This is a genomic window from Streptomyces sp. NPDC015661, assembly GCF_043077765.1.
Taxonomy (GTDB): Bacteria; Actinomycetota; Actinomycetes; order Streptomycetales; family Streptomycetaceae; genus Streptomyces.
In genome coordinates this window covers 227,243-282,450 of record NZ_JBIBST010000001.1, presented here as the reverse complement: position 1 = coordinate 282,450, position 55,208 = coordinate 227,243, and the positions used below count along the sequence as shown (strand labels likewise).

General features: G+C 72.5%; 55 protein-coding genes and 1 pseudogene (2 of these 56 running past the window's edge). 32 read left to right on the top strand and 24 right to left on the bottom strand.

The features are described 5' to 3' along the window. The 5 genes from murJ to ACF07V_RS01300 all read right to left on the bottom strand — a co-directional run. Positions 1 to 423, bottom strand: partial view of a murein biosynthesis integral membrane protein MurJ gene (gene murJ, locus ACF07V_RS01320; RefSeq protein ID WP_392151353.1) — the start only. The gene continues 1,326 nt to the left of window position 1, outside the view; the window shows 423 of its 1,749 coding nt (coding positions 1-423); it begins with the start codon at positions 421 to 423; its stop codon lies off the left edge, out of view. A gap of 283 nt (positions 424 to 706) precedes the next feature. Continuing rightward, a complete protein-coding gene (locus tag ACF07V_RS01315) occupies positions 707 to 2,017 on the bottom strand; it encodes an O-antigen ligase family protein (RefSeq protein ID WP_392150835.1) in 1,311 nt (436 codons plus the stop codon). Positions 2,018 to 2,019: 2 nt separating this feature from the next. Continuing rightward, the gene (locus ACF07V_RS01310) at positions 2,020 to 3,468 is read right to left on the bottom strand and encodes a sugar transferase (protein ID WP_392150834.1); all 1,449 of its coding nucleotides are present in this window, start codon (positions 3,466 to 3,468) and stop codon (positions 2,020 to 2,022) included. Then, entirely contained in the window at positions 3,465 to 4,601 is a 1,137-nt protein-coding gene (locus ACF07V_RS01305; protein WP_392150833.1) for a glycosyltransferase, read from the bottom strand. The genes ACF07V_RS01310 and ACF07V_RS01305 overlap by 4 nt, the downstream gene beginning before the upstream one ends. A gap of 1 nt (position 4,602) precedes the next feature. Beyond that, positions 4,603 to 5,661, bottom strand: coding sequence for a DUF3344 domain-containing protein (locus ACF07V_RS01300; RefSeq protein ID WP_392150832.1), 1,059 nt, complete (start codon positions 5,659 to 5,661; stop codon positions 4,603 to 4,605). Positions 5,662 to 6,043: 382 nt separating this feature from the next. Here ACF07V_RS01300 and ACF07V_RS01295 point away from each other — a divergent pair, with 382 nt between their 5' ends. From ACF07V_RS01295 to ACF07V_RS01270, 6 genes are all read left to right on the top strand, one after another. Continuing rightward, a complete protein-coding gene (locus ACF07V_RS01295; protein ID WP_392150831.1) occupies positions 6,044 to 6,283 on the top strand; it encodes a chaplin in 240 nt (79 codons plus the stop codon). 274 nt (positions 6,284 to 6,557) lie between these two features. Beyond that, complete coding sequence (locus ACF07V_RS01290; RefSeq protein WP_392150830.1) at positions 6,558 to 7,433, top strand: hypothetical protein; 876 nt, start codon at positions 6,558 to 6,560, stop codon at positions 7,431 to 7,433. Positions 7,434 to 7,658: 225 nt separating this feature from the next. Next, entirely contained in the window at positions 7,659 to 7,934 is a 276-nt protein-coding gene (locus ACF07V_RS01285) for a hypothetical protein (RefSeq protein WP_392150829.1), read from the top strand. A gap of 234 nt (positions 7,935 to 8,168) precedes the next feature. Continuing rightward, positions 8,169 to 9,065, top strand: a complete 897-nt coding sequence (locus ACF07V_RS01280; RefSeq protein ID WP_392150828.1) for a hypothetical protein — start codon at positions 8,169 to 8,171, stop codon at positions 9,063 to 9,065. Between the two features lie 153 nt (positions 9,066 to 9,218). Then, positions 9,219 to 9,695: a hypothetical protein gene (locus tag ACF07V_RS01275; protein WP_392150827.1), complete on the top strand. Its 477-nt coding sequence runs from the start codon at positions 9,219 to 9,221 to the stop codon at positions 9,693 to 9,695. 315 nt (positions 9,696 to 10,010) lie between these two features. Continuing rightward, a complete protein-coding gene (locus ACF07V_RS01270) occupies positions 10,011 to 10,283 on the top strand; it encodes a chaplin (protein WP_369146192.1) in 273 nt (90 codons plus the stop codon). A 61-nt stretch (positions 10,284 to 10,344) separates the two neighbouring features. Here ACF07V_RS01270 and ACF07V_RS01265 read toward each other — a convergent pair whose 3' ends face one another. Further along, on the bottom strand, positions 10,345 to 11,211 hold the full coding sequence (locus ACF07V_RS01265; protein WP_392150826.1) for a tyrosinase family protein: 867 nt from the start codon (positions 11,209 to 11,211) through the stop codon (positions 10,345 to 10,347). After that, entirely contained in the window at positions 11,195 to 11,611 is a 417-nt protein-coding gene (locus ACF07V_RS01260) for a tyrosinase family oxidase copper chaperone (RefSeq protein ID WP_392150825.1), read from the bottom strand. The genes ACF07V_RS01265 and ACF07V_RS01260 overlap by 17 nt, the downstream gene beginning before the upstream one ends. A 150-nt stretch (positions 11,612 to 11,761) precedes the next feature. On the opposite strand from ACF07V_RS01260, the gene ACF07V_RS01255 reads away from it, so the two are divergent. From ACF07V_RS01255 to ACF07V_RS01245, 3 genes are read left to right on the top strand one after another with little or no spacing between them, the layout of a single operon-like run. Continuing rightward, entirely contained in the window at positions 11,762 to 12,265 is a 504-nt protein-coding gene (locus ACF07V_RS01255) for a DUF5949 family protein (RefSeq protein WP_392150824.1), read from the top strand. 18 nt (positions 12,266 to 12,283) lie between these two features. Then, positions 12,284 to 12,931 carry a vitamin K epoxide reductase family protein gene (locus ACF07V_RS01250; RefSeq protein ID WP_392150823.1) on the top strand — a complete coding sequence of 216 codons (648 nt, stop codon included), beginning with the start codon at positions 12,284 to 12,286 and terminating at the stop codon, positions 12,929 to 12,931. A gap of 1 nt (position 12,932) precedes the next feature. Then, positions 12,933 to 13,949 carry a glycoside hydrolase family 26 protein gene (locus ACF07V_RS01245; protein ID WP_392150822.1) on the top strand — a complete coding sequence of 339 codons (1,017 nt, stop codon included), beginning with the start codon at positions 12,933 to 12,935 and terminating at the stop codon, positions 13,947 to 13,949. Here the strand turns inward: ACF07V_RS01245 and ACF07V_RS01240 are convergent. Both ACF07V_RS01240 and ACF07V_RS01235 read right to left on the bottom strand, forming a co-directional pair. Next, positions 13,915 to 14,517, bottom strand: a complete 603-nt coding sequence (locus ACF07V_RS01240) for a TetR/AcrR family transcriptional regulator (protein WP_392150821.1) — start codon at positions 14,515 to 14,517, stop codon at positions 13,915 to 13,917. The two genes, ACF07V_RS01245 and ACF07V_RS01240, sit on opposite strands and share 35 nt — an antisense overlap. Before the next feature lie 18 nt (positions 14,518 to 14,535). Next, a complete protein-coding gene (locus ACF07V_RS01235) occupies positions 14,536 to 15,222 on the bottom strand; it encodes a hemolysin III family protein (protein WP_392150820.1) in 687 nt (228 codons plus the stop codon). A 198-nt stretch (positions 15,223 to 15,420) separates the two neighbouring features. Between ACF07V_RS01235 and ACF07V_RS01230 the strand changes: the two genes are divergently transcribed. Continuing rightward, positions 15,421 to 17,238, top strand: a complete 1,818-nt coding sequence (locus tag ACF07V_RS01230; protein ID WP_392150819.1) for a phosphoenolpyruvate carboxykinase (GTP) — start codon at positions 15,421 to 15,423, stop codon at positions 17,236 to 17,238. A 124-nt stretch (positions 17,239 to 17,362) separates the two neighbouring features. Here the strand turns inward: ACF07V_RS01230 and ACF07V_RS01225 are convergent, their stop codons facing one another. From ACF07V_RS01225 to ACF07V_RS01195, 7 genes are all read right to left on the bottom strand, one after another. Continuing rightward, positions 17,363 to 18,292 carry a poly-gamma-glutamate hydrolase family protein gene (locus ACF07V_RS01225; protein WP_392150818.1) on the bottom strand — a complete coding sequence of 310 codons (930 nt, stop codon included), beginning with the start codon at positions 18,290 to 18,292 and terminating at the stop codon, positions 17,363 to 17,365. 17 nt (positions 18,293 to 18,309) lie between these two features. After that, on the bottom strand, positions 18,310 to 18,900 hold the full coding sequence (locus ACF07V_RS01220; protein WP_392150817.1) for a hypothetical protein: 591 nt from the start codon (positions 18,898 to 18,900) through the stop codon (positions 18,310 to 18,312). Next, positions 18,887 to 20,518, bottom strand: coding sequence for a substrate-binding domain-containing protein (locus ACF07V_RS01215; protein WP_392150816.1), 1,632 nt, complete (start codon positions 20,516 to 20,518; stop codon positions 18,887 to 18,889). The genes ACF07V_RS01220 and ACF07V_RS01215 overlap by 14 nt, the downstream gene beginning before the upstream one ends. Continuing rightward, positions 20,515 to 21,726 carry a toxic anion resistance protein gene (locus ACF07V_RS01210; RefSeq protein ID WP_392150815.1) on the bottom strand — a complete coding sequence of 404 codons (1,212 nt, stop codon included), beginning with the start codon at positions 21,724 to 21,726 and terminating at the stop codon, positions 20,515 to 20,517. The genes ACF07V_RS01215 and ACF07V_RS01210 overlap by 4 nt, the downstream gene beginning before the upstream one ends. After that, positions 21,723 to 22,859: a hypothetical protein gene (locus tag ACF07V_RS01205; RefSeq protein WP_392150814.1), complete on the bottom strand. Its 1,137-nt coding sequence runs from the start codon at positions 22,857 to 22,859 to the stop codon at positions 21,723 to 21,725. The genes ACF07V_RS01210 and ACF07V_RS01205 overlap by 4 nt, the downstream gene beginning before the upstream one ends. 146 nt (positions 22,860 to 23,005) lie before the next feature. Continuing rightward, positions 23,006 to 23,398 (bottom strand): hypothetical protein, encoded by a 393-nt coding sequence (locus ACF07V_RS01200; protein ID WP_392150813.1) that lies wholly within the window; start codon positions 23,396 to 23,398, stop codon positions 23,006 to 23,008. A gap of 79 nt (positions 23,399 to 23,477) precedes the next feature. Then, positions 23,478 to 24,689 (bottom strand): pyridoxal phosphate-dependent aminotransferase, encoded by a 1,212-nt coding sequence (locus ACF07V_RS01195; protein WP_392150812.1) that lies wholly within the window; start codon positions 24,687 to 24,689, stop codon positions 23,478 to 23,480. A gap of 153 nt (positions 24,690 to 24,842) precedes the next feature. On the opposite strand from ACF07V_RS01195, the gene ACF07V_RS01190 reads away from it, so the two are divergent. From ACF07V_RS01190 to mptB, 3 genes are all read left to right on the top strand, one after another. Continuing rightward, entirely contained in the window at positions 24,843 to 25,289 is a 447-nt protein-coding gene (locus ACF07V_RS01190) for a hypothetical protein (protein ID WP_392150811.1), read from the top strand. Between the two features lie 548 nt (positions 25,290 to 25,837). Further along, on the top strand, positions 25,838 to 27,856 hold the full coding sequence (locus ACF07V_RS01185) for a bifunctional polysaccharide deacetylase/glycosyltransferase family 2 protein (RefSeq protein WP_392151352.1): 2,019 nt from the start codon (positions 25,838 to 25,840) through the stop codon (positions 27,854 to 27,856). Between the two features lie 11 nt (positions 27,857 to 27,867). Then, on the top strand, positions 27,868 to 29,361 hold the full coding sequence (gene mptB / locus ACF07V_RS01180) for a polyprenol phosphomannose-dependent alpha 1,6 mannosyltransferase MptB (RefSeq protein WP_392150810.1): 1,494 nt from the start codon (positions 27,868 to 27,870) through the stop codon (positions 29,359 to 29,361). Here the strand turns inward: mptB and ACF07V_RS01175 are convergent. Next, positions 29,335 to 30,918: an amidohydrolase family protein gene (locus ACF07V_RS01175; protein ID WP_392150809.1), complete on the bottom strand. Its 1,584-nt coding sequence runs from the start codon at positions 30,916 to 30,918 to the stop codon at positions 29,335 to 29,337. The two genes, mptB and ACF07V_RS01175, sit on opposite strands and share 27 nt — an antisense overlap. A gap of 19 nt (positions 30,919 to 30,937) precedes the next feature. Then, positions 30,938 to 32,245 (bottom strand): alanine racemase, encoded by a 1,308-nt coding sequence (locus tag ACF07V_RS01170; RefSeq protein WP_392150808.1) that lies wholly within the window; start codon positions 32,243 to 32,245, stop codon positions 30,938 to 30,940. 80 nt (positions 32,246 to 32,325) lie between these two features. Here ACF07V_RS01170 and ACF07V_RS01165 point away from each other — a divergent pair, with 80 nt between their 5' ends. Genes ACF07V_RS01165 through ACF07V_RS01155 form a run of 3 tightly spaced genes read left to right on the top strand, consistent with a single transcriptional unit; the run spans position 32,326 to position 34,552 of the window. After that, entirely contained in the window at positions 32,326 to 33,375 is a 1,050-nt protein-coding gene (locus tag ACF07V_RS01165) for a sugar kinase (RefSeq protein WP_392150807.1), read from the top strand. Next, on the top strand, positions 33,372 to 34,145 hold the full coding sequence (locus ACF07V_RS01160) for an IclR family transcriptional regulator (RefSeq protein WP_392150806.1): 774 nt from the start codon (positions 33,372 to 33,374) through the stop codon (positions 34,143 to 34,145). The genes ACF07V_RS01165 and ACF07V_RS01160 overlap by 4 nt, the downstream gene beginning before the upstream one ends. Beyond that, positions 34,142 to 34,552, top strand: a complete 411-nt coding sequence (locus ACF07V_RS01155) for a RidA family protein (protein WP_392150805.1) — start codon at positions 34,142 to 34,144, stop codon at positions 34,550 to 34,552. Before ACF07V_RS01160 ends, ACF07V_RS01155 begins: the two co-directional genes overlap by 4 nt. A gap of 50 nt (positions 34,553 to 34,602) precedes the next feature. Here ACF07V_RS01155 and ACF07V_RS01150 read toward each other — a convergent pair whose 3' ends face one another. Next, positions 34,603 to 35,955, bottom strand: coding sequence for a M14 family metallopeptidase (locus ACF07V_RS01150; RefSeq protein ID WP_392150804.1), 1,353 nt, complete (start codon positions 35,953 to 35,955; stop codon positions 34,603 to 34,605). A gap of 225 nt (positions 35,956 to 36,180) precedes the next feature. Between ACF07V_RS01150 and ACF07V_RS01145 the strand changes: the two genes are divergently transcribed. Then, positions 36,181 to 37,581: a serine/threonine-protein kinase gene (locus ACF07V_RS01145; RefSeq protein WP_392151351.1), complete on the top strand. Its 1,401-nt coding sequence runs from the start codon at positions 36,181 to 36,183 to the stop codon at positions 37,579 to 37,581. A 63-nt stretch (positions 37,582 to 37,644) separates the two neighbouring features. On the opposite strand, the gene ACF07V_RS01140 is transcribed toward ACF07V_RS01145, so the two are convergent. After that, positions 37,645 to 39,360 carry a chitinase gene (locus ACF07V_RS01140; RefSeq protein ID WP_392150803.1) on the bottom strand — a complete coding sequence of 572 codons (1,716 nt, stop codon included), beginning with the start codon at positions 39,358 to 39,360 and terminating at the stop codon, positions 37,645 to 37,647. Positions 39,361 to 39,625: 265 nt separating this feature from the next. Here ACF07V_RS01140 and ACF07V_RS01135 point away from each other — a divergent pair, with 265 nt between their 5' ends. The 13 genes and pseudogenes from ACF07V_RS01135 to ACF07V_RS01075 all read left to right on the top strand — a co-directional run bounded on the left by ACF07V_RS01135 (position 39,626) and on the right by ACF07V_RS01075 (position 49,999). Beyond that, on the top strand, positions 39,626 to 39,934 hold the full coding sequence (locus ACF07V_RS01135) for a hypothetical protein (protein WP_392150802.1): 309 nt from the start codon (positions 39,626 to 39,628) through the stop codon (positions 39,932 to 39,934). Positions 39,935 to 40,083: 149 nt separating this feature from the next. Continuing rightward, a pseudogene (locus ACF07V_RS01130) lies at positions 40,084 to 40,962 on the top strand (hypothetical protein); the annotation flags it as partial. Positions 40,963 to 41,512: 550 nt separating this feature from the next. Next, a complete protein-coding gene (cpaB, locus tag ACF07V_RS01125) occupies positions 41,513 to 42,220 on the top strand; it encodes a Flp pilus assembly protein CpaB (protein ID WP_392150801.1) in 708 nt (235 codons plus the stop codon). 6 nt (positions 42,221 to 42,226) lie between these two features. Next, a complete protein-coding gene (locus ACF07V_RS01120) occupies positions 42,227 to 43,477 on the top strand; it encodes a CpaE family protein (RefSeq protein WP_392150800.1) in 1,251 nt (416 codons plus the stop codon). A 3-nt stretch (positions 43,478 to 43,480) separates the two neighbouring features. Then, positions 43,481 to 43,849: a TadE/TadG family type IV pilus assembly protein gene (locus ACF07V_RS01115; protein ID WP_392150799.1), complete on the top strand. Its 369-nt coding sequence runs from the start codon at positions 43,481 to 43,483 to the stop codon at positions 43,847 to 43,849. Further along, on the top strand, positions 43,846 to 44,223 hold the full coding sequence (locus tag ACF07V_RS01110) for a TadE/TadG family type IV pilus assembly protein (RefSeq protein ID WP_392150798.1): 378 nt from the start codon (positions 43,846 to 43,848) through the stop codon (positions 44,221 to 44,223). The genes ACF07V_RS01115 and ACF07V_RS01110 overlap by 4 nt, the downstream gene beginning before the upstream one ends. After that, positions 44,220 to 45,563: a CpaF family protein gene (locus tag ACF07V_RS01105; RefSeq protein WP_392150797.1), complete on the top strand. Its 1,344-nt coding sequence runs from the start codon at positions 44,220 to 44,222 to the stop codon at positions 45,561 to 45,563. Before ACF07V_RS01110 ends, ACF07V_RS01105 begins: the two co-directional genes overlap by 4 nt. 300 nt (positions 45,564 to 45,863) lie before the next feature. Further along, entirely contained in the window at positions 45,864 to 46,811 is a 948-nt protein-coding gene (locus ACF07V_RS01100) for a type II secretion system F family protein (protein WP_392150796.1), read from the top strand. An 11-nt stretch (positions 46,812 to 46,822) separates the two neighbouring features. Continuing rightward, positions 46,823 to 47,713, top strand: coding sequence for a DUF5936 domain-containing protein (locus ACF07V_RS01095; RefSeq protein ID WP_392150795.1), 891 nt, complete (start codon positions 46,823 to 46,825; stop codon positions 47,711 to 47,713). A 213-nt stretch (positions 47,714 to 47,926) separates the two neighbouring features. Continuing rightward, the gene (locus ACF07V_RS01090; RefSeq protein WP_392150794.1) at positions 47,927 to 48,136 is read left to right on the top strand and encodes a Flp family type IVb pilin; all 210 of its coding nucleotides are present in this window, start codon (positions 47,927 to 47,929) and stop codon (positions 48,134 to 48,136) included. Beyond that, positions 48,133 to 48,765 (top strand): pilus assembly protein TadG-related protein, encoded by a 633-nt coding sequence (locus ACF07V_RS01085; protein ID WP_392151350.1) that lies wholly within the window; start codon positions 48,133 to 48,135, stop codon positions 48,763 to 48,765. Before ACF07V_RS01090 ends, ACF07V_RS01085 begins: the two co-directional genes overlap by 4 nt. Positions 48,766 to 48,793: 28 nt before the next feature. Beyond that, positions 48,794 to 49,378 carry a hypothetical protein gene (locus tag ACF07V_RS01080; protein WP_392150793.1) on the top strand — a complete coding sequence of 195 codons (585 nt, stop codon included), beginning with the start codon at positions 48,794 to 48,796 and terminating at the stop codon, positions 49,376 to 49,378. 9 nt (positions 49,379 to 49,387) lie between these two features. Further along, positions 49,388 to 49,999, top strand: coding sequence for an OmpA family protein (locus ACF07V_RS01075; protein WP_392150792.1), 612 nt, complete (start codon positions 49,388 to 49,390; stop codon positions 49,997 to 49,999). A 72-nt stretch (positions 50,000 to 50,071) separates the two neighbouring features. Here the strand turns inward: ACF07V_RS01075 and ACF07V_RS01070 are convergent, their stop codons facing one another. The 3 genes from ACF07V_RS01070 to ACF07V_RS01060 form a co-directional block, all read right to left on the bottom strand. Further along, complete coding sequence (locus tag ACF07V_RS01070) at positions 50,072 to 51,307, bottom strand: MFS transporter (RefSeq protein WP_392150791.1); 1,236 nt, start codon at positions 51,305 to 51,307, stop codon at positions 50,072 to 50,074. Further along, positions 51,304 to 52,254 (bottom strand): MerR family transcriptional regulator, encoded by a 951-nt coding sequence (locus ACF07V_RS01065; protein WP_392150790.1) that lies wholly within the window; start codon positions 52,252 to 52,254, stop codon positions 51,304 to 51,306. The genes ACF07V_RS01070 and ACF07V_RS01065 overlap by 4 nt, the downstream gene beginning before the upstream one ends. A gap of 119 nt (positions 52,255 to 52,373) precedes the next feature. After that, a complete protein-coding gene (locus ACF07V_RS01060) occupies positions 52,374 to 53,318 on the bottom strand; it encodes a hypothetical protein (protein ID WP_392150789.1) in 945 nt (314 codons plus the stop codon). 122 nt (positions 53,319 to 53,440) lie between these two features. On the opposite strand from ACF07V_RS01060, the gene ACF07V_RS01055 reads away from it, so the two are divergent. Both ACF07V_RS01055 and ACF07V_RS01050 read left to right on the top strand, forming a co-directional pair. Continuing rightward, the gene (locus ACF07V_RS01055; RefSeq protein WP_392150788.1) at positions 53,441 to 53,827 is read left to right on the top strand and encodes a hypothetical protein; all 387 of its coding nucleotides are present in this window, start codon (positions 53,441 to 53,443) and stop codon (positions 53,825 to 53,827) included. 31 nt (positions 53,828 to 53,858) lie between these two features. Beyond that, a complete protein-coding gene (locus tag ACF07V_RS01050; protein WP_392150787.1) occupies positions 53,859 to 54,968 on the top strand; it encodes a hypothetical protein in 1,110 nt (369 codons plus the stop codon). Positions 54,969 to 55,099: 131 nt separating this feature from the next. Here the strand turns inward: ACF07V_RS01050 and ACF07V_RS01045 are convergent, their stop codons facing one another. After that, a protein-coding gene (locus ACF07V_RS01045; RefSeq protein WP_392150786.1) for a DUF192 domain-containing protein crosses the window boundary here: on the bottom strand, positions 55,100 to 55,208 show its end. Its footprint extends 266 nt past the window's final position; only the last 109 of its 375 coding nucleotides appear in the window; its start codon lies beyond the right edge, outside the window; its stop codon occupies positions 55,100 to 55,102.

The following is a 55,208-nucleotide window of genomic DNA, read 5'->3' as shown; positions in this document are numbered from 1 at the left end:
GACGACGGCGGCGACGCCGAGGGAGAGGACGATCCGGGGGAGCGTCCCGCGCACCAGGGCGCGCACCGGGTCGTCGGACAGGCCGGCCGAACGGCGGGCCAGGGCACGGGAGAAGGCGGGCACCAGGATCAGCGCCATCGCGTCCTCGATGAGCAGCGTCGAGGCGAACTCGGGCACCGTCCACGCCACCAGGAACGCGTCGGTCCCGGCCCCGGCCCCGAAGTACCCGGCCATGATCTGGTCCCGCACGAGCCCGAGGACCGCCCCGGCCGCGGTGAGCCCGGCGGTCACGGCCGCCGCCTTCGCGAGGAACCCGCCGCCACCGGGGGCGGCGGCACGCGCGTGGGCCCGGCGCCCGGAGGCCGGAGCGGACGCCGGCGCGGGCGGCGCGGCGGTCGGAGCGCCGGCGGGGCGACGCGGCACGCACCGGGCCCCGGCGATCAGCCCGGCCCCGGCGGCGGCCCGGGCGGGCGCTCCCGCCCCGGCCCCGGCGGCCCGGGCGGCGCGTACGGCCCCGGCCCCCGCACCCGTCGCCGAACCGTCTCCCGGCAGCACGACGGCCCCCGGGGCCCACGGGGAGTCCGTGGGGCCCGGAGGCGCGGTGGGCCAGGGGTCGGTCAGCGGCGTGCCGCACGGCGGCCGGGGCGAAGGGGGCGGCCCGTCGGCCCACGGCGCGTCCGTGGGCTCCGGTTCCCCGGCCCACGGGTCACGCACGCCTCACCTCCGCCAGCGACCACCAGGCCGCCAGACCGAACACGACGGACATCAGGACCGTCGAGGGGCCGCCGATGTCCGCGTAGAAGAAGTCGACGAGCTGCCAGGCGAGCAGGCCCGTCGCGACGAGCGCGCAGTCCGCGCCGAGCCGCTGCCGCCGCAGCGCGCCGACGAGCAGCGCCACCCAGCTGCCCGCCAGGGCGAGCAGCCCCACCAGGCCCTGCTCGCTCAGCACGAGGAGGTACATGTTGTGCGGGGACAGCAGCGGCTGGCGCGCGAAGGCCGCCCCGGCGCCGGCGGTGTCGCTGCCGGAGGAGAGGGCGAGCGAGGCGTTCGAGTCGCGGTACTGGGGGAAGCCCTTGAGGCCGACGCCCGTGACCGGCTCCGCGCGCCACATCCGCCCGGCCGCCGCCCACATCGTGTACCGGTCCGTCACCGACTGGTCCGGCGCGGCCGTCACCTGCGTGATGCTGGCGACCCGCTCCTTCACCATCTCCGAACCGATCCCGAGGCCGCCGACGAGGACCACCCCGAGCGCGGCCGCCACGAGCGCCAGCCGGGCCGCCCGCCGCACCCCCGCGAGCAGCAGCTGGATCGCGCAGGTGAGCACGGTCGCGATCCACGCGCCCCGGCTGAACGACAGCACCAGCGGCAGGAAGAGCAGCCCCGCGCAGACCGTCGCGGCCGTGCGGACGCGCCCGGGACCGCTGCCGAGCGCGATCCCGACGGCGACGACGAGCCCGTACGCCACGACCGTCGCCATGCCCATCACGTCGGTGGCGCCGAAGGTGCCGACGGCCCGGATGTCCTCGCCCTGGTACGAGGCGCCCGTGCCGGTCAGGTACTGGGCGACGCCGACCGCGCCCTGGAGCAGCGCGAACGCGACCAGGCCCCAGGCGATCACGGCGAAGTCCCGCCGGTCGCGGATCATCAGGAGCACGGCCGCCGGCACCAGCACGAAGACCTGTACGTAACGGGCCACGCCCGGCAGGCTCGCCGCCGGGTCGTGCGAGGTGATCGCGGCCAGACAGATCCCGAACACCGGCAGACCGAGGACGACGGCCGCCGCCCGGGTCAGCGGCCGGGTCCCGCCGCGCAGCACCCGCACCAGACAGATCAGGACCAGGAGCCCGGAGGCCGCGTCCGCGACCGTTCCCGTGCCCCCGGTGCCGCCCTGCGAGCCGCCGCCGCCCGGGACGAGCAGCAGCGCGATCACGGCGAGGACCGGGGACAGCGCCCCGGCCCTGCGCAACCAGTCCCGTACGTCCGGGCCGGTCGCCGTCACCGTCACGGCCGTGGCCATCCTCAGCTCCCCGTGGGTCGGACGAGCCCGGCCGCCGTGCGCAGCAGGATGCAGACGTCCTGCCAGAGCGACCAGTGGTCGATGTAGTGGTTGTCGAAGCGGCAGCGGTCCTCGATCGAGGTGTCCCCGCGCAGCCCGTGCACCTGCGCCAGACCCGTCAGCCCCACCGGCATCCGGTGCCGGGCCGCGTACCCCGCGTGGATCTTGCTGAACTGGGCGACGAAGTACGGCCGTTCGGGCCGGGGCCCGACCAGGCTCATGTCCCCGCGCAGCACGTTCCACAGCTGCGGAAGCTCGTCCAGCGAGGACTTCCGCAGGAAGCTGCCGGCCGCGCTCATCCGCCGGTCGCCCGCCACGTTCCAGCGGGTCGCCGCCTCGGTGTCGTCGGAGGGGCGCAGCGTACGGAACTTGAGCAGCGTGAAGAGCCGCCCGTGCTGGCCCACCCGCTCCTGCCGGAAGAGCACCCCGGGACCGTCCGAGAGCCGCACCGCGAGCGCGCACAGCAGCAGCACCGGCAGCGCGACGGCGAGCGCGGGCCCGGCGAGCGCGATGTCGAGAGCCCGCTTCGCGGCCCGCCCGCGCCGCTCGCCCAGCGGGACGACCCGCTGCCAGGCGTACCCCCACATGTGCGCGCCCATCGGCCCGTCCTGCTGCCGGCCGCCGACCCGCCAGGTGGCGCAGCCGTACTGCTGGAAGAGCGTCACCAGACCCGGGTCGTCGTCGAGGAACACCGCGTCGCGCACGGCGTTCTGGATGACGGCCCGGTGGATCTCCTCGGTCGTGGTGAGCACCGGAAGCCCGGCCTCCCCGGCACCCCGGGCACCGCCCTGCTCCGGCACGCCCACGATCCCCACCGGCCGCACCCCGTACTCGGGGTGCTGCGCGGCCGCCGCGGCGAACCGGCGCGCGGCCCCCGTCCCGCCGATGACGAGCGCGGACCGGGGCCGCTCCCGGGCGATCCGGCGCCGCCGCCCGAGCAGCGCCGCGCGGACCAGACACACCAGGGCGACATGAAGGCCGTACGCGGCGCAGAGCCGCAGCGGCCCGAACGCCAGGGTGGGGGAGTACGCGGCGACCGCGGCCGCCGCCAGACACCAGGCGAACCCGGCGCGGGAGCCCAGCGCGGGCAGTTCGTCGAGGGCCCGGGTGTGCGCTGCGGGCCGGTAGAGCCCCGCGTGCCCGTCGAGGACGAGGACGACCGCCAGGACCGGCAGCAGGAGCCGGACGTCCTGGTGCGCCGCGCTCAGCGCCGTGGCGGCGGCGAGGACGGCCAGCGCGTCGACCGCCACGAGCGAGGCCACGCCCGACCGTTGCCGCACCCGGCGGTGGCGCGGCAGCGCGAGCCGGCCGGGCGCCCCGCGGCGCGGCGCGAGGGAGACGAGGCCGAAGGCCTGGCCCGCCGTGGGCCAGGGGCCCGGCGAGGAGGGAACGCTGGTACTTTCCGTGGTCACTGCGCAATCGGCTCTCTGTGCTCGGCCCCCCGCACTCCGGCCAGCTCGCGGTAGACGTCCGCGACGGCCGCGCCCGTGCGCCGGACATCGAATCTGCTGAGGACGTGCTCATGGGCCTCGCGGCCCAGGCGGTGCCGCAGTTCCGGCCTGCCGAGGAGGCGGCCCAGAGCGGCGGCGAGCGCGGCCGGGTCCTCGGGCGGGACCAGGCACAGGGGTTCATGGGCGGGCGGCAGGCTCTCGCGCGCCCCGTCGACGTCGCTGACGACGACCGGCCGACCGGCGGCCATGGCCTCCAGGGGCGCGAGCGCCATGCCCTCCCAGCGGGACGGCAGGACGACCACGTCGGCGGCCCGGTACCAGGGCACGGTGTCCTCGACGGCCCCGGTGAACCGCACCGACGGACCCGCGAGGGCCCGCAGCGCCTCCTCGTCCGGGCCGTCGCCGACCAGGACGAGCCGGGCCGCGGGCACCTCCGCGAGGACGGCGGGCCAGGCGGCGAGCAGGACGTCCTGCCCCTTCTGACGGCAGAGCCGGCCCACGCAGACCACGGTGGGCGCCGGGTCGCCGGGCGGACCGTCGGTCGCGAACCGGGCCGTGTCCACACCGTTGTGGACGACGGACCAGTGCGCCGTGACCCCGGCCTTCTCGCCGGTACGGCGCTCGGCCTCGCTCACGCACAGGATCCGGTCCGTCCACCGGGCGCCGAACCGCTCCCAGCGCCGGGCGAGCGCGGCGGTCCTTCCCTCGACCGCCTCGAAGGACCAGGCGTGCGGCTGATAGACCGTCGGAATCCGTCCCCGCACGGCGAGTCGGGCGCACAGCCCGGCCTTGGCGCTGTGCGCGTGGACGAGCCCGGGCCGGACCGCGCGGATCAGCCGCGCCAGGTCCCGGGTCTCACGGAGGACGGCGGGACCGGGGTCGCGGCCGGCCCGCCAGTCGTGGGTCTCGGCCCCCTCGGCGCGGACGGCGGCCGAGAGTCCGGTGCCGGGCGGGCAGGCGACCGCGACCCGCAGGCCGGCGGCGCGCTGGGCGCGGACCAGGTCGACGACGACACGGGCGACCCCGCCGTCGCCGGGCTGGACCGCGTGCAGGACGGTGACGGACCCGGGGTCCGTATCAAGTGGTGACAGCACGTCAGCGCCGGACGTCCGCCTGGAGGAAGACCGCGCCGAGCCAGACGGTGTCCTTCCGGCTGCCGACCCGGACATGGACCCGGTCGCCCCCCGCACGCAGCGCCCCCCGCAGGTCGAACACGTCGGAGTCGTATCCGAGGGTGTTCGTACGATCGGGTCGGCGTACGGTACGACCGGCGCCGAATTCCGTGATGCTGGAGTTCAGCACGTCGTCCGCGGAATTGGCGGAATCGGAGAGACGGGTGCTCTTCGAACGGCTCGTTTCCACCGACAGGTAATCCCCGGAAGTGCCGCGGTCACCGTCATACGCGATCAGTCCGAGACGCCCGGAGACACCCTTGGGAAAACGGTTTCCGTCGAGGGGCACGCGCAGCTCGCCGGCGCGCGGACCGACCGTTTCGAAACCGTCCCAGACGCTGATCCTGCGCAGTGGTTCCGAGGCCTTCTCGTACGCGGCGACGAGCGTCCAGCCGCCCCAGCCGCCCACCGCGGAACGGCCCATGGCCACGTTGACCTGGGCGACGGTCCACAGCCCCGGGTGCGAGCGGCGGACCAGGGCGGTGACGTCGGCGGAGGCCTGGAAGGCGTCGGCGCCGTCGGCCGTGCGGTGGCCGATCAGGGAGTCGGCGAGCAGCGCCTTGTACTGCCCGCCCGGCTCGGCGATGAGGACGCGGCCGTTGTCCTTCGGCGGCTTCTGCTCACCCACCCGCAGGTTCCCGCCCCAGTAGAGACGGGCCCAGGTCACCCGCGCACCCGACGGCACCGCCAGCTCGGCACGGCTGGAGTTGTACGTGTTCGGGTCCTTGTCCACGTCGACGTACCTGATGGTGGCGCCGTCGTTGACCCTCTCGGTGCCCTTGGCGCCCTTCGCCGAGGTGTTGGCGGCGCGCACGATCCCCCCGTGCTGCACGGCCTGGTGGCGCGCGGCGAAGGGGAGGCGGCTCGCCTCCCGCGGCTGGGGTGCGGCTGCGGAGGCCCCGGGCAGCGCGGCGGACAGGGCCGCACACGACACGGCGCACAACACGCTGCGACGCACAGCAAGAAGCGCTGAATTCCGCATACAGGTTCTCCGCTTTGATGAGAGAAGGGAGGGAAGACCCGAGTAGGCCGGGGGAGAAGAAGGTGTCGTCCGCACGAAATGGGTGAACGCGCGGCGGGCCCGGAAGCAACGTTCGGGAACGTTATAACCCCGATGCGGGGCGATAGTAAGCATTAGATGCCCGGAAACGCTAACTCCCGTATCCGCGCGGCCGGTTCCTCGTTGTGCGTGTTGCGCCATTCCACGCCCAGTCCCTCCAACGGCCCTCTTATGGCCCAAAGATCGGTTGAACGTCACCCGTTCGGGAGAGCAACCGATGAAAAGCCGGGGCGTTGTTGAGGGAGCCGGGCCGAACAGTCCGCGCAGTCCGAGTCCGATGAATTCGATCGAGGAGCCCCTCTCCATGTCCCGTATCGCCAAGGCCGTTGTCCTGACCGTCGGTGCCGCCGCCGCCGTCGCCGGTACCGCCGGTGCCGCCTCCGCCGACGCCGGCGCCGAGGCCGCGGCCGTGAAGTCCCCCGGTGTCCTCTCCGGCAACGTCGTCCAGGTCCCGGTCCACATCCCGGTCAACCTCTGCGGCAACACCGTCAGCGTCATCGGCGCGCTGAACCCGGCCTTCGGCAACGCCTGCGTCAACGCCTGATCTCGCACGCCTGATCGGTCCTTCCGAAGCCGGTGCGCCCACCCCGACGGGTGGGCGCACCGGCTTTTCCTTGCCGCCACTGGTTCGGTCCTCGTTCGGACGCACCCTCGTGCGCCGTTCGGTGCAACGGCGTACGCCCCTCCGGGGGGCAGGTCGCGGGGGCGGATTCACTCGAACGGAGACGTGGCGCTCGGTAGTTCTGCGGTTGCGGAGCGCTATACCCGCAGGCACGGTGAGAGAGCAGTTGTCCGACGCATAAGGAAAAGGAACACATATGCGTCCCCTGGCTACACGCCGCCTCACCGCCCTGGCGATATCCGCCGCCATCACCCTCGGCATGGCGGGACCCGCCTTCGCCGGCGAACACCACCCGTCCACCGCGGCCGACCGGGCCGCCCACGCGCCCCTCCCCGACGCCACCGCGCTCCTCGCCCAGGCCGAAGCGCTCGGCGAGCTCGGCTCGGTGACCACCCCCGTGACCGAACTCGTCACGGCCGCGCTCAAGGCCGACTCCGGCCAGCTGGCCGCCGCCGACGCCGAGGCCCTCAAGACCAAGATCACCGAAGCCGTCGACCAGGCGAAGGCCACGGTCCCGGCCCCGCTCCCGGACACCCCGGCACCGGAGACCCCGGTGACCCCGCCCGCGGCCGAGCTGCCCGTGACCCCGCCGGCGGCGGACCTCCCGGTCACACCTCCGGCCGCCGACCTTCCGGTGAAGCCGCCGGCGGCCGAGCTGCCGGCCACCCCGCCGGCCGCCGACCTTCCGGTGAAACCGCCCGCGGCGGACCTGTCCGTGAAGCCGCCCGTCACCCTGCCCGTCGCGGCCGGTGCCGCGGCCGCCGCGGCCGGCAAGGCCGCCCCGGCCGACGTCGTGTCCGACGCCCTCGCGAGCGTCGAGAAGGCCGTCGCCGGCCTGCTCGCCGCGGTCACCTCCGGCGATGCCGGCGGCGTCGTACCGCAGGTCACCTCGACCCTGACCTCGCTGGTCAACCTGGCCGTCGCCACCGTGCTCGGCAGCGGGCTGCCCGCGCCGGACCTGCCCGGTCTGCCCAAGCTCCCGGCGCTCCCGGTCGCCGCGCCCGAGCTGCCCGTCGACCCGCCGGTCGCCGCGCCCGAACTGCCGGTCAAGCCCCCGCTGCCCGTCCGGTAGCACCCCGCAGACCTGTGCCGGTCCGGTGTCCCCCCGGACCGGCACAGGCGTGTGCGATCGGCAAATCACACCGGCCCGCATCGATCGGGTGCAGTACCGAGAAATCCTTCCTCCCGGAGTTTCCGGGGCGCTCACTCCTCGTTACAGAAGCAGAACGATGTACAGGATTCGGCCAAGAACCCTGTACAGAACGTGACTTGAAAGTGCAGAGGAAGGATTCACTCCATGAAGCCCACCAAGGTTGCCGCGGTCGTCGCCGGTTCTCTGATGGCCCTGGGTGCCGCCGCGCCCGCCATGGCGTCGGAGGCGCTGACCCCCACCAGCCTGAACGGTGGCCTCGAAGCGATCGCCGCCAACGGGCTGAAGAGCGACATGCTGAGCAGCACCACGGACGGCTCCCCGGTTCAGACCGTGACCAAGGCGGCGGACCAGCTGAACACCGCCACCAAGGGCGCCCCGCTGCTCGGCGGCCTCCCGGTCCCCGGCGGCCTGGCCGGCTGACGCACGCTCAGCAATCCCGTCCCCAGGGGCTCTTACGGCGGCCCTTCGTGTCGCTGTTCCTCACGGTCGGCTGATCGAATGATTTTCTGATCAGCTGCCGTGTGGCCCCGGCTGCACGCCGGGCGCCGACCCATACCCTCTGGCCGATCCCTCGTGAACTTCGGTGTGGATCAGGCCGGTCGGAGCGAGGGGGGATCCTCGCCGGTCTCTCCCTTTGTCCAGAGGAAGAGCGGTATGCGGTCCATCATCAGCAGGAAAGTACTCACCGCGGCGGCAGCGACCGGCATCCTGTCGCTGAGCGGCGGTTTCGCCCTGGCCGCGAACGCCCACGCCGGTACGGGCGACGGCCCCGGCTCGGGCACGGCCGGCCATGTCCAGGCCCCCCTGCCCGCCGACGTCTGCGGCAAGACCATGGAACTCGGCGGCTTCGTCGCGGAAGCCGTCGGCGACCTCTGCGCCCAAGCGGAGGAACCCGGCGGCTACGGCGAGGAGCCGGGTCCCACGCATCCGCCCCACACGACGCCGCCGACGCACACCACGCCTCCCACGCACACGACGCCTCCCACGCACACCACCCCTCCCACGCACACGAAGCCGCCCACGCACACCACCCCTCCCACCCACACCACTCCGCCGACGCACACGATGCCTCCCACGCACACCACCCCTCCCACGCACACCACGCCTCCCACCCACACCACTCCGCCGACGCACACGACGCCGCCGACTCACACCACGCCCCCCACCCACACCACTCCTCCCACGCACACCAAGCCCCCCACCCACCCGGGCCCCGGTGACTGCGACGAGGACTCGGGCTACGGGTACGGATGTGAGGGCCCCACGAGTCCGCCGAGCTCGACGCCTCCCACGCACACCACTCCTCCCACCCACACCACCCCGCCCACCCACCCGGGCCCCGGTGACTGTGACGAGGACTCGGGGTACGGGTGCGAGGGGCCCACGGACCACCCGTCGTCGCCCGGGCACCCCAGCCACCCCGGGAAGCCGCACCTCCCCGACACCGGTAGCGAGCCCATGCTCATGGGCGCCGCAGCGGTCAGCGCCGCGCTGATCATCGGCGGCACCGTCGTCTACCTCCGCGGCGGACGCATCGCCCGCCGGCACTGATCCCGCCGTCGAGCACCGCGTCAACCAGGGCCCTCGCCTTCACCGGTGAGGGCCCTGCGCGTTAGTGCACATGGGTTAGGCCCGCGACGTTTCGGCCAAGGGGCTCGTTCTCCTCGTATGACTCTGCGTTCTCACGCGGGCATGGGACTCCTCATGACCGCATTCGCCTCCGCCGCCCTGGCCTCCCCCGCCGCCGCCGTCGAGGCCCCGGTGATCGTCCCGCTCCAGGGCCTCGACCCGGTCCTGCCGATGGACGCGCCGACGGTGGCGACCGGCGTTCCCGTCCCGATGCCCGGCGCGCCCACCGGCTTCCAGAAGGGCCTCGGCGCGCTCCCGGACCTCGCCCTGCCCAGCGTCCCGCTCGCCGGCACCCTGCCGGAGACCGTCGTCGACGCGCCCCTGCCCGAGCTCCTCAAGGGCAGCGAGCCCGGCCGTGCCCTGCTCAGCAGCCCGCACTCGGAGATGAAGGCGGCCACCCCGGGCGCCGTCGTCGGCAACCCGCTGGAGGCCCCCCGCGGCAACGGGCTCGCCGGGCTTCCGGACCTGGCGAAGCCCCAGGTCGGTCTCCTCACCCCGGTGCTCAGCGGAGCGCTCGACCCCCAGCTGGGTCTGGCGCAGGACGCGGGCTGACGCGAACGGCCCCGTTCGGCGAACGGTCCCGTTCGTTCGTACGACTGTTGACCGGGCGGGTGAAGACACGATTCTTCCCCGCCACCCCAAGGGATGTCGGTCGTTGCAACAGAAGGCTTGTCGCATGGCCGCGGCCCGCGGGCCGAAGACGTCCCGTCGTATCCGGCGGCGGACGGCATTCGGGCCGCGGGCCATTCTTTCGGTTTTCCTTCCTCCCGTTCGGAGCAATGGCCGTGACCCGGAACGGGGACAAGCGTTGAACGGAAGTGACGGCCGTGATTCCTGCGGTCGCTTTCCACGTCCAAGGAGTTCTTGATGTCTCGCATCGCGAAGGCTGCCGCTGTTCTCGCCGGCACGGGTGCCGTTGCCCTCAGCGGAGCCGGCCTGGCCGTCGCCGACTCGGGCGCCGAGGCCGTCGCCGCCCACTCTCCCGGTGTCGCCTCCGGCAACGTCGTCCAGGTCCCGGTCCACGTGCCGGTCAACCTCTGCGGCAACACCGTCAACGTCATCGGGCTGCTGAACCCGGCGTTCGGCAACACCTGCATCAACGCCGACGGTGGCCACGACGACGGCGGCTACGGCGGCTGATCCCCCGCTTCACACGGATGTCCCCCCGGCCGTCGGCCGGGGGGACATCCGTGTGTGGGGGTCAGGCGTACCGGTAGATCCGGCTGTGGTCGAACGTCGACGCCGGGGTCACGCCCCAGGGCGCCATCGGCTCGTGCCGGGCGGCGACCTTGCGGTACTGGGAGTCCCCGAGGGGCGGCGGCTCCGCCGGCAGATAGCCGGCCCCGGGGTTCCGCTGCTGCCAGCGCGACCAGACCAGGTCGACGAAGGAGTGGTGCAGCCAGAACACCGGGTCGTTCACCGAGCCGCCGCCGAGCATCAGGCCGCCGACCCAGCGGTGCACCCGGTTGTGGAGCCGGAACCGCTCGTTGCCCCGGCCGGGGGCCCAGCCCTCCAGGGCGTTGCGGAAGCCGGTGGCGCTCGTCGAGTTCCACGGCGCCGCGTCGTACACCCGCTCGCGCATCGCCGCGTCCAGCTGGGCCGGGGTGGGGAGCGTGATCGGGTCGCGGGGGCGGCCGAAGTCCCTGGTCAGATAACGGACGTCGGTCATCGCCTGGGTGATCTGCCACCGCCCGGACGAGTGTGCGAACGGGCCCGTCATCACCTGGAGGTCGGCCCGGCGGCCGTTGCCGCCCATGAAGTCCTCGCGCCAGATCGAGGAGGCCGGCGAGTTGTCCCGGGTCCAGTCCCAGTACGGGACGGAGACCGTGGGGTCGATCCGGCGCAGGGCCGTCTCGAACTCCAGCAGGAACTTGCGGTGCCAGGGCAGGAAGCTCGGCGTCATGTGGGCGATCCGGAGCCGGCCCTCCCCGTCGGCCGTGTAGTAGTCGATGTGGGTGCGGACGAAGCGGTCGTACGCTCCGGTGCGCTTGAGCTCCAGGACGGCGGCGACGAACTTGCGGCGCTCGGCACCGGTCAGATCGCGCTGGTTCTTACGCGTGTACACCACGCGGGCTCCCTCCCGTCGGGTCGGTGGGGACGCCGTGGGCGCCCGCGAGGGGGGAGAGCCGGGCCGTGCCCAGCTCGTCCACGGCCGCGCGGGTGGCCGCCAGGGGCGTCGGACAGGACTCGTAGTGGTCGATCGGGGTGACGTAGCCGCCGTCGGCACAGCGCATCAGATGCAGCGGACGGCCGTCGACGAGGGCGGTCGGCTCGCCCCCGGGCCCGGAGAAGCCCAGGAGGCGGCGGCCCCGGTACATCTCGTCGAAGGCGTGCGGATCGCGCGTACCCTCCGATTCCGGTCGGGCCGATTCCGGTCGGGTCGCGACACGGCCGAGCGCACCGCCGGTGAAGGCGGTGACGGCCAGGGCGAACAAGGACCGCAGTGCGACGCGGCGCGGGACGATCATCAGTGATCTCCTGGTGGTCGGCTTATGCCCTCAGGGCACAACGATGAAAACCCGGGTTCGTTGCGGCGGAAATGCCAGCGGCGTGAATGTCGGCCGTTCGAGTGAAAACGGCGCGGGGAAAGGGTGGTTGGAGCACTAGCATCCGGATTCATGACCACTTCCAACGTCGTTTCCTCGGCGCGCAGCGCCTCTCCGCTGGGAACTCTCACGGTGATTCCGTGGTCCAGCGAGCCCTCCGCCGATTCGGCCGGGACGCCCTTCCTGATGGCGTATTCGCTCGGCGACGGCCGGGACGGGCCGGAGGCCGGTCAGCAGGCGATGCGCGAGGCCCTGGACTCCATGGGCCTCTCGGTCGGCGACCGGCTCTTCGATCTGGACAAGGACGCCGGGATCAACGCCTCGCTGCTCGTCGAGGGCGGTTCGGCCGTGCTCACGCTGCCGTTCCTGAAGGTGCAGTGCCCGGTGCCGGACGAGTGGCAGGCGGCCGCCCGCGAGCAGGGCAAGGTCTACTTCATCTGCTCCGTGCGGCCCTGGGCCGAGGGTGTGCCCGGAGAGCCCGTGGACGAGGCGCGGCTGCGTGCCTTCGTCTCGGAGGAGGCGATGCTCGCCGACAGCGCCCACGTCCTGCTGCCGGTCCGCCGCATCCAGGGCTGACCGGGAAGGGGGCGCGTCATGGCGACGGCGAACGTACGGGGTGGGGTGCCGGGTCAGCGGCAGGAGGAGGCCGCGCGGGAGACGGGCGGTCCGATCGGCGCGAGCCGGGCCCTCGGCTGGCTGCTGCTGGTCACCGGCGCGGCGGGCGTGCTCGCCGGCTGGGTGATCACGATCGACAAGTTCCTGCTCCTGGAGGACCCGGGCTTCCAGCCGGGGTGCAGCCTGAACCCGGTCGTGTCCTGCGGCAACATCATGAAGAGCGAGCAGGCGTCGGTGTTCGGCTTCCCGAACCCGATGCTCGGGCTCGTCACGTACGGCGTCGTCGTCGCCGTCGGCGCCGGGCTGCTCGCCGGGGCCCGCTACCGGGGCTGGTTCTGGCTCGGCCTGAACGCCGGGATGCTCTTCGGGGTCGGCTTCTGCACCTGGCTGATGTACCAGTCGCTGTACGAGATCAACTCGCTCTGCCTGTGGTGCTGTCTGGCCTGGGTCGCGACCATCGTCATGTTCTGGTACGTCACCGCGCACAACGTCCGGGAGCGTGTGCTGCCCGCCCCGGCGGGGCTGCGGACCTTCCTCGGCGAGTTCACCTTCGCCCTGCCCGTCCTGCACATCGGGATCATCGGGATGCTGATCCTGACCCGCTGGTGGGACTTCTGGACGAGCTGACGTGAGTCGCCTCCTCGCGTGGTTCACCTGGCCGCGGGCCGCACTGACCGTGCTGCTCGCGGCCGTTGTCGTCCTGCTGCTCGTGCTGGTGACCGGCCGGACCGGGACGCGGAACGCGCCCGAAACGGCGCCGGAGCCGCTGACGGGCGTGCCGTCGGGGTTCTTCACCGGCTCCGACGAGGCCGGGGTGCGACGGATCGCCCAGGTGCAGGAGTGGCTCGGCGGCGACTCCCTGACGGTCGGTCACACCTATCTGCCGGGCGACCGCTGGTCCAACATCGAGGGGCATCCGGCGCTCTTCGGGCCCTGGGCGCGCTGGAAGGCCGAGCGGCCGGGACGTCTCTTCCTGCTGAACGTGCCGCTGCTCGACCGGAACGAGGCCGGGCTGCCGGACACGGAGGTGCGGGCGGGGCTGCGGCAGGGTGCGGCCGGCGCGTACGACGGGCACTTCCGGACCCTGGGGGAGCGGCTCGTCGAGCACGGGCTCGGTGACGCGGTGCTGGTGCTGGGCTGGGAGATGAACGGCACCACGTACAGCCATCGCTGCGGCCCGGACCCGACGGCCTGGAAGGCGTACTGGCGGCGGGTGGTGGGGGTGCTGCGGGAGGTGCCGGGGCAGCGGTTCCGCTTCGACTTCACGCCGAGCCGTGGCCTCGACGCGATCCCCTGGCCGCACTGCTACCCGGGCGACGACGTCGTCGACATCATCGGGATGGACGCCTACGACCAGCCGGCCGGGCTCTCCTTCGAGGAGCAGGTGGACGAGGAGTACGGGCTCGCGCACCACGTGCGCTTCGCGGCGGCGCACGGCAAGCCCGTCTCGTACCCGGAGTGGGGGCTCTTCAGGAACGGGGACAACCCGGCGTACGTACGGGGCATGCTGGACTGGTTCGCGGCGCACCGGCCCGTCTACCAGACCGTCACGGACTACTGCCCGCACGGGGTGTGGGAGTGCGCCGACAATCCGGAGTCGGCGCGGATCGTCAGGGGTGCGCTGGGAGCGCCGGGCCGCCCTTGAGGATGTCGATCGTGCGGTCGAGGAGAGCGACCAGGTCGTCGGTCCTGCCGTGCTCGGCCCAGTGGACGGTCGCCTCGCGCAGGGCGCCGAGGACGGCCGCGGTGAAGACCCGTACCTCCAGGTCGTCGGGGCTGCGGCCGGTGCGGTCGGCGAGGGCGCGGGCGAGCCGGCGGCCGGTCTCGGCGGTGGTCTCGCCGAGCCGGGCGCGGACCGCGGGGATCTCGACCATGAGCCGTGCGCGGAGCAGGGTCTCGTCCGGCTCCTCGTCCAGGGAGGTGCGGACCGCCTCCAGGAGGACGGCGCGCAGGGACTCCAGCGGTTCCTCGCCGGCGGGGCGGGCGCGCAGCCGGGCTTCGAGGAGCTCGTCGTTCTCGTCGGTGAGGAGGATGTCCTCCCGGACCGGGAAGTAGCGGACGACGGTGGAGGGGGAGACCTCGGCGGCCGCGACGATGCGGTCGGTGGTGGTCGCGTCCCAGCCGTGCTCGGCGGCGAGCCGGTAGGTGGCCTTCCGGATCGCCGCGCGGGTCTTCGCCTTCTTGCGTTCGCGGAGGCTGGGGCGGTCGTTCATGACCTGCATTGTCCCAGGTCAGTCGTGCTGGTAGGCCACCAGCGAGATGCCGACGTAGTGGACGATGAAGGCCGCGAGGGTCAGCGAGTGGAAGACCTCGTGGAAGCCGAACCAGCGGGGGGAGGGGTTCGGGCGCTTGATGCCGTAGATGACGCCGCCCGCGCTGTAGAGCAGTCCGCCGACGATCACGAGGACGAGGACGGCGATGCCGCCGGCGCGCATGAAGTCGGGCAGGAAGAAGACGGCGGCCCAGCCCATCGCGATGTAGCAGGGCGTGTACAGCCAGCGAGGGGCGCCGACCCAGAAGACGCGGAAGGCGATGCCGGCGGCGGCCGCCGCCCAGACCGCCCACATGAGCGGCTTCGCGGTGGAGTCGGGGAGGAGCAGCAGGGTGAGCGGGGTGTAGGTGCCCGCGATGATCAGGAAGATGTTGGCGTGGTCGAGGCGCCGGAGCACGGCCTCGCCGCGCGGGCCCCAGTTGCCGCGGTGGTAGAGCGCGCTGATGCCGAAGAGCAGGCAGGCGGTGAGGACGTAGATCCCGCAGGCGATGCGGGCGCGGGGTGAGTCGGAGAGGGCGACGAGGGTGAGGCCCGCGACGATCACGGCGGGGAACATCCCCGCGTGCAGCCATCCCCTGAGCCGGGGCTTCGTCGGGAGCGACGCGGTGCGCTCGATCGGGGTCACTTCCGGCGTGGCTGCAGTCATGAGACGGAATCCTAGCTACGGCTCCGTAGGTAGCGGATATGAGTGGCGATGCTCACGTGTGCACCCCCCTGGACATATGGGCGAATCCGTCGGATGATCAAATGAGTGCGGTCGGCACCGGATGAGCAGCTACGACGCATCCGGGTCGCAGCCCCCACGGGGCATACAGCGGAATACACCCCTCAACAAGGAGCAATCGTGGCGCGCGACAACGCGGCTCCCCTTCCCACCCAGCACCAGGAGCTCGTCTCCTGGGTGAACGAGATCGCCGAGATCACCCAGCCGGACAGCATCGTCTGGTGCGACGGCTCCGAGGCCGAGTACGAGCGCCTGTGCGAGGAGCTCGTCGCCAAGGGGACCTTCAAGAAGCTCGACCCGGTCAAGCGCCCGAACTCGTACTACGCCGCCTCCGACCCGTCCGACGTCGCGCGCGTCGAGGACCGGACCTTCATCTGCTCCGAGAAGGAGGAGGACGCGGGCCCGACCAACCACTGGAAGGCCCCGGCGGAGATGAAGGACATCTTCGCGGGCGAGAAGGGCATCTTCCGCGGCTCCATGCGCGGCCGCACCATGTACGTCGTGCCCTTCTGCATGGGCCCGGTCGGCTCGGAGCTCTCCGCCATCGGCGTCGAGATCACCGACTCCGCGTACGTCGCCGTCTCCATGCGCACCATGACCCGCATGGGACAGGCCGTCCTCGACGAGCTCGGCACCGACGGCTTCTTCGTCAAGGCCGTCCACACCCTCGGCGCGCCGCTCGCCGAGGGCGAGGCCGACGTGCCGTGGCCCTGCAACACCACCAAGTACATCTCGCACTTCCCCGAGACCCGCGAGATCTGGTCGTACGGCTCGGGCTACGGCGGCAACGCCCTGCTCGGCAAGAAGTGCTACGCGCTCCGCATCGCCTCCGTCATGGCCCGCGACGAGGGCTGGCTCGCCGAGCACATGCTGATCCTCAAGCTGACCCCGCCGCAGGGCGAGGCCAAGTACGTCGCCGCCGCGTTCCCGTCGGCCTGCGGCAAGACCAACCTCGCGATGCTGGAGCCCACGATCTCCGGCTGGACCGTCGAGACCATCGGTGACGACATCGCGTGGATGCGCTTCGGCGAGGACGGCCGTCTCTACGCGATCAACCCCGAGGCCGGCTTCTTCGGCGTCGCGCCCGGCACCGGCGAGCACACCAACGCCAACGCCATGAAGACGATGTGGGGCAACTCCGTCTTCACGAACGTCGCGCTCACCGACGACGGCGACGTGTGGTGGGAGGGCATGACCGAAGAGGCGCCCAAGCACCTCATCGACTGGAAGGGCAACGACTGGACGCCGGAGTCCGAGACGCCGGCCGCCCACCCCAACGCCCGCTTCACCGTCCCGGCCGGGCAGTGCCCGATCATCGCGCCGGAGTGGGAGGACCCGAAGGGCGTGCCGATCTCGGCGATCCTCTTCGGCGGCCGCCGCGCCTCCGCCGTCCCGCTGGTCACCGAGTCCTTCAACTGGCAGCACGGTGTCTTCCTCGGCGCGAACGTCGCCTCCGAGAAGACCGCCGCCGCCGAGGGCAAGGTCGGCGAGCTGCGCCGCGACCCCTTCGCCATGCTGCCGTTCTGCGGCTACAACATGGGCGACTACATGGCCCACTGGGTCAAGGTGGGCGCCGAGGCCGACCAGGCGAAGCTGCCGAAGATCTACTACGTGAACTGGTTCCGCAAGAACGACGCCGGCAAGTTCGTCTGGCCCGGCTTCGGCGAGAACAGCCGCGTCCTGAAGTGGATCGTCGAGCGCCTCGACGGCAAGGCCGAGGGCGTCGAGACCCCGATCGGCATCCTGCCGACCGCCGAGTCCCTCGACACCGACGGCCTGGACCTGCCGGCCGAGGACCTGGAGTTCCTCCTCAAGGTCGACCGTGACGTGTGGCGCGAAGAGGCCGCCCTCGTCCCCGACCACCTGAACACCTTCGGCGACCACACGCCGAAGGAACTGTGGGACGAGTACAACGCGCTCGTGGAGCGCCTCGGCTAGTCCCCCTCGAACTCGTGGTGGGCTGCCCCGAAACACCGCCCTGACCAGTGGGGTCACGACGGTCCATCACGACGCAACCGGCCCCCGGAGCCCCCTCAGGCTCCGGGGGCCGGCGCATGTCCGCCTACAGGATGGTCTGGCCGGCCTCGACGGTGGCGATGGCCCGACGGCAGGCGTCGGTGAAGGCGGTGAACCGGGGGTTGTCGTCCCAGGTGGCGAGTCGGCCGCTCTTCCAGTCGAAGTCGTTCTCCAGTGGGCCGAAGAGGGACCGGCGCAGGTCCTCGGTGATCTCCAGCTGCGCGCCCGCGCCGATCGCCGTCCGGTTGCAGATGTTGTTCTGGGCCGCGCCGGCGAAGTCCGCCAGACGGTAGCGGTCCCGCCACTCGTCGGAGAGGGCGTCGAGCGCGGGGAACCCCGCGGTGCTCAGCTCGTGCACCAGCGCCTCGCGGAAGGTCTTGTCGAGACCGCCGACGACGACCAGCTTCGGGTCCGACTGCGAGGGCCAGATCATGGTGTCGGGGAATCCGAGCTGGCTGTACTGGCAGCCGTGCAGGCTCAGCACGTTGAGGTGGGTCGCGGCGAGCCCCCGCGCCACGTGGTCGTCGCAGTTGACCGAAGTGACGTGCAGCTCGCTGTTGTTCGCCGAGCGCATGCCCTCGAACATCCAGTAGTCGTAGGTGGTGGTGGACAGCGCCGCGTTCACGTCCGCGGGGTTGTAGCCGGCGATGGCCAGACAGAGTTCGGATGTGCCGCGCTCGATCTGGCCGCCGTGGATGGCCATGACCGCCGTCTTCTTGAACGGTTCCTTCTTGGTCAGGAACTGGTCCTGCTGCGGGTGCAGCCTGTAGCGGCGTCCGTAGTCGGTGCCCTCGACGACGGGGTGTTCCGTGCTGGTGTAGAGGTCGGTGTTGTTGTCGTAGAGGTCATTGTCGCCGGTGGCGAACGCCGGTGCGGCTGCGGCGAGTTGGCCGACCAGAGGGGCGCCCGTCGCCGCTGCGGCCGCCAGTGCGGTGAGGACGGTGCGACGGGACGCGGTGCGATCGGTGAATGTCATGCGCGGAACATAACTGATCACGGGCCGCGATCCTCCAGATACCGCGTGTGGATCTCCTGACGGATCGCCTCCGCCTGCCGGAGTGCCGCGGCGATGCCGGACATCTCCTCGTGCAGCACCGACAGCTGGCGTTCCAGGTGCCGCTCCGGCGGCTCCGCGCCCGGGGCGACCCGGGACCACCACCGCGTCCGTACGAAGGTGTCGACGGCCTCCGGGATGTCCTGGCGGACCGCGCGGCCGAGGGCGTGGAGGTGGTCCGGGTCGCTCACCCAGCCCGGTTCGAGCAGGGCCTCCACGAGGGTGGCGAGCTCCGTCAGCCCGTCCCGGGTCGCGGACGGCAGCTCCACCTCGTCCAGGTAGTCGCGCAGGGTCGCGAAGTCGGCGCGCAGGGAGTCGAGTTGCTCGCCGGCGTTCGGGAAGTGCGGGGTGTCGGGGCGCTCGGGCGGGGCGATCAGCGCGCCCGCCGCGTACAGACCGCCGACGACCAGCGGCCACAGACCGCCCGCCGCGCCGGTGAGGGTGATCCCGACACCGGCCAGACCGCAGACGCTGCCGGTCAGGTTCTTGCGGGACTCGACGTACCCGAGCAGGCGGCTACTGGTACCCACGGATCTCCTCGAAGGCGCCGTCGAGCGAGCCCCGGGTGGCGTCGAAGAGCTTTCCGCCGGTCAGGCTCGCGATGTGGTCGAGCTCGCCCCGGTCGGAGTCCCCGAAGAGGATCGGGAAGACCGGTGTGCGCTGCTGCTCGGCGGGGAGGGAGCGGTAGAAGGTGTCGAAGGCGGACGCCGGGTCGCCGTCGGTGTTCTCCCCGTCCGTCATCAGGACGACCGAGGTGAAGGTGTCGTCGCCCGGGGTCCTGCCCAGGAAGCGGTACGCCTCCTGGAGGCTGGTGTAGATCGCCGTGCCGCCGGAGGCGGAGAGCTTCCCGGCGTCGTCACGGATCGCGTCGAGCGCCGCCTTCGGCGAGGCCGGGTCGACCGTGTGCGTACGGACCTCGTCCTGCTTCACCGAGGAGCCGAAGGGCATCAGGGTGACCTCCTCCCGGTCCCGGAAGTCGCCGGTCAGCTCGGCGAGCGCCGACTTCAGCCGGTCGAGCCGCTCCCCACCCATGGAGCCCGATGTGTCGAGCACGTACACCGTCCGGGAGGGCCTGCGCAGGGTGTTGTCGTACGCGTCGAGCAGATCGTCGGCGACGGCCCGGCTGCCCGGGAACGGCAGCTCGCGGCGCGGGTCGCGGGCGAGCGCCGAGGCGGGGCGGACCCCGGCGACCACGGGCCGGCGCAGGGTCGTCTCGGTGATCCGGCGCTGGGCGTCCGGGGTGCGCAGCCAGGTGGTGAGCCGGTTCGCGGCCTCCTTCGCCTCGGGGCGGGCGGAGGTGAGCAGGGTCAGCGGGTAGTCGGCGGTCACGACACCGTCGGACGGCCGGATCACGGTCAGCTTCTCGGGCGCGGACAGCAGCACGGACTCGTAGTTCACGAGCGCGTCGACGTCGGTGCGGCGGGCGTAGGCGGTGGCGAGCCAGCCGGAGGAGCCCGAGGTCAGCTTCTGGCCCGTGAAGAACTCCTTGAGCTTCGGGGTGGCCTTGGTGACGTCCTGCTCGGTGAGGGCCGACTGAGCGCCGGACAGGCCGGAGGCGACCGAGACGAGCGCGGAGAAACCGGAGTTGGAGCGCTTGGGGTCCGTCATGCCGTACGTCAGCCGGCCGTCGGCGACCGCCCGGTGCAGCTGCGACCAGGTCACCTTCGCCGGGTCCCAGCCGAGCCGGGCGACGGCCGCGGGCCGCACGCCGAGCGCGACCGGGGAGGTCATGATCGGCGTCTCGTTGGTGATCCTCTTCGCGGTGTCCGGGCGGAGCCGCAGGTAGTCGTTGGACGAGAGCCAGACCGCGTCGTACGCCTTGTCGGCCTCGCCGGAGGCGATGCGCTCGACGGCGTCCAGGGTGCCGGCGTACGTGGGGCGGACGGTGATGCCGGTCGCCTTGCCGGCCTCGTCGAGGACCGGGCCCATGTCGGCCAGCTCGGAGGAGGCGAGGACCCGGAGGGTGCCGGCCTTGTACTCCGTGCTCCGCGCTTCGGGGTGGTCGTCTCCGCCGCCGGAGCAGGCGGTGGCGAGGAGGGCGAGCGCGAGCGCGGCGACCGTGGCGCGGGCGGTGACGGCGGCGCGGGTCGTGCGGCCGGTGCGGGTGGCGACGGTGGTGCGGCCGGCGCCGGTGGTGCGGTCGCTCATCCGAGACCGCCCTCGGTCGCGCCGTTGCGGCGGCTGCGCTCCAAGTGGGCGCTCGCCTGCTGGAGTTCGGCCGTCAGCGACTCGACGGTCGCCGCCATCGACTCCGTCGCCCGCACCTTGTACGTGTCGATGGCGTCGAGCGTCCGGTAGATCTGCTGGAAGGCGGTGCGGAGCGTCTCCGCGCCCACGGCCGGGTCCGCCGCGATCCGCTGGATCTCGCCGGCCTGGTCGTCCAGCATCTTGGCGTTCTTCAGGATGATGTCCTCGGTCGTCGCGTTCAGGGCCTTCACCTGCGCGGTGACCTTCCGCTGGTTCTCCAGCGCGGAGGCGAGCATCACCGCGATCTTCAGCGCCGACACGGTCGTCGTCTCCGCCCGCTCCACGCCCTTGATCAGCTCGTCGTTGTTCCGCCGGACCACGTCCATCGCCAGATAGCCCTGGGCGCAGACGGCGAGCTGGGTCAGCAGGTCCTGGTGCTTCTGCCGGACCGGGAAGAGGACGTCGGCGCGGAGCGCGTCCGCCTGCGCCGGGTCCGGGGTGAGGGCGATGCGCTCCTCCACGGCCGCGTCGAGGGCGTCGGTGAGCACCGCGTACTCCTGGAGCTTGCCCATGGTCTCCCACAGCCGGGCCCGCTCGGTCTGCAACGCGGCGTTGTCACGGCTCAGTTCGTCCCGGCCGCTCTTCAGCGAGCCGACGATCCGGTTCAGAGTGGCCTGCGAGGAGGCGTACTTGGCGACGTGGTCGCGCAGCTTGTTGCCGCCGGGCAGCTTGGAGAGAAGGCCCTTGAGGCCCTTCGCGGGCGTCTCCCGGGGGTCCAGGTCCTCGACCGTGCGCCGGAGTTCGACGAGGTGGGAGCCGACGCGGGACTGCGCGTCGCCGCCGCTCGCGCCGAGGGAGCGGACCGTGCGGTCCAGCATGCGGTTCGACTGCTGCGCGGCGGAGCGGATCTCGCCCGCGCCGAGCGCCGCGATCTCGTTGATCCGGCCGGCGAACTCGGGGGAGCGCGGGTCGAGTCCGGAGAGCGAGCCGACGTACTCGTCGGCCCGGCGGGACATCTCCGTACGGACCGACTCGTCCAGCGGCACCAGGCCGGAGGCCTGTTCGGCGCGGACGGCGGGCACGGGCTCGGGCGGGGTCAGGACGAGCGGGGTGTCCTGCTCGGGCGGTGTCAGGGCCATCGTTCTTCTCGGATCCTCGGGAGTGGTCATGCGGTGTCCCCCTGGTCGCGGGCCCGCAGCGCCATCTCGTGCAGCACCTTGCTGGTGGGCACGGGCGCCTGGCGGACTCCGGTCAGCGTCTGGTTGAGGTAGGCGGTGTGGCCGCCGGTCGCGGCGGTGAACTCGCCGGCCGCGCCCTGCGGGCGGAAGCCGTGGCGGACCGCGAGCTTGCGCAACTCGGGGTCGGTGGAGAGCAGTTCACCGAGCGCCCGGCCGTTCTCGGTGAGCGGTACGAGGGTGTGGTCGCTGTTGACCGTGGTGTCCGGGTAGAGGACGACGAGGTCGCCCATGGGCCGCCCGGCGAGCAGCTGGGAGGCGACCTGCGACTCGTACACGAGGACGAGCGGGTTGCCGACGCCGCTGACGAAGTCCCGGAAGGGCGCGTCCGAGCCGGACTGCTGGGCGCCCTGCACCTGCACCAGCTTGCGCATGAGCGGGGCCGTGCGGGTGACGGCGGCCTTGTCCCCCGCGACCCGCCCGCCGTCGGCGACGTAACTCGCGGCGGCGAGGTAGAGGGCGCCGGAGTTGGAGGCGACCGGGTCGGTGGAGGTGATGAAGAGGGTGCCGCTCAGTTCGGGGTGTCCGGCGGAGCCCTTCAGCTGCTGCCAGGTCCGGTCGGCGCGGGCCGCCGCGAGGTAGGCGTCCATCTTCAGGGTGCCGCTCGTCCCGCGCGGGCCGAGGGTCGCCAGGCCGTTGTCGGCGAGGACCCGGGCGGCGGCGCTGTGCGCGACGACGACGAGCGGCGAGTAGAAGGGGCGCAGCGGCGCGGAGGCCGCCTTGTCCTTCGTCTTCTGCTGCGCCTTGGCGCGGATCTCGTCGGCCGGGCCCTTGGAGGACGGGAAGGCGAAGTCGTAGCCGTCGAGCGGCAGTTCCTCCATGTCCCAGGACCCGGAGGTCTCGGTGCCCACGGTGAAGCCCTTGGCGGCCAGGGCCTTCACGACCTGTGGATCGGCGAAGAACTCGGCCTTCTCCGATCCGATGACTCCTCGCACGGTCTTCGTTGCCGTGCCTGTGTCCTTGTCGCCGCCCGTCACGAGGACGGCGGCCACGCCGCCGAGGAGCAGGACGGCCAGGACGATTCCCAGGATGCGTCTCACGCGGGCAGCGTGCTCGCGGAAACCCACATTCCAGGGGGAGTCGGGTGTACGGGGGGTGAAGGAGCGATCCCGGTACCGAACCGGAGCGGGGGGTGCCGTATCCCCTGTCCTCGTTCGGCGCCGCGATGAGGGGCGCCCGGTCCGCGCGGTTCGTGCCGCGCGGACCGGGGCCGTCAGGGGGCGGCGACCAGGGTGTCCCCGGCCAGCGCCGCGGTGTGTGCGTCCATGCGCCCGGCGGCGAGGATCGCGGCGGCCGTGTCGGCCCGGGAGGCGGCGACGACCAGTGCGCGGCCCGCGAGGGCGTGCGCCTTGCGGTGCAGGTCCTGCGCGGACGAACCGCTCAGACCCGCGTGCCGCGCGGGCGGTGCGCCGCGCAGCCGCGCCACCTGCCGGGCGATGAGCTCGCCGGCCTCCGTGTCGCCCAGCTCGTCGGTGACGGCGAGCAGGGCGGCGAGGTGTCCTGCGAGCTGGATGTCCAGCTCCTCCTCGCGGGAGCGGTGCGGGTACGCGTCCTGGGTGTCGTCGGCCATCCGGTGGACCGACTTGGTGCGGATCGGTTCGTACATGGGGATGGCCTCCTGAGGTGCTCTGGGGCCATCCTAGCTTAGATTCGGTCTAAAGTTGAGCGTCGTCTCGGGTGGGGGCTCAGGGCTGGCTGTAGCCGTCCAGGAAGCGGCCGATCCGGGTCACCGCGTCCGCCAGGTCCGCCGCCGCCGGCAGCGTGACGATCCGGAAGTGGTCCGGCTCGCGCCAGTTGAAGCCCGTCCCGTGCACGACCATGATCTTCTCGGCCCGCAGCAGGTCCAGGACCATCTGCCGGTCGTCCTTGATCTTGTAGACGTTCGGGTCGAGGCGCGGGAAGAGGTACAGCGCGCCCTTCGGCTTCACGCACGTCACGCCCGGGATCTGCGTCAGCAGCTCGTACGCCGTGTCCCGCTGCTCCAGGAGCCGCCCGCCCGGCAGCACCAGGTCCTCGATCGACTGCCGGCCCTGGAGCGCGGCGGCCACGGCGTGCTGCGCCGGCATGTTCGCGCAGAGGCGCATGTTCGCGAGGATCGTGAGGCCCTCGATGTACGAGGTCGCGTGGTGCTTCGGACCGCAGACCGCGAGCCAGCCGGAGCGGAAGCCGGCCACCCGGTAGTTCTTGCTCATCCCGTTGAAGGTGAGGACGAGGAGGTCGGGGGCGATCGCGGCGGTCGGGGTGTGCGTCGTGCCGTCGTAGAGGATCTTGTCGTAGATCTCGTCCGAGCAGACGACCAGGTTGTGCCGGCGGGCGATCTCCGTCAGCGAGCGGAGCATCTCGTCGTCGTAGACGGCGCCCGTCGGATTGTTCGGGTTGATGATCACGATCGCCTTGGTGCGGTCGGTGATCTTCCGCTCGATGTCCGCGAGGTCCGGCATCCAGTCCGACTGCTCGTCGCAGCGGTAGTGCACGGCCGTACCGCCCGCGAGCGAGACCGAGGCCGTCCACAGCGGATAGTCCGGGGCCGGGACGAGGACCTCGTCGCCGTCGTCGAGCAGCGCCTGCATCGACATCTGGATGAGCTCCGAGACGCCGTTGCCGAGGTAGATGTCCTCGACGGAGAGCGGGATGCCCTTGGTCTCGTAGTGGCTCATCACCGCCCGGCGGGCCGAGAGCAGCCCCTTCGCGTCGCCGTAGCCGTGTGCCTCGGAGAGGTTGCGGAGGACGTCCTCCAGGATGGCGGGCGGACACTCGAAGCCGAAGGCGGCCGGATTGCCCGTGTTCAGCTTGAGGATGCGATGACCCGCAGCCTCAAGCCGCATCGCCTCTTCGAGCACCGGACCCCGGATTTCGTAACAGACGTTGGCGAGCTTCGTGGACTGGATCACCTGCATGACGAGAGCTTACGGCGGAGGCGGTCGCGATGCGGCGTGTTTTGGGACACGTCGGACAGCGGGGCGTGGCGTCGCGGCGTCGTTCCGGCAGAGGCTTGTCCGGAATGTGTGTGGACTCGCACTGCCGTGACGTGCTCTCTACAATGCGCGCACATGAGCCACCAGGACAACAGCGTCTTCGTCGACGCCTCGGGGCGACGCGGCCGCAGAGTGCGGTGGGCGACGGCCGGAGTCGGCGTCGCGTGCCTCGGCTTCCTCGCCGTCGTGGTCGCCGGATCCTTCGGCGCCGGACCTGCCGGAGGCCCGCTGCCCTGGGCGGAGGACGAGAAGCCGGACGCGCCCGCGCTCATCCAGCCCGACCCCGCGGCCTCCGGGGACTCCGGCGCCGGCGGCGCACCGAAGCGCACGGCGACGCCGAGCGCCACCGCCGAGACCGGCTCCAAGGGCTCGGCCACCCCCGACGCGGATGCCACGACGGAGACCCCGTCGCCCACCGGCACCGCCGCCCCGGCCACGACGGGCCCCGCGCCGACGGCCGCCACCACCGCGAAGCCGGGCAAGGCCGGCCAGGCGCCGGGCGCCACGAAGCGCCCGAAGTGACGAGCGACGAGGGACGCGGAGCGGGACAGGGCCACGGGTACGAGTACGGCCCCGTGGATCCGTACACCGCGGGGCAGGGGTACGGGTACGCGCCCGGGGCCCCCGAGCCGCTCGCGTACGAGCGGGGCGACGCCTTCGCGGCCCCGCGGCAGGACCAGCAGCCGTACGCCGAGCAGGCGCCGTACCTCTCGTACCCGGAGCAGACGCCGTACGGGGAGCAGACACCGCGGACCGGGCACGCCCCGTACCCGTCGCACGCGGAGCAGGACCCGTACGGAGAGCAGACCCCGTACGGAGGGCACGACGCGTACGGAGGCGAGCGCGACTCCTACGGCGAGCACGACTCGTACGGAGGGCACGACGCGTACGGAGGCGAGCGCGCCCCGTACGGAGGCGAGCACGCCCCGTACGGAGAGCACGACCCCCACCCCTCGTACGCCCCTCCTGCCGCGCCCGTCCCCCCGCGCCCCGCGCCCGCCAGCCCCGCCCCGCCCGCCGGCCCCCGTACACGGCACGCGCTGCGGCGCGACCCCCGGGCCCACTGGGCCATGCTCTGTCTGATCCTCCTCGTCGCCGCCACCGCGCTCGTCTTCGCCGGCTACGGCCGCCACGAGATAGCCGCCACCGGCGCGCCCCAGCCGCACTGCCCGACCACCCCCGCGACCCGCGGCGAAGGCCCCGTCGTCCAGGTGGACCAGAACGGCATCGTCCGCAGCGCCACCCCGCCCGACGGCACCGTCGCCCTCACCTACGACGGCGGGCCGAGCCCGGACTGGACCCCGCGCCTGCTCGACGTCCTCGCCGCGCACCACGCGAAGGCGACCTTCTTCCTGACCGGTGCCGAGGCCGCCGCCCACCCCGACCTCGTCCGCCGCATCGTCTCCGACGGCCACGAGCTCGGCTCGCACACGTACACCGACGTCGACCTCGCCCAGGTCTCCGAGACCCGCGCCGACCTGGAGCTCTCCCTCACCCAGAACGCGCTCGGCGCGAGCACCGGCCTCGGCACCCGCCTGCTGCGGCTCCCGCACACCACCGGGCTCGCCACCTTCTGCGAGGACCAGTGGGAGGCCGGACGCCGGGTCGCGCAGGCCGGCTACGTCCTGGTCGCCGCCGACGGGAAGTCCGTCCTCCAGCTGACCGGCTCCGCCCAGGCCGTCGACGAGACCGAGAAGCTCCTCGCCCGCCCCGGCGGCACCACCCGGTACACCTCCGTCGGCCAGGCCCTCGGCCTCACCGAGACGACGTACCACGTGTCCACGCTCGCCGAGTGGAAGGGCGCCGCCTTCGTCCAGGCGCAGAGCGCGTCCCGGGGCTTCGCCGACGCCATGACCTGGCTGCTCGTCGCGGCCGGCGTCATCACCGCCGTCCGGCTCGCCCTCCTGATCGGCGTCGCCCGCGTCCACGTCCGCCGCACCCGGTCCAAGCGCCGCCGCGGCGCACCCCGGCTCCCTCCCGTCACCGAGCCCGTCTCCATCCTCGTCCCCGCCTACAACGAGGAGGCCGGGATCGAGGCGACCGTCCGTTCCCTGCTCGCCTCCACGCACCAGGCGATCCAGGTCGTCGTCATCGACGACGGCTCCTCCGACCGCACCTTCGAGATCGCCGAGTCCATCGACGATCCGCGGGTGATGGTCGTGCGCCAGCCCAACGCGGGCAAGGCCGCCGCCCTCAACACCGGCCTCGCCTGGGCGCACCACGACCTCGTCGTGATGATCGACGGCGACACCGTCTTCGAGCCCGACGCCGTCCGCCGCCTGATCCAGCCGCTCGCGGACCCCCGCGTCGGCGCGGTCAGCGGCAACACCAAGGTCGGCAACCGCCAGGGCGTCCTCGGCCGGTGGCAGCACCTGGAATACGTGATCGGCTTCAACCTCGACCGGCGCATGTACGACGTCCTGGAGTGCATGCCCACCGTCCCCGGCGCCATCGGCGCCTTCCGCCGGGGCGCCCTCGCCGGCGTCGGCGGGGTCAGCGAGGACACCCTCGCCGAGGACACCGACCTCACGATGGCGCTGTGCCGGGCCGGCTGGCGCGTCGTGTACGAGGAGTCCGCGATCGCCTGGACCGAGGCCCCGTCCACCGTCCGGCAGCTGTGGAAACAGCGCTACCGCTGGTGCTACGGCACCCTCCAGGCCATGTGGAAGCACCGCAGGGCCGTCGTCGAGGGCGGCCAGTCCGGCAAGCTCGGCCGCCGCGGCCTCCTCTACCTGCTGCTCTTCCAGACCGTGCTGCCGCTGATCGCGCCGCTGGTCGACGTCTTCGCCGTCTACGGACTGCTCTTCCAGGACCCCGGGCAGGCCCTCGGCGTCTGGCTCGGCTTCACCGCCGTCCAGGTCGGCACGGCCGTGTACGCGCTCCGCCTGGACCGCGAGCGGTTCGAGCCGATCTGGACGCTGCCCCTGCAGATCGTCGTCTACCGCCAGCTCATGTACCTGGTCGTCGTCCAGTCCGTCGTCACCGCGCTCCTCGGCAGCCGGCTCCGCTGGCACCGGATGCAGCGCACCGGCACCGCGACCGAGACCCTGGACCGTACGGCCGCGGTGGGGCACTCCACGACGGGGTAGGTTGGCACGTCATGTGGGTTCTCAGTGCCTCCGGATGCCGGTGGCTCGGCACGGGCGGGTCGCTCGCCGTGGCCGTCGGCGGGTACGCGGCGGGCACCCTGCCCGTCCTCGGCGGCGGGCCGCTGTGGGAGCCGCGCGGCTCCGCGCTCACCGTCGCCGGCGCCGTCCTCGCGGCCCTCGGGCTGACCCTGCTCGTCGCCGCCTGGTGGCGTTACGGCGTCCTCCTCGCCCGCGGCCTGCGGGACGGGGTGCTCGCGACCCTCGCCTGTTGGACCGCGCCGCTGCTCCTCGCCCCGCCGCTGCACAGCGCCGACGTCTACAGCTACATCGCGCAGGGCGCCATGGTCCTCGAAGGCCACGACGTGTACGGCGCCGGGCCCTCCGTCCTCGGCCCCGGCGACCTCGGGGCCGACGCGGCGGCGAGCGTCGGCGGGAACTGGACCCACACCCCCGCCCCGTACGGGCCCGCCTTCCTGCTCCTCGCCGCGGTGGTCGTGAAGGTGACCGGCGGGGCGGTCGTGCCCGCCGTCCTCGGCCTGCGGCTGATCGCGCTCGGCGCGCTCGCCCTGATCGTCTGGGCCGTCCGCGGCCTCGGCGGCCTCGGCGGCGGGGCCGGCGGCCGGGACGGAGCCCTCTGGCTCGCCGCCCTCAATCCGCTGCTCCTCCTCCACGTCGTCGGCGGCATGCACAACGACGGCCTGATGATCGGCCTCATGCTCGGAGGCGTCCTGCTCGCCACGCGCGGGCGGTGGGTGCTCGGCAGTGTCCTCGTCGGCCTCGCGACGATGGTCAAGTCGCCGGCGGCGGTCGCCCTGCTCTTCATCGGCGTCCTCCTGGCGCGCGGTGGCGGCGTACGGGGCCTCGTGAAGGGGCTCGTCCTGCCGGGGGCCGTCGCGGGGGCGGTGGCGGCGGGGGCGTCGGTCCTCGCCGGGACCGGGTTCGGGTGGCTGCGGACGCAGAGCGTGGCCGCGGCGATCCACACGCCCCTGTCGCCGACGAGCGACCTCGGGCTCGGGCTGGGGCTGCTCTTCGGGGGCGAGGCCGAGCCCGTGAAGGGTGTGGTCCAGAAGCTGGGGCTGCTCGCGGCCCTCGTGGTCGTCGCGGCCCTCGCGTGGCGGGCGTACCGGGGCCGCCTCGACCCCGTCCTCGGGCTCGGGCTCTCGCTGGTCGCGCTCGTGGCGCTGTCCCCGATGGTGCAGCCCTGGTACGTGCTGTGGGGGACGGTCGTCGTCGCCGCCGTCGCGTGGCGGAGCCGGGCGGGGCAGGTGCTGGCCGTGCTCTCGGCGGCGCTCGTGTACGAGACGCAGCCTTCGGGGCACACGCCCTGGTACGGGTTCGTGCCGGCGGGGCTCGTGCTGGCGGCCGGGCTCGTGCGGGTGCGGCGGGAGCCGTGGGCCCTCGGAGACGCCGGTGCCGCGGAGGGTGCTGTTCCGCCCCAGCGCACCCGCGGTGCGGGCGAGGCGACGACGGCCCCCGGCTCAGCGGAGCTCGGTTCTCCGGACTGAGCGGCCCGCGAGCACGTCCGTCCTCCGTCCGTCCTCCATGACGAACCTGCCGTCGATCAGGACGTGCGGGATGCCGACCGGGAGGGTGCGCGGGTTCTCGTACGTCGCGCCGGAGGCGACCGTCGTCGGGTCGAAGAGGACCAGGTCCGCCACGTAACCCTCCCGCACCAGACCCCTGTCCGGGAGGCGGAGACGCGCCGCCGGGCGGGAGGTCAGATGGGCCACGCACTCCTCCAGGGAGAGGACACCGAGCTCGCGCACGTACCGCCCCAGGTACTCGGGGAACGTGCCGTACGCGCGCGGGTGCGGCTTGAGGCCCTGGAGGATGCCGTCCGAGCCGCCCGTGTGCACCCGGTGGCGCATGATCGTCCGGACGTTCTCCTCGTGGCCGACGTGCTGGAGGATCGTCGTGCCCAGCCGGTCCTCCAGGAGGAGACGGCGGGCGGTCGGCCAGCCGTCGAGACGGCGGCCCACCCGGTCCGTCAGGGCCCCGTCCGCCACTCCCGAGATCTCGATCGTCGCCCAGTCGACCGGGACCCCGTGGCAGCCGTCCGAGCCGAGCTCCTCCAGGTGGTGCCGGATCCGTTCCGCCGTCGCGTCGTCGCGGAGCCGGGCCAGGGCCGCCTCCGGGCCGCCCTCGCTCGCCCAGCTCGGCAGCAGCGCCAGCAGGGTCGTACTGCCGGGGGTGTACGGGTACGTGTCGAGGCTGATGTCGGCGCCCGCGCCGAGGGCCTCGTCGAGCAGGGCAAGCAGCTCCGGGGCCCTGCCCTCGTTCACGCCGAAGTTCATGGTGGCGTGGGCCAGGTGGAGGGCGCAGCCCGCCTCCCGGGTGAGCGCCACCATCTCCTCGTACGCGCGCAGCGCCCCCGCCCCGTACGAGCGGTGGTGCGGGCAGTAGTAGCCGCCGTACTCCGCGACGACCCGGCACAGCTCGGTGAGCTCGGAGTCCGGCGCGTACATGCCGGGGGTGTAGGTGAGGCCCGAGGACATGCCGACCGCGCCCTGGGCGAGGCCCTCGGCGACGAGCCGGCGCATGCGGTCGAGCTCGGGCGCGGTCGCCGGACGGTCCTCCCAGCCCATCGCGTACATGCGGACCGTGCCCTGGGGGATCAGGTACGCCGCGTTCACCGCGATGCCCCGGTCGAGCCGGTCCAGGTACTCGCCGACCGTGCGCCAGTCGACGTCGATGTCGGAGCCGTCGCCGTTCCAGCCGGTGATCGCCCGGCGGACCTCGTCGAGCGTGCGGTCGTCGACGGGGGCGTACGACAGACCGTCCTGGCCCAGGACCTCCAGGGTCACGCCCTGCGCGGCCTTCGCGCTGTGGTCCGGGTCGCGGAGCAGCGCCAGGTCGCTGTGGGCGTGCATGTCGACGAAACCGGGGGACAGGACGAGGCCCTCGGCGTCCAGGACGCGGCGGGCGCTCGGGCGCTGGCAGCCGGCCGCCGCGGCCTCCTTGACGATCGAGACGATCCTGCCGCCCTCGATGCCGACGTCGGCCCGGTAGGAGTCGCCGCCGCTGCCGTCGACGACCTCCGCGTCACGGAAGACGAGGTCCATGTCCTGCCCCCTCCCGAGATCAGAAGAACGTGCGGATGTGGTCGACCACCGTGCCGTCCGCGTCCACGAGCGGGATCAGCTGCCACTTGTCGAAGATCGTGCAGGGGTGGGACAGGCCCATCCCCACCCAGTCGCCGACCTCCAGGTCCGCGCCCGGTGCGGTGGCGAGCCAGGCGTGCTGGTCGGAGAGGCCCGTGACCCTGATGCCCTCCGCGGGGCGGATCTCACCCGTGCGGCCGTCGCGGACGACCTGCGCCTCGGGGAGGTGCAGGTCGTGGGCGGCGTCCCGCTTGCCGGCGTTGGTGAAGGCCTGCTCGGCCGTGGGGCGGGAGACGACCTGCGACCAGAGCCGGAACGCGGGCTGGAGCGCGCCCTCCTCGGGGATCCGGTTGAAGGGGGTGCGGTTGCGGTACTGGCCGTCGTCATGGGAGACGTACGCGCCGGAGCGCAGCAGCTTGAGGACCGGGAGGGAGAACTCGGGGATCTCCGCGAAGACCTCGGCGACCGTGTCGAACCACTCGCTGCCGCCCGCGCTCACGATGATCTCGCCGACGGCGGGGTCGAAGCGGCCGGCCTTGTCGAAGTCGACCGCGAGCCCGACGAGGCGGTGCAGCCACTCCCGGACGCTGTCGGCGTCGGCGCCGGGCATCGTGCCCTCGTACCCGGCGACGCCGACGAGGCGCAGGGTGGGGGCGGCCGCGACGGCGTCGGCGACGGCCGCGCACTCCGCCTCGGTCCGTACGCCCGTCCGCCCGGTCGCGCCGGCGGCCAGCTCGACGACGACGTCCACGGGACGGCCGGCGCCGGCGGCGCGCAGGGCCTCGTCCATCAGCTCGACGCCGCGCACGGAGTCGACGTAGCAGACGAAGCGGAACTCCGGGTCGGCGTCGAGCTCGGCGGCGAGCCAGCGCAGGGCGACGTCGTCGACGAGCTCGTTCGCGAGGAAGATCCGGGCGACGCCGTGGGCGCGGTAGACGCGGGCCTGGTGCGGGACGGCGGCCGTGATGCCCCAGGCACCGTGCTCCAGCTGCCGGTCGAAGAGCTGGGGGGCCATGGAGGTCTTGCCGTGCGGGGCGAACGCCAGGCCGTGGCGCTCGGCGTAGGTCTCCAGGAGGCGGAGGTTGTGCTCGACGGACTCGGCGGAGAGGGCGAGGACCGGGGTGGTGTAGCCGCCCGTGAAGAGGTTGCGCCGCTGGGCGGAGAGTTCGCCGACGGTCAGGCCCTCGGCATCCGGGGGCAGGGCCTTGAAACGGTGGTCGACGCGCTCGTTCGCCAGGTCGGGCATGAGGCCTCCTCGTTCGAGTGTTGCGTGGTGTGCAACGCTCATTGCATATCTTGTTCCTCGCTGTCTAACATCCGGGCCAAGGCCGGGTCAATGGACCCGTACGAGCCACAGGGAGCCCGAGAGTGAGCGGACACGCGGCCCCGGACGTCGTCTGCCTCGGCGAGTCCATGGTCACCTTCCTGCCCACCCGGCCCGGCCGCCTCGCCGACGTCCCCTCCTTCACCCGCGCCATCGGCGGCGCCGAGTCCAACGTCGCCTGCGCCCTCGCCGCCGCCGGCCACCGCACCCGGTGGGTCGGCCGGGTCGGCACCGACGGCTTCGGCGACCACCTCCTCGACACCGTCGCAGGCTACGGAGTCGACGTCAGCGCCGTCCGCCGCGACCCGCACCGGCCGACCGGCGTCTACTTCCGCACCGACGAGGACCGGGCCACCGACGCCCACGAGGTCGTCTACTACCGGGCCGGCTCCGCCGCCTCCGCCATGTCACCCGCCACCGTCCCGTACGACACGGTCGCCGGCGCCCGGATCCTCCACCTCACCGGCATCACCGCCGCCCTCTCCGCCGACTGCCTGGCCCTGCTGCGGGAGCTCACCGCTCCGCGCCCCGGACGCCCGCTCGTCTCCTTCGACGTCAACCACCGGCCGGGGCTGTGGCGCGACGGCAGCGCCCCCGAGGTGCTCCTCGAACTCGCCCGCCGCGCCGACCTGGTCTTCGTCGGCGCCGACGAGGCGAAGGCGCTGTGGGGACTCAAGGGCACCGGAGCCGTCTCCCGGCTCATCGACGGACCCGAGACCGTCGTCCTCAAACTCGGCAGGGGCGGCGCCTTCGTCGTCGACCGCCGCCCCGAACCCCACGCCGACATCGAGGACGCCGACGGCGTCGCCTTCCTCGAACGCCCGCCCCGCGTCGACGTCGTCTCCGCCGTCGGCGCCGGCGACGCCTTCGCCGCCGGCTTCCTCTCCGCCACCCTCCGCGGCCTCGACATGCGGACCCGGCTCCGGCACGGGCACCTCATGGCCGCCGCCGCCCTCACCGTCCCCGGCGACCTGGCACGGCCGCCCCGCCGCACCCACGCCGACCGGCTGGCCGCGCTCCACGCCGCCGCCTGGGGCACACTTCACCTCGGCCCCGGCTGGACGGGGGACGACCAGGAGGTACGTACGCCATGAGCCAGACCGTCGACCGGGCGCTCAGCATCCTGCCGCTGCTCGCCCAGGGACCCGCCGACCTCGGCCAGGTCGCCGAGCGGCTCGGCGTGCACAAGTCCACGGCCCTGCGGCTGCTGCGCACGCTCCACGAGCACGGTCTCGTCCACCGGCAGCAGGACCAGCGCTACCGCCTCGGCGCCCGGCTCTTCGCGCTCGCCCAGGAGGCCGTCGAGAACCTCGACGTCCGCGAGATCGCCCACCCCTACCTCACCGCCCTCAACGAGCGGATCGGGCACACGATCCACCTCGCGGTGTACGAGGAGGGCGAGGTCGTCTACATCGACAAGGTCGAGTCCCGCTACCCCGTCCGCATGTACTCCCGCATCGGCAAGCCCGTCGCGATCACCGTCGCCGCCGTCGCCAAGCTGCTCCTCGCCGACCTGCCCGAGCCGGAGCGGCGCGCCGTGGCCGCCAAGCTCGACTACCCCCCGTACACGCCCCGTTCGACGCCGAACGCCGCCGCCTTCCTCCAGGAGCTGGCGACCGTACGAGAACAGGGCTGGGCCACCGACCTCGGCGGCCACGAGGAGTCCATCAACTGCGTCGGCGCGCCCATCCGCGGGGCCGACGGGCGGGTCGTCGCCGCCATGTCGGTCTCGGCGCCCAATGTGGTCGTGACCGCCGAGGAACTCCTCACGCTCCTCCCGCAGGTGCGCAGCACCGCGGACGCCATCAGCCGCGAGTACTCCGGCACCGCCCCGACGAAGGAAACAGAGGAACCGACCGCATGACCGAGAAGACCGCCCTCACCCCCGCCACCCACACCGCCCCGCCCGCGAAGTTCTCCCACGGCGTCCGGAAGGGCAACATCCTCCAGGTCGCCGGCCAGGTCGGTTTCCTCCCCGCCGTCGAGGGCCGGGCCCCGACGGTGGCGGGCCCGACGCTGCGCGAGCAGACCCTCCAGACCTTCGCCAACGTCAAGGCGATCCTGGAGGAGGGCGGCGCGGGCTGGGACGACGTGATGATGATGCGCGTCTACCTCACGGACGTGGACCACTTCGCCGAGATGAACGAGATCTACAACCAGTACTTCGAGGAGCAGAACCTCAAGGCCCCCGCCGCGGCCCGCACCACCGTCTACGTCGGCCTCCCCGCCGGCCTCCTCATCGAGATCGACGCGCTCGCGGTCCTCGACTGAGAGGTGCCCCGGCCGCGGGGCGGCCGGGGCACCTCCTCGTTCACGGGCCGTCAGGCCGCGCAGTACTGCGCCTGCTTGCCGATCGAGCGGTACATGCAGTCCGCGTTCTCCAGGAGCTGGAGGACGGCGTCGCGGTTGCGGCTCGTCTCGCGCTCGATGACCTCGTCGGGCGGGTAGAAGCCCCCGCCGCCGTTCGACGGGTACATCTCGAAGGTGTACGCGAAGATCTTCTGCGCGCCCCACAGGTAGTCGTCGATCGAGCCGTCCGTGATGTACAGGTCGCTGGACTGCTCGGGCGTGTAGCCGTTGCTCGCGGCCATCTTGCCGCCGACGGTCGCGAAGGCGTCGCGGTCGTCCTGGGTCATGCCGGTGGTGGTGTTGGCCGTCGTCCAGCCGAAGGGCCAGAGGACCAGCTCGCTGTACGTGTGGAAGTCGATGGCCGCCGTGATCTGCTGCTTGCCGCCCACCACCCGGGAGCGGACGAAGTCGGCGACGACCTTCACCTCGGGGGCCGACTCGGGGGCCGTGCCCCGGTAGGTCTCCGAGCTCTTCGTGCCGGAGGAGCCGCCGCAGCAGCCCCATTTGTAGTCCCAGTTCCGGTTGAGGTCGGTGCCGATGTACGAGGAGTTGGCGTTGGGCTGGCGGTTCTTCCGCCAGCTGCGGTAGGAGCCGCTCGCGATGTCGTACTCGCCGCCGTCCGGGTTGAGGTCCGGGACGATCCAGATCTCCCGGCCGTTCACCATGTTGGTGATGCGGGAGTCCGTGCCGTAGCCCGCGCCGAGTTCGCGCAGCAGGTAGAGCGCCATCTCGACGGTGAGGTGCTCGCGGGCGTGCTGGTGGTGGGTGAAGAGGACCTCGGGCTCGTTCTCGTCGGTGGCGACGTTGTCGCTGATCTTGATGGCGACGATGTCCCGGCCCTGGTACGTCTTGCCGATGACCCGCTTGCTCATGATCGAGGGGTGGGCGGCGAGGCGCTGGTCGATCTCCGCGTTCATCTCGGCGTAGTTGTGGTACTTCGCGTCGGCGGAGGGGAAGTCGAGCGGGCCGGCCGTCCTGTCGGCCTCGGTGCTGCGGTCCGGCGGGCCGGGGAGGGCGACCGGCTTGTAGCCGAGGGCCTTGAGGCGCGCGAGCTGTTCGGTGTTGGCGCTGACCACGACCGAGCGGGCGTCGACCTCGTCGATGGAGACGCCGGTGGCGGTCAGCGCGGAGCGGGCGGCCGGGGTGGACGGTCCGGCGATCTCGTACTGCCGGATCACCTCCTCGGCGCCGGACGCGATGCGGGCGGCGGTCGGCGCCGGGTCGGCCCCGGCGGGGGTGCTGAGGGCGGAGAGGGGCGCCGCGAGGGCGAACGCCACGAGGGCCGCGAGGGTGGCGGTCCTTCTGCCGCGGGTGGGACGTCGCATGCTGTCTCCTGGGTGGGGAGTGTGGGGGAGTGCGACCGAGCCAAGCCGTGCGGGTGCCCGGGTGCGTGACTGTCCGACAGCTCGCGCTTCCCGGGCACGTGCCTGTCCGGCCACATGGTCCGGCTATGTCATGGACCGGTCAAGGTAGGCAGTTCGGCCATACTGTCCCGCGTGGGGACCCTCATCGGTAGATACGTCATCGAGCACAAGCTAGGCGAAGGCGGCATGGGCACCGTCTATCTGGCCCGATCGCGCGGCGGGCGCGCCGTCGCCGTCAAGGTCGCCCGGCCGGAACTCGCCTCCGACCCTTCCTTCCGCGCCCGCTTCCGCGCCGAGGTCGCCGCGGCCCGGCAGGTCGGCGGCTTCCACACCGCGCAGGTCGTCGACGCCGACCCCGAGGCGGAGGCCCCCTGGCTCGCCACCGCCTACATCCCGGGGCCCACCCTCTCCGGACTCCTCACCACCGAGGGGCCCATGGACGAGGCGCGGCTCCGCTCGCTCGGCGCCGCGCTCGCCGAGGCCCTGGAGGCGATCCACGCCTGCGGGCTCGTCCACCGCGACCTCAAGCCCGGCAACATCGTCATGGCCGCCGACGGGCCGCGCGTCCTCGACTTCGGGATCGCCCGCGCCCTGGAGTCCACCCGGCTCACCGCCACCGGCAACGCCTTCGGCACCCCCGGCTACCTCGCCCCCGAACAGGCCCTCGGCGAGGAGGTCACCGGCGCCGCCGACGTCTTCGCGCTGGGCGCCGTCCTCGTCGCCGCCGCGGGCGGGCGGCCCTTCGGGGAGGGCACGCCGATGGGCCTCATGTACCGGTCGGTGCACGAGGCCCCCGACCTCGACGCCGTACCAGAGGCGCTCCGCGGGCTCGTGGGGCGCTGCCTCGCCAAGGACCCCGCCGAACGGCCCACACCGGACACCCTCATGGACGAGCTGGCGGGGACTTCGTACGAGGCGGGGCCCGCTTCTCCGGTGGTGCCACCTGCGTCTCCTGCGGTGCCTGCGTCTCCTGCGGTGCCCGCGTCTCCGGTGGTGCCTGCGTCTCCGGTGGTGCCTGCGTCCCCTGCGGTGCCTGCGTCTCCTGCGGTGCCTGCGTCTCCGGTGGTGCCCGCGTCTCCGGTGGTGTCCGCGTCTCCTGCGGTGCCCGCGTCTCCGGTCATCCCGGACCCCCGGGTGGCGACGGGGCCCGTCGACGCGGTGCCGGCGGCCGCGCTGCCCACCCGGACCGACGGCATCCAGGACGCCGTCCCCACCCCCGTACCGGCGCCCGTCCCCGCCCCGGCGCCCGCCCCCGTACCGCATCCCGCCACCCTCTACGTACCCCCGCCGCCCCTCGTCCCGCCCCCGCCCGCGCCGGACTTCACCGCCGCCGACCGGAACTCCGGGATCGCCGTCGACGGGAGCGGGGTGTCCCTGCACTACTTCGGCGAGGAGGCCGACTTCCTCTGGAGCGAGATCGGGGCCGTACGGTACGAGCGCGTCCGGCGCGGCCGGGTGCTGCGGATGGCCGTCACGCTCTACGACGGCTCGGTCTACGACTGCGAGCTCGACGGCCGCCGCCCGGCCCGGGTCGACGACTGGATCCGGCTGCTCGACCCGGTGCTGCGCCACTACCTGCCCGCGTGAGGAGACGGCACAGCGCCGCCGGGGGAGCGGCGGCGCTGCGCTGTCACCTGGGAACCGGGTCCGCTACGGCAGGTTGTGCACCTTCGGGCCCACCGCGTTCGACCAGGCGTTGCCGGCCGTCGCGTCCCAGTTGGTCGACCAGGTCATGGCGCCGCGCAGCGACGGCCAGGTCTGCGCCGGCTTGAAGGTGCCGCAGCCGGTGCCCTTGGTCAGGCAGTCGAGCGCGTTGTTCACGATCTGCGGGTCGACGTAGCCGCTGCCCGCGCCCCGCGTGGAGGCGGGGACGCCCAGGCCGACCTGGGACGGGTCGAGGCCGCCCTGGAGCTGGATGCAGGCGAGCGCGGTGAGGAAGTCCACCGAGCCCTGGCTGTAGACCTTGCCGTCGCAGCCGAGCATCGAACCACTGTTGTAGTACTGGGTGTTGACCACGGTGAGGATGTCCTTCACGGCGAGCGCGGTCTTGAAGTACTCCGAGCTCGTGTTCTGCATGTCGATGGTCTGCGGGGCCATCGTCAGGACCATGGAGGAGCCCGCCTTGGCGGAGAGCTGACGGAGCGCCTTGGTGAGGTACGTGGCGTTGACGCCGTGCTCCAGGTCGATGTCGATCCCGTTGAAGCCGTACTCCTGCATCAGGGCGTACGCGCTGTCGGCGAAGGCGGTGGCGGTGGCGTCACTGTTGATCGTGACGTTGCCCTTCTCGCCGCCGACCGAGAGGATCACGGACTTGCCGGCGGCCTTCTTGGCCGCGACGTCGGCCTTGAAGTCGGCGACCGAGGCGTAGCCGACGGCCGGGTCGAGGTTGAAGGTGATCTGGCCGGGCGTGGCCGTGGAGTCGGCGAACGAGACCGCGATGATGTCGTACGCGGCCTGGACGTCGCGCAGCTTCTGCTTCGCGGCGCCGTTGTCGAAGTTCTGCCAGTAGCCGGTGACGGCGTGCTTGGGCACGGCCGGGCCGGGGCCCGGGTCGGTGGCCTTGGCGGTGCGCGCCGTCACGGCGCCGGACTTCGCGGACTCGCCCGCGGAGTTCGTCGCGGAGACCTGGAACTGGTACGCGGTGTCGGCGGTGAGCCCGGTGACGGTGGTCGAGGTGCCGGTGACCGTCTGCGGGTTGGCGCCGTCGCGGTACACCTTGTAGCCCGTGGCGCCGTTGACCGCGCCCCAGCTGAGGGCGACGGAGCTGGTGGTGACCGTGCCGGCGGCGAGGCCGGCCGGGGTGGCCGGGACGACCGGGTCGGGGTCCTGGCCGCCGCCCCCGTCGGGCCCGAAGACGCTCACGTCGTCGACGAGGTAGGGGGAGGTGCCGTACCAGCCGTGGGTCCAGATGTCGACGGAGGTGGTGCTCGCGCCGGTGGTGAAGGTGGTGGTGAGCTGCTTCCAGGAGGGGCTGTCGGGCGTCCAGGTGGAGACGGTGCCGGTGCCGGTTCCGGTGTTGTTCGCGCCGAGGTAGGCGTAGCCGCCCTGGACCCAGGCGCTCAGGGTGTACGTCGAGTTCGGCTTCACGGTCACGGTCTGCACGCACTGGGCGTAGTCGAGACCGGCCGGGGTGGCCTTGAGCGCGCCGCTCCCGGTGCGGACCGGCGAGGAGACGACGGCGCCGCTCCCGGCGGAGCAGGACCAGTTGGTGAGGCCGTTCTCGAATCCGGCGTTCTTGGCGACGTTGACGTCGGCCGCCTGTGCGGTGCCGGCTCCGCCGACGAGGACGAGCCCGGAGCCGACGGCGAGCGCGAGGGCTCCGGCGATCCGTCGCCGTCCGTGCGGGCGGGTGGTGGTGCGGTCCACGTGCATCCTCCGGTGGGGGAGTTGGGGATGTGGAGGTGCCGTACGTCGTCGTACGGAGGGGAGGTGCGGGTACGGGGGGTACCGGCGGTGGCCACCGCTGTCGCAACAAGTTGGTCCAGACCAATCGCGTTGTCAATACCTCTGGCGGGGAAGGGCGTTCACGCGGGGGTGCGGAGGCGGCCAGGGCGGAGGCTGCGGTGACGGGAGCCGCGGTGAGGGAGGCGGGGGCGGCGGAGGGGCCGCGGGGACGGACGCGACGGATGCGGTGACGGTCGCGGTGACGGACGCGGTGACGGTCGCGGTGACGGACGCGGCGGTGACGGACGCGGCGGTGACGGATGCGGTGACGGACGCGGCGGTGACGGGAGCGTCAATGGCGGAGGGGCCCGCGGGGATGGACGCGACGGTCGCGGTGACGGATGCGGTGACGGACGTGGCGGTGACGGGAGCGTCAATGGCGGAGGGGCCCGCGGGGATGGACGCGACGGTCGCGGTGACGGATGCGGTGACGGACGCGGCGGTGACGGGAGCGTCAATGGCGGAGGCCGCAGCGGGGCGGCGGGGCCGCAATTAATGGAGGCAGCTTGGCGGATTGTGTGTTCACCACCCCGCGGGACGTGGATAAGGTGCAGAGACGGCGGCACCCTGCGGTGACGCCGCGAACGCGGTAAGTGATCCGCGGCCCCCGGGGCACCGGAGGCCGGAGGGGACGGGGGGTCCGACGTGCCGACAGCGATCGCCGTCACCGGTGCCGACCTGGTGCTGCCGGCGGCCGACCCCGGGACCCCGCAGGCCGCCGTGCTCCCGCCCCCCGAGACCCGCTCGCTCGACTCCTCCCTCGCGGACATGCAGCAACTCCTCGCCCGGTACGGACACGTGGTCGTCGTCTGCCCCACGTCCGCGCCGACCGCCGTCGAACACCGCCTGCACGCCGTCCGCGCCCTCCTGGAGAGCGACCGCATCGCCCTGGTCAGGACCGATCTGCCGCCGCTCGGCGCGGCCGTCCTCGTCCGCCAGCTGCGGCAGCTCGCCGGCTGCGACTTCAGCCCCGGAGTCCTCGCCTCCGCCGCGCGGCTGCTCGCCCACTACATCTACGCCGGCGCCGTCCTCGGCTCCGTCTCGCGGCTCGACCGCGTCCCCGTCGGCCTCGGCTCCCACCTCAAGAGCTGGCTCCCGGGCGCCCACTTCGCCGTCCTCGCCGGACCCACCCCGCAGATCGTGCGCATCGGCTCCGCCGCCGAGGAGCCCCTCGCCGGGCCGGAGTTCGCCACCGAACTCCTCCTCGCCCGCGGCCAGCTCCAGACCGACTGGCCGACGACCACCCTCGTACCCCGCTGGCGGATCCCCGGCCCCGTGCACGAGGTGGCCCTGCCCGCGTCCTCGCCCGGCTGGTGGGGCACCGGCAAGCTCGTCGAGTTCGCCGCGTACCTGCCGGACCTGCCCGTCCTCCACCAGCTGGTCTCCTCCGTACGGCGCGAGCGATGCCACTGGTGCGGGATGGAACTGATCGGCGACCGCTGCGGCTTCTGCGCCGCGCCCCTGGCCCCGGCCGCACAGCTCCCGCCGCCGGACCGGGGAGCGCGGGCCGACGGGGCGGGGCAGCGGGCGGTGGGTACCGGGCAACAGGCTCTGGGTCCGGGGCGGCACGCTCTAGGTCCCGGGCAGCAGGCTCTGGCTCCCGGCCAACAGATCCTGGCTCCCGGCCAACAGATCCTGGCTCCCGGGCAACAGGCTCTGGCTCCCGGGCAACAGGCCCTGGCCCCTGGGCTGCAGTCCGGTGCGCACGCGCTCGGGCCGGGGCCACAGGCCGGGGCGCAGGCCGGGGCGCAGGCAGGACCGCAGGCCAGGCCACAGGCCGGGGCGCAGGCCGGGGCGCAGGCAGGACCGCAGGCCAGGCCACAGGCCGGGGCGCAGGCCGGGGCGCAGGCAGGGCCGCAAGCCGGGCCACAGGCCGGGGCGCAGGCAGGGCCGCAAGCCCGCGCCCTCGGGCCCGGCGACCGTTCCGCCCGCGCCGCGCTGCCGTGAGCGGCCCCGTGGGCCCCGGCCCCCGTCCCAGCCGCCACCCCCGTCCCAGCCGCGACCCCCACCCCAGCCGCCACCCCCACCCCAGCCGCCATCCCCGCCCCACGGATCCGATCGAGGAAGTACGGCCATGAACTCCCGCCAGCGCCGCGGCGTGATCCTGCTGCTGCTCTCCGTCCTGTGCGCCCTCGGTGCGTTCGCAGGTGTCCTCGCCGTCATCAGCGACGTGAACTCGAAGGTCGGCCCGGAGACCACGGCGTACCGGCTCAAGGACGACGTGGCTCCCTACGAGCCGTTGAAGGCAGGCGACTTCGAGAAGATCTCCATGCCCAAGCGCTGGCTGTCCCCGACCGCCGTCACCGACCTCCGCCAGATCGAGGGCAGGATCGCCGTCACCCGACTCAAGGCCGGCTCGCTCCTCCAGACCGACATGATCGTCGAACGGCCCCGGCTCAAGCCGGGGGAGCAGGAGATCGCGATCATGGTGGACGCCGCCACCGGCGTCGCCGGCAAGATCTACACGGGCTCGACGGTCAACATCTACGCGACCTTCGCCGGCAAGAAGAAGGGCGACCCCGACCAGTCCCGGTTGATCGTCGCCGGCGCCCGTGTCCTCGAGGTCGGCCGCCTCACCCCGGCCGCAGAGAGCAACGACCGCTCCAGCCGGGCCACCTCCACGGTCCCGATCACCTTCGCGCTCTCCACCCTCGACACCCAGCGCGTCGCGTACGCCGAGTCCTTCGCCGAGCACGTACACCTCGCCCTCGTCGCCCCGTCCACGGCCGGATCCCCGGTCGACAAGGACGACCGCACCTACACGCTCGACAAGGACAAGTGAGGCCGGATGACCACCAGGATCCTGCCGGCCGTCGGCGACCCCGACGCGGCCCGGTCCGTCAGTACGCTGCTCAGCCAGCTCCCCGACGCCGAACCCGCCCAGCCGGTCACCGACTCCACCCAGCTCGTCGACACCCTCGCGCGGCTCGCCGCCGCCTCCGTCGACGAACTGCCCGAGGTCGTCCTCGTCCACGAGCGGATCGGGCCCGTCCCCGCGCTCGAACTCGTCCGCGAGGTCGCCCTCCGCTTCCCCGCCGTCGGAGTCGTCCTCATCACCGCCGACGCCAGCCCCGTCCTCTTCTCCGCCGCGATGGACTCCGGCGCCCGCGGCCTCGTCACCCTCCCCCTCGGCTACGAGGAACTCGCCAGCCGCGTCCAGGCCGCCGCCCAGTGGTCCCTGGGCGTCCGCCGCCACCTCGGCGGGGGCGCCGAGCGGATCGCCGGCCCCGGCGGCACCGTCGTGACCGTCAGCGGCGCCAAGGGCGGCGTCGGCGCGACCGTCACCGCCGTCCACCTCGCCCTCGCCGCCCGTGCCTCCGGGCGCAGCGTCGCCCTCGTCGACATGGACCTCCAGAGCGGAGACATCGCCTCCTACCTGGACGTGCAGTTCCGCCGCTCCGTCGCGGACCTCGCGTCGATCGCCGACATCTCGCCGCGTGTCCTCCAGGACGCCGTGTACGTCCACGAGACCGGGCTCTCGCTGCTCCTCGCCCCGGCGGAGGGGGAGCGCGGCGAGGAGGTCACCGACCGCGCCGCCCGGCAGGTCGTCAGCGCCCTGCGCGGCCGGCACGAGGTCGTCGTCCTCGACTGCGGATCCCGGCTCGACAGCGCCAACGCCGCGGCGATCGAGATGGCCGACACCGCGCTCCTCGTCACCACCCCGGACGTGGTCGCAGTCCGCGCCGCCAAGCGGACCGTACGGATGTGGGAACGGCTCCAGGTCCGCAAGGCGGAGGAGACCGTCACCCTCGTCAACCGCCACCACCGCTCCACCGAGATCCAGCCGCCCCTCGTCCAGAAGATCACCGGCACCCGCATCGCGGGCGTCGCCGTCCCGGCCAACTTCAAGGAGCTCGCGGCGGTGGTCGACGCCGGCCGCCTCCACGAACTCGACGCGAAGTCGACGGTCAAGCAGGCCCTGTGGGGCCTGGCGGGGGAACTGGGCCTGGTGCAGGCGTCGGGACAGCCCGGCAAGGAACTCGCCCGCGCGGGCGACCGAGGCTCCCTGGGCCTGCGGCGCCGCACCGGAGGCCGCTGACCGATGCGGACGCGCCGGGACGAGGACAGGGGGCAGGTGGCGGTGGAGTTCCTGGGCATGGTGCCGCTGATCCTGCTGACGCTGGTCCTGCTGTGGCAGGTCGTCCTGGTGGGCTACACGTACACGCTGGCGGGGAATGCGGCGGACGAGGCGGCGCGGGCCGGTGCCGTCGGCGACGACTGCGGAGAGGCGGCACGGCGACACCTGGACGGGGCCTGGCTGGACGGTGCCGAGGTGAGCTGCCCGCCGGGCGACGGGATGGTGACCGCGGTGGTCACGCTCCAGGTCCCGGTCCTGGTCCCGGGGGTGGGAGGCCTGTTCCGGGTGGAGGGCAAGTCGGGCGCCGTGGACGAGAGGGGCCTCACGCCATGAGGAGAGAGACGCGCAACGGGTGCCGCGACCGGGGGCAGGCCGCCATCGAGTACCTCGGCTTCCTCCCCATCCTGCTCCTCGTCGGGCTGGCGGGCCTGCAGCTCGGGGTCGCGGCGTACGCGGCCCAGCAGGCGGGTTCGGCTGCGCGGGCGGCCGCGCGGGCGGCGACCAGCGACGCCGAGGACGCGCCCACCGGCGAGGCGGCCGGCTACGCGGCGGCCGACTGGGCCACCGACGTCAGCGTCCTCCCCGGCGGCGACGAGGTCGTCGCCACCGTCACCGTCCGCATCCCCTCGGTCGTCCCCTTCTGGGACTTCGACCCCGTGACGAAAACCGCGACCATGCCGATGCCCGCCGAGGAGGACCTGCCATGAGCCTGCGCGCCCGTATCAACGCCCCCGAGGAGAAGGCCGCGGGCGGAGGCCGGGAGGACGGCCACCTGGTCGCCGCCTTCCGGGCCAAGCTCCTGGAGGAGATCGACCTCACCGAGATGTCCGCGCTCGCGGCGGCCGAGCGGCGGGCCCGCCTGGAGCGCGTCCTCGGCCACATCATCAGCCGCGAGGGCCCGGTCCTCTCCACGGCCGAGCGGGCCCAGCTGATCCGCCGGGTCGTCGACGAGGCCCTCGGGCTCGGCGTACTCGAACCGCTCCTCGAAGACGCCTCCATCACGGAGATCATGGTCAACGGCCCCGACCAGATCTTCATCGAGCGCGGCGGCCGCGTCGAGCTGCTCCCGCTCCGTTTCGCCTCCCACGAGCAGCTGATGCAGACCATCGAGCGGATCGTCTCCACCGTCAACCGGCGCGTCGACGAGTCGAACCCGATGGTCGACGCCCGGCTCCCCTCCGGCGAGCGCGTGAACGTCATCATCCCGCCGCTCTCCCTCACGGGGGCGACCCTCACCATCCGCCGCTTCCCCCGCGCGTACACGCTGCACGAGATGATCGGCCTCGGCTCCCTCGACGAGCAGATGCTGCTCCTGCTCTCGGGACTGGTTCAAGCCAAGTTCAACCTGATCGTCTCCGGCGCGACCGGCACCGGGAAGACGACCCTGCTGAACGCCCTGTCCGGACTCGTTCCGGACGGCGAGCGGATCATCACCATCGAGGACTCGGCCGAACTCCAGCTCCAGCAGTCCCACGTGATCCGCCTGGAGGCCCGCCCGCCGAACATCGAGGGCCGCGGGGCCATCTCCATCCGCGACCTCGTCCGCAACTCCCTGCGCATGCGTCCCGACCGCATCATCGTCGGTGAGGTCCGCGGCGGCGAGACGCTCGACATGCTGCAGGCGATGTCCACCGGCCACGACGGCTCGCTCGCCACGGTCCACGCGAACTCGGCCGAGGACGCGCTGATGCGGCTGCAGACCCTCGCGTCGATGTCCGAGGTGAAGGTGCCGTTCGAGGCGCTCCGGGACCAGATCAACAGCGCGGTCGACGTCCTCGTACAGCTCACCCGGCATCCGGACGGCACCCGCCGCATCACCGAGATCGCGGTCCTGGCCTCGCACGGCCGGGAAAGGTTCCTGCTCGCCACGGTGTGCCGCTTCCAGGCCCAGCCGGTCGCGGCGGACGGGCGGGTCTACGGGAGGTTCACGTACCACCCGCTGCCCCGGCGCGTCGCCGAACGCCTCTACCTGGCGGGCCAGCCCATCCCACAGGCCTTCGGCGTGGCCGCGACCGATGCCCACCTGGCGACCCGAGAGGCGGAGTGATGACGGAAGCAGGCACAGCGATGACCGACGACCCGACGTGGCGGCCGGGGGCCGGAGCGGCGACGGACGACCCGACGTGGCGACCTGGGAGCGGCGTGACGGCCGAGGACCCGACGTGGCGGCCGGGGGAGCGGCGATGACGACGCACGAGCCCACGCCCCGGCGGGGAGAGGCGATGACGACGCACGAGCCGACGCCCCGGCGAGCTGCGGCGATGGCCACGCACGCGCCTACGCCCCGGCGAGCTGCGGCGATGGCCACGCACGCGCCTACGCCCCTCCGGCGACGCGAGGCGCGGCGATGATGACCGACCCCTTCTGGCTGACGGTCGGTGTGGCACTGGTCGCGTGCGTACTGGGCGTCGTCGGCGTCCAGTTGTACGCGAGCGGGGCCCGCCGTCACGCGGCCCTCGTGGCCCGCCTGGACGAGAGCGGCGAACCGGAGACCGTGGCCGGCCGCCGCAGGCGCCGGTTCCGGGGCGTGGACCGGCGCGTACGGAAGACGGCGCTCGGGCGGAAGCTGGAGCTGCGGATCGCGGCGACCGGCCTCGACATCACGCCGGGCGAGTTCACGGTGGCCCTGGCGGGGACCGTGGCGGTGCTGTGGGTGGTGGGGCAGGCGGCGCTGTCGCCGTTCTTCGGTCCGATCTGCGGACTCCTCGGCATCTGGGTGGCGATGGGCTTCCTCAACTGGCAGCGCCAGAAGCGGATCGAGAAGTTCATCAACCAACTCCCGGAACTCTCGCGGATCCTGGCCAACGCCACCCAGGCGGGCCTTGCCCTCCGCATGGCCCTGAGCCTGGCGGCCGACGAGCTGGAGGCCCCGGCGGGAGACGAACTGGAGAAGGTGGCCCAGCAGTTGGCGGTCGGCACCTCCCTCGACGACGCGCTCGGGGAGCTCGCCGAACGCCTCCCCTCCCGCGAACTCGTCGTCCTGGTCACCACCCTGGTCCTCGCCAACCGGGCCGGCGGCACGGTCGTCTCCTCGCTGCGGAACCTCACGGAGACCCTGGAGGAACGCAAGGAGACCCGGCGCGAGGTCCGCACACAGCTCTCGCAGGTGAGCATGACGGCGTACTCGGTCCCGGTGATCGGCGTCGGCTCGCTCCTGCTGATCGACAACATGCAGCCGGGCGCGCTGGACCGGATGACGGCCTCGGGCATGGGGCAGTTCGCGGTGGTGGCGGCGTTCGCTCTGTACGTGATCGGTTTCGCCGCCATCCGCCGCTTCTCGAAGATCGACGTGTAGGGACAGCCGAAGTGGACCTCCTCCTAGCGCTCCTGGCAGGCCTGGCAGTCGCGGGCATCGCCTACGGCCTGCGCCTGTACCGTGCGGACGCGAAGCTCCCGGACGACCTCAAACTGGCCCTGGAGGTCGGTGCGACCCGCACGGGAGCGGTGGACTCGGCGGTGGACCGCCTGGGCATGCGCTGGTCGCCGGCGGTGCTGCGCCTGATGGGCCCGAAGCGCGTCAACGCGGTGCGCCGCCGGATCGACCTGGCGGGCAACCCCGGGGGCCTGACGATCGACCGGTACGGGGCGAGGCGGGCGGTCTACGGCTTCCTGGGCGGGCTCGGCGGGCTGGTGATGCTCAGCAAGGGCTCGTACGTGACGGCGCTGCTGCTGCTGGCGTTCGGCGCGTTCTGGACGGAGGTCGGGATCTGGTCGGCGGTCCGCATCCGCAAGGACCAGATCGAACGCACGCTGCCGGACTTCCTGGACGTCCTGGCGGTGGTGGTCAGCGCGGGCCTGGGCTTCCGGCAGGCGCTGGAGAGGGTGGCGGAGAAGTACGAGGGGCCGTGGGCGGACGAACTCCGCATCACGCTGCGGCAGATGGACATGGGCGTGAGCCGCCGCCAGGCTTTCGACGAACTGCGGCGGCGCAACGACTCGGAGCAGGTGGCCCAGTTCGTGACGGCGCTGCAGCAGGGGGAGGAGCTGGGGGCCCCGATCGTGGACACGCTGATCCAGATCGCGAACGACATGCGGCGCACGGACGCGCAGAACGCCCGCCGCAAGGCGGCGAAGGCGGTCCCGAAGGCGACGATGGTGATCACGACCCTGATGGTCCCGGCGACGATGATCCTCCTCGGGGCGGGCCTGTTCCTGGGCACGGGAACGGACTTCGGGTCGGTCACGGGCGGCGAATGACGTGTGAACGCGCTGACATATTCGAGGCAAACGACTTCGCGTGCGCAACCCGATGTGCCAGAGTGCGGACAGAGTGTGAGGGGGGTGGAGCTGATGGACCGGATCGCCGCGACCGGCTGCCTCGGCCCCACCCGATGAACGGGCCCTGCCCGCCGACCCGCCCGTCGGCGTACGGTGCCCAGGCGCAGGCGTCTGAACGCGGAGGGGACCACGATGAACGACGCGATGCTGAAGCTTTTGACCAGGATGAAGGTAGGAGCGACCAGCCGACTGCTGCGGGGGGACCGCGGCCAGACGGCGGTGGAGTATCTGGGGATCATTGTGGTGGTGGTGGCGATCGTGGTGGCGATCACCGGCACGGATCTCGGGCAGTCGATCAAGGGTGCGATCGCGGAAAAGATTGCCGAGCTGACGGGCGAATAGCGCCCAGGGGTTCTGGCGATTCTGGTCAGGCGTTTCCGGTCTACGTTGCTGTGATCGCAGGCCTCTTGTTCTTGGGGTTTGCCTACTTTTTGGTGGGGCAGGCGGCATTGACTCGGAACAGCGCCCAGACCGCTGCTGACGCTGCGGCGCTCGCCGCAGCCGAGGATGCTCGGGAGCAGCTGCGAGAGCGCTGGACCGAGGTAATCCTCGATCCTGGGCAATGGGACGAGTTCCTTCAGGGCGAGGCATCCACCGAGTTCTCCGCATGCCGGCGGGCAGCGGAGTTCGCGGTGCGGAACGAGGCGAAGCTCACGGGCGACGGGTGCATGCCCCTTGCCACCGGGGGCCATGGCTTCAGAGTGACCGTCATTACGACCGGCCGGGAGTCGCATCCAGCTACGGCGTCTGCTGAAGCCGTACTCGAACCGCGTTGCACTTTCGACCCGCCGGAACCCCCTCCGGACCCACCGGAGACGACGCCGCCGAGCCCCGACGAGGGTGGCGAAGACCCAGACGGAGGGGTGCCTGTGGTCGGACTCGTATGCGGTGGCGAGCCGTGGGTGATTGATCCGGACAGCCCGCGCCTCCCCGACGCCGTAGACCTCTTCAGAGTCCGACTGTCGGACTGACCCGCGACGAGTAAAGGAAGCACGCTTCATGAACGCGCGCTACGCAAGGAAGACCCGCAACGGGGTGGTCGTCGTCGCGATCACGGCCGGGGCACTCTTCGTGGCCGGTTGCGGCGCTGACGAGAAGCCCAGCGAGAACAAGCCGGCCGTAACGAGCACAGCGCCCCAGAAGGGAGCATCCGCCACCCAGGGGGCGCAAGAGGCTGAGGAGCCCGCCGAGACGTTGGCAGTCCTGAAGGGGCAGAAGGGGCTTGAGCTGGTCGTCAACTCGGTGGAACGAGACACGGGCGGATTCCTGACAGTGAAGGGACGACTGCGGAATACCTCTGAGTCCAGTCATGCCGTGCCGCCTCAGACGAGTGGGGACGAGACCGAAGTGGTCAAGCACGGCACGTCCTTGGGCGGGGCTACGCTCGTTGATTCCGTCGGGAAGAAGAGGTACTACGTGCTTCGGGACACGGACGGGCGTCCCCTGACGACAACGGGTCTTGGCGTCGTCAAGGCCGACGACGCGGTGGACGTCTTCATGCAATTCCCCGCACCCCCCGCCAACACCACCGAAGTCAGCTTCCAGCTCCCCACCTTCGAACCCGCCACCCTCAAGCTCTCCTGAGGCGACGCCATGACGACGACAAACCGCCGCCTCGCCTCCGTCCTGTTCGTGTGCGTGGTCCTGGGGCCGTTCGCCGGGCCGGCCGCGTACGCCGACGACGGGCCCGGGCCCGCCGGTACCTCCTCGCCCGCTCCCGTCATCGATCCGACCTCGCCCGGCCTGATGCTCCCCGACGGCGCCACCCTCGCCCCCGCCAAGGTCCTCGACATCAAGCAGATCGTCGAAGAGGACGGCGGGCAGCAGCGCCGGCAGGACACCAACGTGGACGTGACGTTCGCGCTGCAGGCCGAGGTGCTGTTCCCCAAGAACAGTGCCAAGCTCTCGCCCGACGCCACCTCCCGTATCGCCGCCATCGCCGCCGAGATCAACAAGATGGGCTCCGGCCGCGTCCGGGTCTTCGGGTTCACCGACAACCTGGGGACGTACGAGCACGGGCTCAAGCTGTCCAAGGAGCGGGCCGTGGCCGTGCAGCAGGTGCTCGCGCGGGCCCTCGACCCGGGGACGAGCTTCGACATCCGCGGGTACAGCGAGGACTACCCGATCGCCGACAACCGCACCGAGGAGGGCCGCAAGAAGAACCGGCGCGTCGAGATCTCCTTCCCCCGCACCACGTCCGGCTAGCCGGGCGAGGCCGTCGCAAGGGGTGGGCGGAGCGGCGTGTTGCGGTCATTCCGGCGGGCAGCGGCAGGGACCTCAACGGCCTTGCCGGGTCTGGAGCCGCCGGCCGGCTACCGCAGCTGTCGCGACCAGCACGGGGACGAGCACGAGTGCCGTCGGGCTTCCCTTCGCGTCGGCGAGGTGCGCGAACACGGCTGCCCCTGCCGCACCACCGGCCATGTCGAGCGTACTGAGCCAGGACATGGTTTCGGTGACCTGCCCAGCCGGGGCCAGGTCACCTCCGGTGGTGCGCAGGAGGGCAAAGACGGACCCGATGACAAGGCCGGCGACCGGGCACACCATGAGGACCGCCATGGGGGAGAGTCGTGCGGCCCCAGCCAGAGCGGCACATCCGAGGGCGAACAGTCCGAGCAGGACCGGCAGGGTGAGTCGCCGCCGCAGCCGCTGCGTGGTCGTACCGAGAGCGAAGCTCCCCACAAAGCTGCCGACCGCAAGACTGCCCAGATACAGGCCGGTCAGCTCGGTCGCCTGCTCCTGGCGCGCGTAGATCGGCAGCACCACGTCCACGGCCGTCACCCCCGTGACGAACAGGGCGTCGGAAGCCAGCAGGCGGCGCAGGAGCGGCGAGGCGAGCGGCCCCAGCCAGTGCCCCGTCCTGGCCGGAGGCGCGTGGACGTTGGAGGAACGACCCGTCACCAGCACGACGGTCGTGACCGTCATCGTCGTGATGGCCGCAAACGGCAGGATCGGTGAGAGCGACAGGCTGAGCCAGCCGGCGAGCACCGGTCCGACGATCAGCGCGGCACCCATCATGGACGCGTCGAGCGCCATCGCCGTGTTCAGGGTCGTCCTGGTGGTGACGCTGTGCCAGACGGATCGCATCATGACCGCGACGGGAGGAGCACTCGCGCCAACGGCTGCGGACAGCGTGCAGATGAGCGTGGCGTCGGCGCCGCGCCGCACCGCCGTGATGACGGCGATGGTGGCGGCGAGCTGGGCGGCAAGACAGCTCAGCAGGACCGGGCGGGCCGGATGGCGGTCGATGAGCCGCCCGCGCAACGGCGCGGTCAGGCCCTGGCCGAGGGTGGAGCAGCTCACCGCCAGTCCGGCGGTCCCGTACGAGGAGGAGCTGCTGACCAGGAGCAGCAGACTCAGGCCCGTCATGCTCGCGCCCAGTTTCGACGTCATGCCGATGGTGGCCATCCGCCAGAAGCCGGGCACGCACATCAAGGTCCGGTAGTCGGCGAAGAACCGGTACGGGGAGGGTCGGCCTGTTGTTGATGCGTCGGGCGCGATGCGTGAGGGGCTCACTGCTGCGGTATCCGGGTACGGAGTGCTTCGGCGGACCAGCTGAGCACGGGCGCCAGGTTCCCGGGCGCCGGCCAGCCGTTGATGACGGCCAGCAAGGACAGGTACCGGTCGCGACGTGGGTCGTTCATCTGCGCGAGCCGGGCAGCGAGGCGCCCGTAGAGGGCGGGGGTGTCGTGTGGGGCCGAGCAGCCGAGGATGCGGGCGTAATGGGCCGCGAGTCCGGTGATGATCGGCTCCGCTTCGGCCGAGTCGGGCGCGATACCGGCCTCGAGCGCCGGTGTCACCAGGGCCCGGACGGCCTCGGCGAGGATCCGGGGCAGGCCCGTGGCGTCGTCAGGGGCCCGATCGACCGCCAGATCCTGGGCCATGCCGTGCAGCGTGGTGCGGAAGGCCCGGTCCTGGGACAGCTCGGCCAGCTCCACCCACGCCTCGATCTGCTCGGGCTCGGGGTCGTCGGGCAGCTCGGGTGTCAGCGAGCGGGTGACAGCCGCGAATGCGGGGTGGTCACGCAAGCCGTCGAACACGGCACCGAGGAAGTCGTCGATCAGACGGTTCCTCTCGGCTTCCGACAGACGTGCCAGTTTGTGCATGAGGTCCATCTCCTGGGGAGTCGAGCCGCGCCGGACCACCGCCGCCAGCACTGCGCGGCGCTGCCGCAGGACGCGGATCTGAACGTCCAGTGCCTCGGCGTGCGTCGCCGCGACGTCCGTCAGCGAGACATCCCGATCGATGACCTTGCGGATCGTGGCCAGATCGATTCCCAACTCGCGCAGTGTGCGGAGGAGTTCGAGGCGCGCGATGGCATCGGCACCGTACCGGCGGTATCCGGCGGGGGTGCGGTCGGTCGCTGGCACGATCCCGGTGTCCGCGTAGAACCGGATGGCCTTCACCGTCAGGCCCGTCCGCCGAGCCAGATCACCGATCGAATAGAGCTTCTCGCCGTTCATGCCCCCACCCTCGCGTCTCCCCTTACGGGAGACTCAAGCCTCAAGAACCGGGCAGGGTGCACGAGCCGGCCCGACTCGTCGCGGAACTTCTCCAGGCCCCATCCCTACGAGAGGGTCTCTCAAGCCTCGGGCCGGCCCGACAGGCTCAGTTCGAGCGTCGCCCTGATCGTCGCCGTCATCCGCTCCGGGTGCTGGAACACCTCCCGTGCCGTGAACCGCAGCACCCGGCGGACCTCCCGGCAGGACTGGAGCGCGTTGAAGCGGGCGACGTCCCGTTCGTGGGCCCGGCGGGTGCCGTGGAAGGCGTAGCCCTCGACCTCCACCGCCAGGCCCGCCGTGCGGAAGAGGAAGTCGGGGCGCAGGGGGCGGCCGTCCGCCGTGAGGAGGGTCGGCTGGCACTCCGGGACCAGGCCCGAGTCGCCCATCCTCAGCCGGGCCACCGTCTCCGCCGGGGACCCCGAGGCCGGTTCCGCGAGGCGCAGCCAGGCGCGGGCGCGGGCCGCTCCCCGGCGGGGTGCGGCGAGTTCCGCGGTGAGTTCCTCGTACCGGACCAGGGCCTCGCGTCGTACCCCCTCGACCACCCGCCGCGCGAGCGCGGAGTCCGCGACGACCACGGCCTCCTCCCGGGTCGCCGAGGCCCGTATGAGGTCGCCCACCGTTCGTGTCGGGGTCGTCGTCCGTAGACCCCGACGGACGGATCTGTCCCCGTCCGTCAGGGTGGTCGTGGTGTGGATGCTCATTCCGATGCCGCGCGCCGATCCCGCTCTCGGCGGTGCGGTGAAGTCGAGGTGCTCCGACGGCGGCTGCCCGCCCAGTACCTCGATGCGGTGCAGTCGCGCCGCCGTCCGGTGGCTGCACACCAGTTCCGGGCGCAGCAGCTGGACGGCCGTCGCCCTCAGCCGCCAGTCCACCTCCCTCCCCGGGGCCGCCCACGCGCCCCGGCAGATCCGCTGCCAGCCGTCGCGGCGCAGCCGTCCGGCCAGCCGGCCCGGCGGCCAGCCCGCCGCGACCGCCCAGACCGTCAGGAGGACCCCGCCCCTGGCGAGGATCGCCAACTCGTACATACGCCCAACGATCCACGGAAGAGGGACACTTCGCACCCCCTGTGGAAAACCCGGCGAAAGACGTCGCCAGGAAAGCGTAAATCCGGCGAGACGTACGCCTCGGGCAGGAGCATTCTGGGGAGATGACGGTGACCCCGAGCGCGAACCCGAACGCGACTCCGAGCGTGCAGTTGGTCAGTGATCTCGTCACCCGGATCCCGGAGTTCCGGGGCGCGTACGAGACCCATGTCTTCCATCAGGGCGGTGTCCTGCCGCACGTGTTCTTCTGGGACGTCGTCCAGGACACCGTCCGTTCCTTCCTCGGCGAGGCCCCCAGCGCCGCCGACTGGCGCCGCACGCTCGACTTCCTGGAGGAGCAGAGCGCGCGCGGGGTCCTCGGCATCGACGAGGTCATCGTCACCTCCTTCCTCGGCGACCTGCCCTCGCCCCAGGAGCCCGGGCACGCCATCGTCGAGCAGCTCGGTCCCGTCATGGCCGCGAAGTTCGTCCGCATAAGGCCCCTCGGCTGAGTCCCCGGGAGGCCCCGGGATAATCGGGCGCATGCCCCTGACCAGGCCCGTCCGTTTCGACCGCACCACCCTCGCCGCCCTCGGCGGGTACGCCGCCGCCCGGCTCGTCGGGCTCGTCGTCCTCGCCGTCGCGGCCGGCGTCACCGGGAAGGACGGGCTGCACCGGCTCAAGGGGCGCTGGGACTCCGTCTGGTACGTGCGGATCGCCGAGCACGGGTACGGGTACCAGGTCACCCTGCCCAACGGTGACGTCCACTCCGACCTCGCCTTCTTCCCGCTCCTCCCCGCCCTGGAGCGCGGCCTCTCCGCCGTCCTCCCCGTCGACGCCGCCACCGCCGGGCTCCTCGTCTCCTGGACCGCCGGACTCGCCGCCGCCTGGGGCATCGCGAAGTGCGGCGCCCACGTCGCCGGGCCCCGCGCCGGTGTCCTCCTCGCCGTCCTCTGGGGCGTGTACCCCACCGCGTTCGTCCAGTCGATGGCCTACACCGAGACGCTGTTCACCGCCCTCGCCGCCTGGTCGCTGTACGCGGTGCTGCGCGGGCGCTGGATCCTCGCCGGTGTGCTGTGCTCGGCCGCCGGGCTCACCCGGCCGACGGCCGCCGCGCTGATCGCCGCCCTCGGCATCACGGCCCTCGTCACCCTCGTACGGGAACGGCGGCTGCCCGCGCGGACGGTCGTCGGCGTGCTGATCGCCCCGCTGGGCTGGCTCGCGTACGTCGCCTACGTGGGGGTCCGGCAGGGGAGCCCCACCGCCTACTTCGACGTCCAGGCCGCCTGGGGCAACTCCATCGACGGCGGTGTCGCCCTCGCCCGGTTCATCGCGGGGCTGCCCTGGCCGGCCGCCCTCGGACTGTGCGCGGCGCTCGCGCTCCTCGGCTGGCTGATCGCCCTGTGCGTACGGCAGCGGCAGCCGCTGCCGCTGCTCGTCTACACGATCGGCGTCGTGTTCGTCTCCCTCGTCGGCGCGGCGTACTTCGGTTCCCGGCCGCGCCTGATGATGCCGGCGTTCGGGCTGCTGCTGCCGCCCGCCGTGGCCCTTGCGCGCGTGCACACCCGTACGGCCGTGGCCGTCCTCGCCGGGCTCGCCCTCGCCTCCGGCGCGTACGGGGCGTTCACGCTTCTCGGCTCGGGCCCGCCGTGACCTGTCCGAAGAGCTTCGGCCCGCCGTGACCTGTCCGAAGAGCTTCGGCCCGCCGTGACCTGTCCGAAGAGCTTCGGCCCGCCGTGACCCGTCCGAAGAGCTTCGGCCCGCCGTGACCCGTCCGACCACCCTCAGCCCGCCGTGGCCCCCGACCCGCCCGTGAGGTCCACGCGCACGCGTACCCCCGGTCTCACCCCCCACCCCGCCATCGCTCCCGCCTCCGCCTCCAGGACGTGTCGG

Coding starts and splice junctions, on each gene's coding strand:
- ACF07V_RS01050 (WP_392150787.1), top strand. CDS start 53,859: ATGCCCCTGACCAGGCCCGTCCGTTTCGACCGCACCACCCTCGCCGCC.
- ACF07V_RS01240 (WP_392150821.1), bottom strand. CDS start 14,517: ATGAACGACCGCCCCAGCCTCCGCGAACGCAAGAAGGCGAAGACCCGC.
- ACF07V_RS01200 (WP_392150813.1), bottom strand. CDS start 23,398: ATGTACGAACCGATCCGCACCAAGTCGGTCCACCGGATGGCCGACGAC.
- ACF07V_RS01255 (WP_392150824.1), top strand. CDS start 11,762: ATGACCACTTCCAACGTCGTTTCCTCGGCGCGCAGCGCCTCTCCGCTG.
- ACF07V_RS01235 (WP_392150820.1), bottom strand. CDS start 15,222: ATGACTGCAGCCACGCCGGAAGTGACCCCGATCGAGCGCACCGCGTCG.
- ACF07V_RS01260 (WP_392150825.1), bottom strand. CDS start 11,611: ATGATCGTCCCGCGCCGCGTCGCACTGCGGTCCTTGTTCGCCCTGGCC.
- ACF07V_RS01060 (WP_392150789.1), bottom strand. CDS start 53,318: ATGTACGAGTTGGCGATCCTCGCCAGGGGCGGGGTCCTCCTGACGGTC.
- ACF07V_RS01080 (WP_392150793.1), top strand. CDS start 48,794: ATGAACGCGCGCTACGCAAGGAAGACCCGCAACGGGGTGGTCGTCGTC.
- ACF07V_RS01120 (WP_392150800.1), top strand. CDS start 42,227: ATGACCACCAGGATCCTGCCGGCCGTCGGCGACCCCGACGCGGCCCGG.
- ACF07V_RS01295 (WP_392150831.1), top strand. CDS start 6,044: ATGTCCCGTATCGCCAAGGCCGTTGTCCTGACCGTCGGTGCCGCCGCC.
- ACF07V_RS01160 (WP_392150806.1), top strand. CDS start 33,372: ATGAGCCAGACCGTCGACCGGGCGCTCAGCATCCTGCCGCTGCTCGCC.
- ACF07V_RS01185 (WP_392151352.1), top strand. CDS start 25,838: ATGCTCTGTCTGATCCTCCTCGTCGCCGCCACCGCGCTCGTCTTCGCC.
- ACF07V_RS01190 (WP_392150811.1), top strand. CDS start 24,843: ATGAGCCACCAGGACAACAGCGTCTTCGTCGACGCCTCGGGGCGACGC.
- ACF07V_RS01155 (WP_392150805.1), top strand. CDS start 34,142: ATGACCGAGAAGACCGCCCTCACCCCCGCCACCCACACCGCCCCGCCC.
- ACF07V_RS01150 (WP_392150804.1), bottom strand. CDS start 35,955: ATGCGACGTCCCACCCGCGGCAGAAGGACCGCCACCCTCGCGGCCCTC.
- ACF07V_RS01115 (WP_392150799.1), top strand. CDS start 43,481: ATGCGGACGCGCCGGGACGAGGACAGGGGGCAGGTGGCGGTGGAGTTC.
- ACF07V_RS01215 (WP_392150816.1), bottom strand. CDS start 20,518: ATGAGCGACCGCACCACCGGCGCCGGCCGCACCACCGTCGCCACCCGC.
- ACF07V_RS01170 (WP_392150808.1), bottom strand. CDS start 32,245: ATGAGCGTTGCACACCACGCAACACTCGAACGAGGAGGCCTCATGCCC.
- mptB (WP_392150810.1), top strand. CDS start 27,868: ATGTGGGTTCTCAGTGCCTCCGGATGCCGGTGGCTCGGCACGGGCGGG.
- ACF07V_RS01100 (WP_392150796.1), top strand. CDS start 45,864: ATGATGACCGACCCCTTCTGGCTGACGGTCGGTGTGGCACTGGTCGCG.
- ACF07V_RS01290 (WP_392150830.1), top strand. CDS start 6,558: ATGCGTCCCCTGGCTACACGCCGCCTCACCGCCCTGGCGATATCCGCC.
- ACF07V_RS01210 (WP_392150815.1), bottom strand. CDS start 21,726: ATGACCACTCCCGAGGATCCGAGAAGAACGATGGCCCTGACACCGCCC.
- ACF07V_RS01225 (WP_392150818.1), bottom strand. CDS start 18,292: ATGACATTCACCGATCGCACCGCGTCCCGTCGCACCGTCCTCACCGCA.
- ACF07V_RS01195 (WP_392150812.1), bottom strand. CDS start 24,689: ATGCAGGTGATCCAGTCCACGAAGCTCGCCAACGTCTGTTACGAAATC.
- ACF07V_RS01280 (WP_392150828.1), top strand. CDS start 8,169: ATGCGGTCCATCATCAGCAGGAAAGTACTCACCGCGGCGGCAGCGACC.
- ACF07V_RS01055 (WP_392150788.1), top strand. CDS start 53,441: ATGACGGTGACCCCGAGCGCGAACCCGAACGCGACTCCGAGCGTGCAG.
- cpaB (WP_392150801.1), top strand. CDS start 41,513: ATGAACTCCCGCCAGCGCCGCGGCGTGATCCTGCTGCTGCTCTCCGTC.
- ACF07V_RS01075 (WP_392150792.1), top strand. CDS start 49,388: ATGACGACGACAAACCGCCGCCTCGCCTCCGTCCTGTTCGTGTGCGTG.
- ACF07V_RS01110 (WP_392150798.1), top strand. CDS start 43,846: ATGAGGAGAGAGACGCGCAACGGGTGCCGCGACCGGGGGCAGGCCGCC.
- ACF07V_RS01105 (WP_392150797.1), top strand. CDS start 44,220: ATGAGCCTGCGCGCCCGTATCAACGCCCCCGAGGAGAAGGCCGCGGGC.
- ACF07V_RS01250 (WP_392150823.1), top strand. CDS start 12,284: ATGGCGACGGCGAACGTACGGGGTGGGGTGCCGGGTCAGCGGCAGGAG.
- ACF07V_RS01270 (WP_369146192.1), top strand. CDS start 10,011: ATGTCTCGCATCGCGAAGGCTGCCGCTGTTCTCGCCGGCACGGGTGCC.
- ACF07V_RS01145 (WP_392151351.1), top strand. CDS start 36,181: ATGGGCACCGTCTATCTGGCCCGATCGCGCGGCGGGCGCGCCGTCGCC.
- ACF07V_RS01315 (WP_392150835.1), bottom strand. CDS start 2,017: ATGGCCACGGCCGTGACGGTGACGGCGACCGGCCCGGACGTACGGGAC.
- ACF07V_RS01300 (WP_392150832.1), bottom strand. CDS start 5,661: ATGCGGAATTCAGCGCTTCTTGCTGTGCGTCGCAGCGTGTTGTGCGCC.
- ACF07V_RS01275 (WP_392150827.1), top strand. CDS start 9,219: ATGACCGCATTCGCCTCCGCCGCCCTGGCCTCCCCCGCCGCCGCCGTC.
- ACF07V_RS01065 (WP_392150790.1), bottom strand. CDS start 52,254: ATGAACGGCGAGAAGCTCTATTCGATCGGTGATCTGGCTCGGCGGACG.
- ACF07V_RS01285 (WP_392150829.1), top strand. CDS start 7,659: ATGAAGCCCACCAAGGTTGCCGCGGTCGTCGCCGGTTCTCTGATGGCC.
- ACF07V_RS01175 (WP_392150809.1), bottom strand. CDS start 30,918: ATGGACCTCGTCTTCCGTGACGCGGAGGTCGTCGACGGCAGCGGCGGC.
- ACF07V_RS01090 (WP_392150794.1), top strand. CDS start 47,927: ATGAACGACGCGATGCTGAAGCTTTTGACCAGGATGAAGGTAGGAGCG.